The sequence below is a fragment of the Psychrobacillus sp. NPDC058041 genome (assembly GCF_042885655.1).
Lineage (GTDB): Bacteria > Bacillota > Bacilli > Bacillales_A > Planococcaceae > Psychrobacillus.
The window spans coordinates 1-57,671 of the sequence record NZ_JBHVRO010000009.1; the positions used below are offsets into that span (position 1 = coordinate 1).

59 protein-coding genes, 1 pseudogene and 1 riboswitch (1 of these 61 running past the window's edge) are annotated in these 57,671 nt (G+C 35.2%); of the genes and pseudogenes, 19 read left to right on the plus strand and 41 right to left on the minus strand.

Going from position 1 to position 57,671, the window contains the following annotated elements:
* Positions 1-371: 371 nt before the first annotated feature.
* Positions 372-1,235, minus strand: coding sequence for a nucleotidyltransferase-like protein (locus tag ACFVR1_RS14120; RefSeq protein ID WP_387584913.1), 864 nt, complete (start codon positions 1,233-1,235; stop codon positions 372-374).
* 132 nt (positions 1,236-1,367) lie between these two features.
* Here ACFVR1_RS14120 and ACFVR1_RS14125 point away from each other — a divergent pair, with 132 nt between their 5' ends.
* The gene (locus ACFVR1_RS14125) at positions 1,368-1,712 is read left to right on the plus strand and encodes a YgzB family protein (protein WP_151701051.1); all 345 of its coding nucleotides are present in this window, start codon (positions 1,368-1,370) and stop codon (positions 1,710-1,712) included.
* 107 nt (positions 1,713-1,819) lie between these two features.
* On the opposite strand, the gene perR is transcribed toward ACFVR1_RS14125, so the two are convergent.
* The 3 genes from perR to bcp form a co-directional block, all read right to left on the minus strand.
* Positions 1,820-2,263 (minus strand): peroxide-responsive transcriptional repressor PerR, encoded by a 444-nt coding sequence (gene perR / locus ACFVR1_RS14130; protein ID WP_387584914.1) that lies wholly within the window; start codon positions 2,261-2,263, stop codon positions 1,820-1,822.
* Between the two features lie 112 nt (positions 2,264-2,375).
* Positions 2,376-3,320, minus strand: a complete 945-nt coding sequence (locus tag ACFVR1_RS14135) for a D-2-hydroxyacid dehydrogenase (protein WP_387584916.1) — start codon at positions 3,318-3,320, stop codon at positions 2,376-2,378.
* 17 nt (positions 3,321-3,337) lie between these two features.
* Complete coding sequence (gene bcp, locus ACFVR1_RS14140) at positions 3,338-3,805, minus strand: thioredoxin-dependent thiol peroxidase (RefSeq protein ID WP_387584917.1); 468 nt, start codon at positions 3,803-3,805, stop codon at positions 3,338-3,340.
* A 220-nt stretch (positions 3,806-4,025) separates the two neighbouring features.
* Between bcp and ACFVR1_RS14145 the strand changes: the two genes are divergently transcribed.
* Positions 4,026-5,315 (plus strand): glutamate-1-semialdehyde 2,1-aminomutase, encoded by a 1,290-nt coding sequence (locus ACFVR1_RS14145; protein WP_387584918.1) that lies wholly within the window; start codon positions 4,026-4,028, stop codon positions 5,313-5,315.
* 40 nt (positions 5,316-5,355) lie between these two features.
* Positions 5,356-6,438: an FUSC family protein gene (locus ACFVR1_RS14150; RefSeq protein ID WP_387584920.1), complete on the plus strand. Its 1,083-nt coding sequence runs from the start codon at positions 5,356-5,358 to the stop codon at positions 6,436-6,438.
* A gap of 579 nt (positions 6,439-7,017) precedes the next feature.
* Here the strand turns inward: ACFVR1_RS14150 and ACFVR1_RS14155 are convergent.
* The 11 genes from ACFVR1_RS14155 to mutY form a co-directional block, all read right to left on the minus strand.
* The gene (locus ACFVR1_RS14155; protein WP_387584922.1) at positions 7,018-7,458 is read right to left on the minus strand and encodes a cell wall hydrolase; all 441 of its coding nucleotides are present in this window, start codon (positions 7,456-7,458) and stop codon (positions 7,018-7,020) included.
* 402 nt (positions 7,459-7,860) lie between these two features.
* Positions 7,861-8,760: an ABC transporter permease gene (locus tag ACFVR1_RS14160; RefSeq protein ID WP_387584924.1), complete on the minus strand. Its 900-nt coding sequence runs from the start codon at positions 8,758-8,760 to the stop codon at positions 7,861-7,863.
* Positions 8,761-8,774: 14 nt separating this feature from the next.
* Entirely contained in the window at positions 8,775-9,779 is a 1,005-nt protein-coding gene (locus tag ACFVR1_RS14165; RefSeq protein WP_387584925.1) for an ABC transporter permease, read from the minus strand.
* A gap of 166 nt (positions 9,780-9,945) precedes the next feature.
* On the minus strand, positions 9,946-11,577 hold the full coding sequence (locus ACFVR1_RS14170; protein ID WP_387584926.1) for an ABC transporter substrate-binding protein: 1,632 nt from the start codon (positions 11,575-11,577) through the stop codon (positions 9,946-9,948).
* Positions 11,578-11,617: 40 nt separating this feature from the next.
* Positions 11,618-12,586, minus strand: coding sequence for an ABC transporter ATP-binding protein (locus ACFVR1_RS14175; protein WP_387584927.1), 969 nt, complete (start codon positions 12,584-12,586; stop codon positions 11,618-11,620).
* Positions 12,561-13,580: an ABC transporter ATP-binding protein gene (locus ACFVR1_RS14180; RefSeq protein WP_387584928.1), complete on the minus strand. Its 1,020-nt coding sequence runs from the start codon at positions 13,578-13,580 to the stop codon at positions 12,561-12,563. The genes ACFVR1_RS14175 and ACFVR1_RS14180 overlap by 26 nt, the downstream gene beginning before the upstream one ends.
* 237 nt (positions 13,581-13,817) lie before the next feature.
* On the minus strand, positions 13,818-15,566 hold the full coding sequence (locus ACFVR1_RS14185; RefSeq protein WP_387584929.1) for an ABC transporter ATP-binding protein: 1,749 nt from the start codon (positions 15,564-15,566) through the stop codon (positions 13,818-13,820).
* Positions 15,567-16,303: 737 nt separating this feature from the next.
* Entirely contained in the window at positions 16,304-16,843 is a 540-nt protein-coding gene (ntdP, locus tag ACFVR1_RS14190; RefSeq protein WP_387584931.1) for a nucleoside tri-diphosphate phosphatase, read from the minus strand.
* Between the two features lie 350 nt (positions 16,844-17,193).
* Positions 17,194-17,463, minus strand: a complete 270-nt coding sequence (locus tag ACFVR1_RS14195) for a gamma-type small acid-soluble spore protein (protein ID WP_387584932.1) — start codon at positions 17,461-17,463, stop codon at positions 17,194-17,196.
* A gap of 39 nt (positions 17,464-17,502) precedes the next feature.
* Positions 17,503-18,249, minus strand: a complete 747-nt coding sequence (gene fabL, locus ACFVR1_RS14200) for an enoyl-[acyl-carrier-protein] reductase FabL (RefSeq protein ID WP_387584933.1) — start codon at positions 18,247-18,249, stop codon at positions 17,503-17,505.
* 6 nt (positions 18,250-18,255) lie between these two features.
* Entirely contained in the window at positions 18,256-19,317 is a 1,062-nt protein-coding gene (mutY, locus tag ACFVR1_RS14205; RefSeq protein WP_387584934.1) for an A/G-specific adenine glycosylase, read from the minus strand.
* Positions 19,318-19,443: 126 nt separating this feature from the next.
* On the opposite strand from mutY, the gene ACFVR1_RS14210 reads away from it, so the two are divergent.
* Positions 19,444-20,424, plus strand: a complete 981-nt coding sequence (locus ACFVR1_RS14210; RefSeq protein WP_387584936.1) for a metal-dependent hydrolase — start codon at positions 19,444-19,446, stop codon at positions 20,422-20,424.
* 40 nt (positions 20,425-20,464) lie between these two features.
* Here the strand turns inward: ACFVR1_RS14210 and ACFVR1_RS14215 are convergent, their stop codons facing one another.
* The 3 genes from ACFVR1_RS14215 to recX are packed head-to-tail and all read right to left on the minus strand — an operon-like array spanning position 20,465 to position 21,867.
* Positions 20,465-20,731, minus strand: coding sequence for a YfhJ family protein (locus ACFVR1_RS14215; protein WP_387584938.1), 267 nt, complete (start codon positions 20,729-20,731; stop codon positions 20,465-20,467).
* A 1-nt stretch (position 20,732) separates the two neighbouring features.
* A complete protein-coding gene (locus tag ACFVR1_RS14220) occupies positions 20,733-21,062 on the minus strand; it encodes a YfhH family protein (protein ID WP_387584940.1) in 330 nt (109 codons plus the stop codon).
* Positions 21,055-21,867, minus strand: a complete 813-nt coding sequence (gene recX, locus ACFVR1_RS14225; RefSeq protein WP_387584941.1) for a recombination regulator RecX — start codon at positions 21,865-21,867, stop codon at positions 21,055-21,057. Before recX ends, ACFVR1_RS14220 begins: the two co-directional genes overlap by 8 nt.
* A 98-nt stretch (positions 21,868-21,965) precedes the next feature.
* Here recX and ACFVR1_RS14230 point away from each other — a divergent pair, with 98 nt between their 5' ends.
* The 3 genes from ACFVR1_RS14230 to rlmD are packed head-to-tail and all read left to right on the plus strand — an operon-like array spanning position 21,966 to position 25,143.
* Positions 21,966-22,862 carry a TIGR01777 family oxidoreductase gene (locus ACFVR1_RS14230; protein ID WP_387584942.1) on the plus strand — a complete coding sequence of 299 codons (897 nt, stop codon included), beginning with the start codon at positions 21,966-21,968 and terminating at the stop codon, positions 22,860-22,862.
* Positions 22,863-22,914: 52 nt separating this feature from the next.
* Positions 22,915-23,721 carry a polysaccharide deacetylase family protein gene (locus ACFVR1_RS14235; protein ID WP_387584943.1) on the plus strand — a complete coding sequence of 269 codons (807 nt, stop codon included), beginning with the start codon at positions 22,915-22,917 and terminating at the stop codon, positions 23,719-23,721.
* A 45-nt stretch (positions 23,722-23,766) separates the two neighbouring features.
* Positions 23,767-25,143: a 23S rRNA (uracil(1939)-C(5))-methyltransferase RlmD gene (gene rlmD / locus ACFVR1_RS14240; protein WP_387584944.1), complete on the plus strand. Its 1,377-nt coding sequence runs from the start codon at positions 23,767-23,769 to the stop codon at positions 25,141-25,143.
* 123 nt (positions 25,144-25,266) lie between these two features.
* Here rlmD and ACFVR1_RS14245 read toward each other — a convergent pair whose 3' ends face one another.
* From ACFVR1_RS14245 to ACFVR1_RS14275, 7 genes are all read right to left on the minus strand, one after another.
* Complete coding sequence (locus tag ACFVR1_RS14245; RefSeq protein WP_387584945.1) at positions 25,267-25,722, minus strand: YflT domain-containing protein; 456 nt, start codon at positions 25,720-25,722, stop codon at positions 25,267-25,269.
* A gap of 233 nt (positions 25,723-25,955) precedes the next feature.
* Positions 25,956-26,423, minus strand: coding sequence for a GNAT family N-acetyltransferase (locus tag ACFVR1_RS14250; protein ID WP_387584946.1), 468 nt, complete (start codon positions 26,421-26,423; stop codon positions 25,956-25,958).
* A 184-nt stretch (positions 26,424-26,607) separates the two neighbouring features.
* Positions 26,608-27,045, minus strand: a complete 438-nt coding sequence (locus ACFVR1_RS14255; RefSeq protein WP_387584948.1) for a GNAT family N-acetyltransferase — start codon at positions 27,043-27,045, stop codon at positions 26,608-26,610.
* Position 27,046: 1 nt separating this feature from the next.
* Positions 27,047-27,583, minus strand: a complete 537-nt coding sequence (locus tag ACFVR1_RS14260; RefSeq protein WP_387584949.1) for a D-glycero-alpha-D-manno-heptose-1,7-bisphosphate 7-phosphatase — start codon at positions 27,581-27,583, stop codon at positions 27,047-27,049.
* Between the two features lie 19 nt (positions 27,584-27,602).
* A complete protein-coding gene (locus tag ACFVR1_RS14265; protein ID WP_387584951.1) occupies positions 27,603-28,943 on the minus strand; it encodes an amidohydrolase family protein in 1,341 nt (446 codons plus the stop codon).
* 467 nt (positions 28,944-29,410) lie between these two features.
* Entirely contained in the window at positions 29,411-29,863 is a 453-nt protein-coding gene (locus ACFVR1_RS14270; protein WP_387584953.1) for a hypothetical protein, read from the minus strand.
* Positions 29,864-30,026: 163 nt separating this feature from the next.
* Positions 30,027-31,211 (minus strand): MFS transporter, encoded by a 1,185-nt coding sequence (locus ACFVR1_RS14275; RefSeq protein WP_387584955.1) that lies wholly within the window; start codon positions 31,209-31,211, stop codon positions 30,027-30,029.
* Between the two features lie 394 nt (positions 31,212-31,605).
* Between ACFVR1_RS14275 and ACFVR1_RS14280 the strand changes: the two genes are divergently transcribed.
* The 3 genes from ACFVR1_RS14280 to ACFVR1_RS14290 all read left to right on the plus strand — a co-directional run bounded on the left by ACFVR1_RS14280 (position 31,606) and on the right by ACFVR1_RS14290 (position 35,685).
* The gene (locus ACFVR1_RS14280; protein WP_151701083.1) at positions 31,606-31,791 is read left to right on the plus strand and encodes an SE1561 family protein; all 186 of its coding nucleotides are present in this window, start codon (positions 31,606-31,608) and stop codon (positions 31,789-31,791) included.
* A 293-nt stretch (positions 31,792-32,084) separates the two neighbouring features.
* Positions 32,085-33,614 (plus strand): fumarate hydratase, encoded by a 1,530-nt coding sequence (locus ACFVR1_RS14285; protein WP_387584957.1) that lies wholly within the window; start codon positions 32,085-32,087, stop codon positions 33,612-33,614.
* A 157-nt stretch (positions 33,615-33,771) separates the two neighbouring features.
* Entirely contained in the window at positions 33,772-35,685 is a 1,914-nt protein-coding gene (locus tag ACFVR1_RS14290; protein WP_387584959.1) for a heavy metal translocating P-type ATPase, read from the plus strand.
* A gap of 12 nt (positions 35,686-35,697) precedes the next feature.
* Here ACFVR1_RS14290 and ACFVR1_RS14295 read toward each other — a convergent pair whose 3' ends face one another.
* Positions 35,698-36,669 carry a YihY/virulence factor BrkB family protein gene (locus tag ACFVR1_RS14295; RefSeq protein WP_387584961.1) on the minus strand — a complete coding sequence of 324 codons (972 nt, stop codon included), beginning with the start codon at positions 36,667-36,669 and terminating at the stop codon, positions 35,698-35,700.
* A 21-nt stretch (positions 36,670-36,690) separates the two neighbouring features.
* Positions 36,691-37,065: a YtxH domain-containing protein gene (locus ACFVR1_RS14300; protein ID WP_387584963.1), complete on the minus strand. Its 375-nt coding sequence runs from the start codon at positions 37,063-37,065 to the stop codon at positions 36,691-36,693.
* Between the two features lie 444 nt (positions 37,066-37,509).
* On the opposite strand from ACFVR1_RS14300, the gene ACFVR1_RS14305 reads away from it, so the two are divergent.
* Positions 37,510-37,731 carry a DUF1128 domain-containing protein gene (locus ACFVR1_RS14305; RefSeq protein ID WP_387584965.1) on the plus strand — a complete coding sequence of 74 codons (222 nt, stop codon included), beginning with the start codon at positions 37,510-37,512 and terminating at the stop codon, positions 37,729-37,731.
* 83 nt (positions 37,732-37,814) lie between these two features.
* Here ACFVR1_RS14305 and ACFVR1_RS14310 read toward each other — a convergent pair whose 3' ends face one another.
* The 6 genes from ACFVR1_RS14310 to motA form a co-directional block, all read right to left on the minus strand.
* Positions 37,815-38,486: a hypothetical protein gene (locus tag ACFVR1_RS14310; RefSeq protein ID WP_387584967.1), complete on the minus strand. Its 672-nt coding sequence runs from the start codon at positions 38,484-38,486 to the stop codon at positions 37,815-37,817.
* 160 nt (positions 38,487-38,646) lie between these two features.
* On the minus strand, positions 38,647-39,222 hold the full coding sequence (locus tag ACFVR1_RS14315; RefSeq protein WP_387584969.1) for an NUDIX hydrolase: 576 nt from the start codon (positions 39,220-39,222) through the stop codon (positions 38,647-38,649).
* 278 nt (positions 39,223-39,500) lie between these two features.
* Positions 39,501-40,412, minus strand: a complete 912-nt coding sequence (locus ACFVR1_RS14320; RefSeq protein WP_387584970.1) for a pseudouridine-5'-phosphate glycosidase — start codon at positions 40,410-40,412, stop codon at positions 39,501-39,503.
* Positions 40,409-41,509 (minus strand): carbohydrate kinase, encoded by a 1,101-nt coding sequence (locus ACFVR1_RS14325; RefSeq protein WP_387584972.1) that lies wholly within the window; start codon positions 41,507-41,509, stop codon positions 40,409-40,411. Before ACFVR1_RS14325 ends, ACFVR1_RS14320 begins: the two co-directional genes overlap by 4 nt.
* Positions 41,510-41,614: 105 nt before the next feature.
* A complete protein-coding gene (motB, locus tag ACFVR1_RS14330) occupies positions 41,615-42,388 on the minus strand; it encodes a flagellar motor protein MotB (RefSeq protein WP_387584973.1) in 774 nt (257 codons plus the stop codon).
* Positions 42,372-43,175, minus strand: coding sequence for a flagellar motor stator protein MotA (gene motA / locus ACFVR1_RS14335; RefSeq protein ID WP_387584975.1), 804 nt, complete (start codon positions 43,173-43,175; stop codon positions 42,372-42,374). Before motA ends, motB begins: the two co-directional genes overlap by 17 nt.
* Before the next feature lie 190 nt (positions 43,176-43,365).
* Between motA and ACFVR1_RS14340 the strand changes: the two genes are divergently transcribed.
* From ACFVR1_RS14340 to ACFVR1_RS14355, 4 genes are all read left to right on the plus strand, one after another.
* Entirely contained in the window at positions 43,366-44,598 is a 1,233-nt protein-coding gene (locus tag ACFVR1_RS14340; protein WP_387584976.1) for an aminopeptidase, read from the plus strand.
* Between the two features lie 92 nt (positions 44,599-44,690).
* Positions 44,691-44,825: a hypothetical protein gene (locus ACFVR1_RS14345; protein ID WP_387584978.1), complete on the plus strand. Its 135-nt coding sequence runs from the start codon at positions 44,691-44,693 to the stop codon at positions 44,823-44,825.
* 463 nt (positions 44,826-45,288) lie between these two features.
* The gene (gene mreBH / locus ACFVR1_RS14350) at positions 45,289-46,296 is read left to right on the plus strand and encodes a rod-share determining protein MreBH (protein WP_387584979.1); all 1,008 of its coding nucleotides are present in this window, start codon (positions 45,289-45,291) and stop codon (positions 46,294-46,296) included.
* 72 nt (positions 46,297-46,368) lie between these two features.
* On the plus strand, positions 46,369-46,938 hold the full coding sequence (locus ACFVR1_RS14355; protein ID WP_387584980.1) for a beta-class carbonic anhydrase: 570 nt from the start codon (positions 46,369-46,371) through the stop codon (positions 46,936-46,938).
* Positions 46,939-47,036: 98 nt separating this feature from the next.
* On the opposite strand, the gene ACFVR1_RS14360 is transcribed toward ACFVR1_RS14355, so the two are convergent.
* Together ACFVR1_RS14360 and ACFVR1_RS14365 are read right to left on the minus strand one after the other, a co-directional pair.
* The gene (locus ACFVR1_RS14360) at positions 47,037-47,585 is read right to left on the minus strand and encodes a GNAT family N-acetyltransferase (protein WP_387584982.1); all 549 of its coding nucleotides are present in this window, start codon (positions 47,583-47,585) and stop codon (positions 47,037-47,039) included.
* A gap of 6 nt (positions 47,586-47,591) precedes the next feature.
* Positions 47,592-49,394, minus strand: coding sequence for a M3 family oligoendopeptidase (locus ACFVR1_RS14365; RefSeq protein WP_387584983.1), 1,803 nt, complete (start codon positions 49,392-49,394; stop codon positions 47,592-47,594).
* Between the two features lie 153 nt (positions 49,395-49,547).
* Between ACFVR1_RS14365 and ACFVR1_RS14370 the strand changes: the two genes are divergently transcribed.
* Complete coding sequence (locus ACFVR1_RS14370; RefSeq protein WP_387584985.1) at positions 49,548-50,276, plus strand: TspO/MBR family protein; 729 nt, start codon at positions 49,548-49,550, stop codon at positions 50,274-50,276.
* 17 nt (positions 50,277-50,293) lie between these two features.
* On the opposite strand, the gene map is transcribed toward ACFVR1_RS14370, so the two are convergent.
* Positions 50,294-51,043, minus strand: coding sequence for a type I methionyl aminopeptidase (gene map, locus ACFVR1_RS14375; protein ID WP_387584986.1), 750 nt, complete (start codon positions 51,041-51,043; stop codon positions 50,294-50,296).
* A 46-nt stretch (positions 51,044-51,089) separates the two neighbouring features.
* A complete protein-coding gene (gene thiT / locus ACFVR1_RS14380; RefSeq protein ID WP_387584987.1) occupies positions 51,090-51,671 on the minus strand; it encodes an energy-coupled thiamine transporter ThiT in 582 nt (193 codons plus the stop codon).
* A gap of 62 nt (positions 51,672-51,733) precedes the next feature.
* Positions 51,734-51,825: riboswitch (TPP riboswitch) on the minus strand.
* Positions 51,826-51,931: 106 nt separating this feature from the next.
* On the opposite strand from thiT, the gene ACFVR1_RS14385 reads away from it, so the two are divergent.
* From ACFVR1_RS14385 to ACFVR1_RS14395, 3 genes are all read left to right on the plus strand, one after another.
* Positions 51,932-52,999, plus strand: coding sequence for a M20 family metallopeptidase (locus ACFVR1_RS14385; RefSeq protein WP_387584988.1), 1,068 nt, complete (start codon positions 51,932-51,934; stop codon positions 52,997-52,999).
* Between the two features lie 293 nt (positions 53,000-53,292).
* Positions 53,293-53,625 carry a magnetosome magnetite crystal formation protein family gene (locus ACFVR1_RS14390; protein WP_387584990.1) on the plus strand — a complete coding sequence of 111 codons (333 nt, stop codon included), beginning with the start codon at positions 53,293-53,295 and terminating at the stop codon, positions 53,623-53,625.
* A 64-nt stretch (positions 53,626-53,689) separates the two neighbouring features.
* Complete coding sequence (locus tag ACFVR1_RS14395) at positions 53,690-53,785, plus strand: hypothetical protein (RefSeq protein WP_387584992.1); 96 nt, start codon at positions 53,690-53,692, stop codon at positions 53,783-53,785.
* Between the two features lie 37 nt (positions 53,786-53,822).
* On the opposite strand, the gene ACFVR1_RS14400 is transcribed toward ACFVR1_RS14395, so the two are convergent.
* From ACFVR1_RS14400 to ACFVR1_RS14415, 4 genes and pseudogenes are all read right to left on the minus strand, one after another.
* Positions 53,823-54,692, minus strand: coding sequence for an SGNH/GDSL hydrolase family protein (locus ACFVR1_RS14400; RefSeq protein WP_387584993.1), 870 nt, complete (start codon positions 54,690-54,692; stop codon positions 53,823-53,825).
* A 13-nt stretch (positions 54,693-54,705) separates the two neighbouring features.
* A complete protein-coding gene (locus tag ACFVR1_RS14405) occupies positions 54,706-55,935 on the minus strand; it encodes an aminopeptidase (RefSeq protein ID WP_387584994.1) in 1,230 nt (409 codons plus the stop codon).
* A 3-nt stretch (positions 55,936-55,938) separates the two neighbouring features.
* Positions 55,939-57,090, minus strand: coding sequence for a DEAD/DEAH box helicase (locus ACFVR1_RS14410; RefSeq protein ID WP_387584996.1), 1,152 nt, complete (start codon positions 57,088-57,090; stop codon positions 55,939-55,941).
* Between the two features lie 490 nt (positions 57,091-57,580).
* Positions 57,581-57,671 (minus strand): annotated as a pseudogene (locus tag ACFVR1_RS14415) (low temperature requirement protein A) (its annotated part continues 601 nt past the right edge of the window); the annotation flags it as partial.

Genomic DNA, 57,671 nt, shown 5'->3' on the forward strand with positions numbered 1-57,671 from the left:
CCAGCGTTCGTCCTGAGCCAGGATCAAACTCTCCATAATAGAGAACTTAAAAAGCTCATTTTGTTTTGCTGGCATCATCATTAAATGATGTCAAATTGTTTTGCTATCAAACTAACCAAGTTAGTCTTTCAAGCTATATGTCTTAACGTTTTGCATGTTCAGTTTTCAATGTTCATTTTGTTATGTCGTTTTTTGCGACTTCTCTAATTTATCATCTTTCAACTGATGAGTCAAGAAGTTTTTCAAAAAACTTTTTCGTCAATATTTTTGTAACGTTTTTGACGACGCTTATTATAATACAATGGATTCTATAATATTGTCAACAAAAAAAACGAACAAATTTATTGTCCGTTTTTTTAAGCTTTAGTAAATTACTTTACTTTATAGTATCTATGCATGATTTCATTGCTTTTAGTAGGTCGTTTTTCTATAAAAATAAAACCCCTATCTACTAAAAATTCAATAAAAACTTCTAGATCTACTGAGTAATTTTTAAGTTCTTCTTGCTCGTGAATCTCTTGAATTGTCCAAAATTCTTTCAAAGCAAGTACTTCTAATATATGTTGTGATCCTTCTTTAATTCTAGAATGAATTAAAAATTCACTAGCTAGAAATAAGAGTTCTAATCTCTTTTCTAGAGTTTCTTCACTAGAAATAAGCTCATCATATAATTTATAAATAGATGGATCTAATTGTTTTACTTGTTTCCAAACCATAACTTCAGGATGCATCCCATGTTCAAAGACAGCTAGGCGTGCTAAATGATGCAAAGACTCTACTATATGATTATATGCATCTAAATAATTTAGCTGTTCGAAAAACAATTTAGCTTCTAAATATCTTCTGCTTAGTTTTGCAAATTCAATTCCCATTCTCGCTTTTCTTCCGTGAATTGGAAATTCATCTAACTCTCTCTTTAAATCTTCTATATACTCATTTCTATCAAAAACTACTCGGCCATTAATTAACCAATCTACTAACTTAGGGTTCGTTCCTAGCAATAACCATTTTCTTAACTGTTTCTCTGTAATCACATGCATCGCTGCTTTTTTATCGTTAAACGTATAATGTTTTGTGAAAATAGGTTGATCGGCGTCCTTAGTCAATATAAATAAAATGGAATCAAACGTATCTGTAATCGGACTAACTTCTTCACGTTTTTCTACAAAAATAATTCCTAATGTATTGGCTTCACTTGCTCTCTCTTGATAAATGGGTCTCAATAATGTTTCCAAAATGGCGCCTCCTTTATTTCATATTATAAGTTTTTCGACAACTATTTTATATCTCCTTCTATATAATAGTTCAATTTATTATTTTAAACTAAAAATATGATATAGTGTATGTAGAAATTAGGAGGATGAAAAATGAAACCATATAAAAACAAAATAAATCGAATCCGTTCTTTTGCACTTGGTCTTGTATTCTTCGGATTCATCATTATGTACGGTGCAATAATTTTTAAAGAGCATCCAGTACTTGTTGCTATCTTCATGATACTCGGAGTAGTATCTATTATAGCAAGTACTGCTGTTTATGGTTGGATTGGTTTACTATCTACTAAAGCTGTTCAAGTTGTTTGCCCAAACTGTGGGAAGCATACAAAAGTATTAGGTAGAGTAGATATGTGCATGTACTGCAAAGAACCATTAACGCTTGATCCAACACTTGAAGGACAAGAATTCGATCAATCTTTAAATAGAAAGAGATAATGTACACATCTTGCTTTTTAGCAAGGTGTGTTTTTTATTAAAGATAATATTCTATTAGTTCCCTGAATAAATACAAAAACCGAGCGCATTGACTACGCTCGGTTTTCTTATTGAACAGTTGTTGCCTGCTCTTTACAAGTCGGACACACACCGTATATTTCCATTCTATGAGAACTAACTTCGAAACCAGTTAAGTGGGAAGCTAAATGCTCTACTTCATCTAAACCTGGATAATGGAAATCAACAATTTTTCCGCAAGAATTACAAATCATATGATAGTGATCGTTTGTGGCAAAATCAAATCTACTAGAAGAGTCACCGTATGTTAGCTCTTTCACTAGTCCAGCTTCTCTAAAAACACGTAAGTTATTATATACAGTTGCAACACTCATACTCGGAAACTTACTTTCAAGTGCTTTATATATATCGTCCGCAGTGGGATGTGACATGGATTGAATAATAAATTCCAATATCGCATGGCGCTGAGGTGTTATTCGTACACCAGTTGATTTTAATGTATCTAAAGCATCTTTTAAATGTACCTCCGTCATCGCAATGCACCTCTCTTCATATTTATTATTAGTTTATAATCGTTATAATAAGTATAATGAAGAAAAGCATAGACTGTCAAACTTTTAAAGCAAAAGGGAAAAAGAACCGCTCTTAGTATCCCTTTTCCAAATCAATTAAGTTCTCCATCTGATTATTTTCATTTATCCACATCGTCAAATTTTTTGTAAATATCTCCAATGCTCGAACTACATACTGGGAAGAGTGGCTAGAAACATGTGGAGAGACTATCACATTATTCATCTCCCAAAAAGGATGCCCTTTTGGAAGAGGTTCATTTTCAAATACATCCAATACTGCATAAGCAATACGATTATCTTGTAGTGCTCGAAGCAGTTCTTCTTCTTTCAACACATCACCTCGACCGAAATTCATAAATATAGCCGTTCGCTTCATACAATGAAAATGCTCATAGGTAAATAAATGCCTTGTTTCGGTGGTACTAGGTAGAATTGAAAGCACAATATCCGCTGTTGGAAGTACTTCTTTCAGTTGAGAGAATGAAATCATTTCATTCATATGATTTGCTAGATCTCCACTACGATTACATCCAATTGTATATACGCCAAAAGCTTGTAGGATTCTCCCTACTTCACCACCAATTGCACCAGGACCTAAAATTAATGCAGTTGCTCCAAATAATTCGGAAGAATTTACTTTTTTAGACCATTCTCCATTTCTTTGATTTTCAGCAATTATTGGAAGAGACTTTTTAATAGATAAAATATGTGCAAGAATGGATTCCGCCATTGGTGTTTTGTGAATTCCTCTTACATTCGTCACTATAATATTACGGTTAGCTATCTCTTTCATTGGCATTTTTTCTAATCCAGCAGAAGCGACCATAATCCATTTTAACTGGTGCGCTGATTCAATATGAGATGCACTCAAATCCTCTCCATAAGTGACAAATATATCTGCGGATTTTAAAATTTCTTCATCAAAAGGCTTTTGAAAGATAAATTCAGCATTTGGAAATCCAGCTATTAAATTTGCTTGTTGATCTGGTTTAGGTAAAAAAGAAAATAATATCTTCATTTTTCATACTCCATTTTTCACAATTTTTTTAGTGTATCTAGTGCTTCTTCTACATGGCCCCCAACCTTTATTTTACGCCATTCTTTTATAACTGTGCCTGTAGGATCTATTAAAAATGTTGATCGTTCAATTCCCATAAATTCTTTACCGAACATTTTTTTCAAACGCCATACACCGTAGGCTTCCGATACTTCGTGTGTATCATCTATTAACAAAGAGAATGGTAGCCCGTATTTTTTTATAAACTTTGTATGTGCTTTTTCATCGTCTGCACTTACACCTAAAATAACAGCATTCAATGCAGTAAATGCTTCATGTGAATCTCTAAAATCACATGCTTCTGTCGTGCAACTAGTGGTCGAATCTTTAGGGTAGAAATAAAGTACAACATACTTCTTCCCAGCAAAATTGTCTAACGAGATTATTTCCCCAACTTCATTTTTCAATGAAAATTTCGGTGCAATCATACCTTCAAGTGTTTGCATATAGTTATTCCTCCCTCTATACTCACTCTATCGTATCGAAGTTTTCCATTTTGTTCAATTTTCTTTCGCATTTTTCATTAAAATTGACTACAATAGATAAGTACAAAAAGAGCAAGTGCCTATGTCTTCCCCAATAAACAATCTTTTAAACTGCGACTACTAAAGCGCATAAGCTTGACGTGGGAGTCTAGACGAAGCAAATTAAGCGGAGGTTTTACAATTGGAAAGAAAATTATCTAATCAAATTCACGAGGAAGCACTTGAACATATAGTAGGTGGAGTTAATAGCCCATCTAGATCATATAAAGCTGTTGGCGGAGGAGCTCCAACTGTTATGAAAAGAGCTGAAGGTGCTTATTTTTATGACGTCGATGGAAATAAATATATTGATTATTTAGCTGCATACGGTCCGATCATTACTGGCCACGCACATCCACATATTACAGAAGCAATTACAAAAGCTGCTCAAACAGGGTTACTTTATGGGACACCGACAAAACATGAAGTGACGTTTGCTAAAATGTTAAAAGATGCTATCCCTTCTATGGACAAAGTACGTTTTGTAAACTCAGGTACGGAAGCTGTTATGACTACCATTCGAGTAGCCAGAGCCTATACAGGTAGAACGAAAGTAATGAAATTTGCAGGTTGTTATCACGGACACTCCGACTTAGTGTTAGTTGCTGCCGGCTCAGGTCCTGCTACACTTGGTACTCCTGACTCTGCAGGTGTTCCTAAAACTATTGCAGAAGAAGTAATCACAATTCCATTTAATGATCCAAAAGCTTATGAAGAAGCAATGGAAAAATGGGGAGAAGAACTTTCTTGTATTTTAGTTGAACCAATTGTAGGTAATTTCGGTATGGTGGAGCCAAATGAAGGATTCCTTCCACTTGTTCATAAGATTGCAAAAGATAAAGGAGTTTTAGTCATATATGATGAAGTTATTACAGCATTCCGATTCCATTATGGTGCTGCTTCAAGCATGTTGAATGAAACACCAGACTTAACTGCCCTTGGTAAAATAATTGGCGGAGGTCTTCCGATTGGGGCTTATGGTGGAAAAAAAGAAATCATGGAACAAGTAGCACCACTTGGACCAGCTTATCAAGCTGGAACTATGGCAGGAAACCCTGCGTCTATGCAAGCAGGTATTGCTTGTCTAGAAGTCTTGCAGCAACCAGGCGTTTATGAAGAACTTGATAGACTTGGTGCAATTTTAGAAGCAGGCATTTTAGATGCTGCTGAAAAAAATGAGATAACAATTACCATTAATCGTATAAAAGGTGCACTTTCTGTTTATTTTACTGACGTAAAAGTAGTAAACTATGAGCAAGCGGAAGCTACAGACGGAGAAATGTTTGGTAAGTTCTTTAAGCTAATGCTGGAACAAGGAATTAATCTCGCACCTTCTAAATATGAAGCATGGTTTATTACTACCGCTCATACAGAAGAAGATATTAAAGAAACAATTACTGCCGTAAACCGAGCTTTTGCTAATTTAAAGTAATAATTAAATGAAGCCCTTGGTATGGAAAGGATAGGATTAAATGAAATTAGGAGCTCGAGTATTTAAAACTGGAGTAGCAATTGTTTTTTCACTGTTTATAGCAGACTTACTCCATCTTCCTAGCCCTGTTTTTGCAGGAATAGCTGCGATTTTTGCGATTCAGCCTTCTATTTATAGATCCTATTTGACCGTTATAGAGCAAATACAATCTAATCTAATTGGAGCTGCTATTGCGGTGATCTTTGCTTTAGTATTTGGCAATCACTTTATCGCCGTTGGATTGGCAGCAATTATTGCAATTATGATTATGTTAAAATTCAAACTCGAAAAAACAATTTCTTTAGCACTTGTAACTGTTATTGCAATTATGGAAGTGCAAAGCGCTGATTTTATTACATTCGCTTTAATAAGGTTTTCTACCATTCTTGTAGGAGTTATATCAGCGTTTATTGTTAATTTAATATTTTTACCACCAAAGTTTGAAACAAAACTATTCAACTCTATTCACTTTACACAAGATGAAATTATTCGTTGGATTCGAATTGCTGTTAGACAGGCATCCGATCATAATTCTACAAAACAGTCCATCCATCAACTAGTAGATCGTCTTAGTAGAATTGATCAAATCTATTTATTTTTTAAGGAAGAACGTGGTTACACAAAAAAAGCAGTTCAAACAAAAGGTAGAAAGTTAGTCGTATATCGAGAGTTAATCACGGCTTCCTATAGGAGCTTGGATGTTTTAAAAAGACTTCATCTCCATGAAAATGAACTATTACGACTTCCAGAGCATTTTCGAATGATGGTAAAGGAACGGCTGGATGCACTTTTAACCTACCATGAACAATTGCATTTGAAATTTATTGGAAAGTTAAAACCAGAACATATGGATTGGAATGGTTCTGAGGCATTTCTACAGAGGCAAGAAGTGATGGATATCTTCGTACAACAAATAGCACTGACTCGAATTGAAGAAGAGTTTTCAACTTACCATTTACTTCACTTATTATCATCTATTTTAAAATATGAAGAACAATTAGAACATATAGATACACTAATTACATCCTATCAAAACTTTCATCACTCAGAGTTAACTGTACAGATAGAAGAAACTCCATATTAAGTGCATCTGATCTTAACCAATTCCAGAGTGCTTTGGACGAAACATTAGCTACACTATTATCGATGGATTTTGAGGAGTTGGAAGTGACTACGTCACTTCCAACTCCTCATTTTCGGTCATCTTGTGGAAAATGTTTGTCCGTCGCCCTCTTGGAACTTGTAAGGACAGGATGCGTTTAGTTTGGATAATTAGAGAATAAATACTTTCCTACTCTTTTAAAAGCTTCCGAGGATACCATTTCGGAAGCTCTTCACCTCTTTATCGGTATCAACTACCTATTTTTCTCTGATTCTGTTTGCCATATGGACTGGGCGGAGCATTCAATTGGATAATTAGAGACAAGATCCTGTCCTATGTAGAAAAAGCATCCGAAGTTACAATCTCGGATGCTTTTTGTTTCTTAATTAATGGATACTATCTATTTTTCTCATTTTACACGAAATGTTTATAAAAAAGGGAACAACAACTAAGTAGGAAGTTCCCTTTTTATTTCGTGAGAAAAATAGGCAACGGGTAGGTTTTGAAGCTTTTTTCGACTTATAACCGATACATTAAATACAAAAGTTGCATCGAGGAAATTTACCCGTTATAAACACTATCACATGTTCCAGCTGTTGGTTCATAAAAACAATGATTTTTAAATTGACCCGTAAAAGGTTGACCGTACCATGTTGGAGGACATGGAGCATAGGGATTAAAATACCAAAGGGCATATCGTGCTGGATGTTGTCTCCAATAATCCAAACTTTGTTTTGCTAATTTTTTTTCATTAGGTCTTGCTCTTTGATAAAATAAATTCCCTTTTTGAACAGCTTCAAAAGAATAATTTCCTCCTTGCACTTGAAAAATGACATCTTCAATTGTTCTTACATCTTTAAAGTCTAAACAATCTGCTACAGCACGATTAACAACTACATTACCTACATATAACATCCCTTGTTTTCCTTCACCCTCGGCTTCTGCTCTCATCATCCTTGCTACTAAATCAACATCTGCATCTCGGTATTTTACTCTTGGCATTTTTACACCTCCTGAATATAGTATGAAAAAAAGCCAATATTGATGTCATTATTAATAATATAAGAATGACCTTTAGTCTAAGAGTGTAAAATTCTTACAATTAATCCTTTTTGATTGTGCTCACTAGCCTTGCGTTTATTTGTTATTAAAATCGATGATGATTACTCCCTAGTGGATCTGGTTTAATTAGAGCTTTTCGTTATGTTTATTTTATTTTTATCTGAGTTGAAGAAGTTATTGTAAATATTGATAGGTTCTAAACGATTGATAAGTTTCAGCAATAAACGACTTTCAACTATTATTTCAAATAAGAAAAAAACTGTAGGCAAACTCGATTTTTTTCGAGTTTGCCTACAGTCTGAAATATGTCAACTAGTCATCTAGGTGGCACATTTTAATGAATTAATTTTTCATACGAGGATCAAGTGCATCCCGTAGACCATCACCCATTAAATTAAATCCTAACACGGTTAGCATAATCGAAATTCCTGGGAAAAACATGGTCCATGGTGCATTACGTAAAACGACTCGGGCATCCGCTAGCATTTTCCCCCATTCTGGTGCTGGTGCTTGCGCGCCTAATCCAAGAAATCCCAAAGCAGCAGCTTCAATAATAGCGGATGCTATAGCTAACGTACCTGCAACAATTACGGGAGCCATGGAGTTTGGGAGAATGTGAGAAAACAAAATCCGTATATCTCTCATTCCAATTGCTTTTGCGGATGTTATGTATTCCTCTTCTTTAATACTCAATACTTTTGAGCGAATGAGTCGACCAAAGTTAGGAATATTAATGATAGCAATTGCGATTAATGCATTTCGTAAGGATGGTCCTAATACAGAAACAACTGCAATAGCCAATAAAATACTTGGAAATGCTAGTAATATATCAAAAATTCGAGATATTATCATATCAACCCATTTTCCATAATAACCAGCAATAATACCTAACATACTACCTACTACAACTGATCCAACTACAGAAAAGAACCCTACCCCAAGCGATATCCTTGCACCATGAATCACACGGGAAAAAATATCTCGTCCAAAATCATCCGTCCCGAACCAATACTTACTAGAAGGCGGTAATAGACGATCTTTTAATAGTTGTTCGTTTATTCCTTGTGGTGTAAATAATGGACCACAAATTGCTAAAAATATGAAGAAAAGAACAATCACTGCTCCTACAAGGGCAACTTTATTTTTGCTAAAGCTCCGCCATGCATCTAGCCAAGGACCGGTCGATTTCTCTGGTATCGAGGCAACAGTATTAATTGTTGGATTGGGAACCATTTCAGACATATCTCTTCCTCCTTTTAGTCGTATTTAATCCTCGGATCGATAAGACCATATAAAATATCCACGAAAAGATTAATCATGACAAAAATAAAAGCTACAATTAATATTCCAGACTGAATGACAGGATAATCACGGAACTGTATAGCTTCATAAATATATCTACCTATACCTGGCCAACTAAATATTGTTTCTGTTAAAATAGCTCCTCCAAGTAATAAACCCATTTGAAGACCTATAACTGTTAATACAGGAATAATTGCATTTTTTAATGCATGTTTATAAACAACCCAAAACATTTTTTGTCCTTTTGCTCTTGCGGTACGAACATAATCAGCACGCATTACTTCAAGCATACTCGATCTTGTCATACGAGCAATAATAGCCATTGGAATGGTTGCAAGAGCAATGCCAGGCAACACCAAATGCTTCAACACTTGACCTAACTGGTCAAATCGTCCACTTAATATCGTATCAAGCACATATAAGTTTGTAATAGCAGAAACTGGATTCCTCACTTCTTCTCTTCCCGAAGTAGGTAACCAGTGAAGTTCAATTCCGAAAAACCATTGCTCCATTAAACCCAACCAAAAGATAGGCATGGATACTCCTATTAACGCTATTACCATAGCTAAATAATCAAACCAAGAATTTTGGAACCATGCAGAAATAATCCCTGCATTAACTCCAATAACTACAGCAATAATAATTGCAAAGAATGCCAATTCAAAAGTAGCTGCTAAATAAGGCCATACTTCCTTCGTAACAGGTTGAACCGTTCGCATCGATTCCCCTAAATCCCCTTTAAAGAGACCAATTAAATAATCAAAGTATTGTGTATACCATGGATTGTTTAATCCAAGCTTTATCTCTAAGGCTTCTATCGCTTCTTTTGATGCTAACTGCCCTAATATTACTTGAGCTGGATTTCCGGGTATTGCCCGAATAATCATAAAGACAACAAATGTCATACCGAGCAAAACAGGAATTAATTGTAATAGCCTTTTTCCGATATAGTGAATCATTGTCTTCACCTCTCTCTTTTAAATAAAATCGCAAGCGCCTGTGTCTGCTTCAGCTTTAAGTTCCTGCAAAGAAACCGTAAGATAGCCAAAGTAAATAGAAAAGGTCATATTTCTAATTTGAAAGAGAAAAGGGAGAAATCACGAAGACCTCTCCCCTTCAAGCTTATTACTTAAAGTCGACGTTCGTTAATTTATCAGATCCAGTCGGATGTGGTAAGAAATTTATCAAATCCGCTTTACCTGCAAGTAGTGGAGTTGAATGAGCAAGTGGTACCCAAGGTGCATCTTTAAAAATAATTTCTTGGGCTTGCTTATACAAGTCAATACGTTTGTTTTCGTCTACTTCTGTTTGTGCTTCAATTAGGATTTTGTGTAAGTCTTTGTTGTCATAATAAGCGTAGTTATTACTTCCGATATTATCTCCGTCAAGTAATACGTAGATGAAGTTATCAGCATCTCCGTTATCACCAGTCCAACCTAACATGAATGCATCTGCTTCACCGTTACGAGCTTTTTCTAAATAAGTTGCCCACTCATAAGAAACAATTTTTGCTTTCACACCAATATCTGCTAAGTTCTTTTGAATAACTTCTGCAACTTTTGCTCCATCTGGCATATATGGTCTTGGAACTGGCATTGCCCATAGTTCCATTTCAAATCCATCAGCAAGTCCTGCTTCTGCTAAAAGTTGTTTTGCTTTTTCAGGGTTGTATTCATAACCAGGAATATCATCATTGTATCCACTAATCGAAGGTGGCATTGGGTTTTTCGCAATTTCTGCACGCCCTTCGAAGAATGCATCGATGATAGATTGTTTGTCAATTGCATAGTTCATTGCTTGGCGTACTTTAACATTGTCAAATGGAGGACGAGTATTCGTTAATCCAAGGTATCCTACGTTCATAGATGGACGTTCGAATAATTGTAAATTAGAATCTCCTTCCACTGTTTTACCATCTGCTGGGTTTATTCCATCAGCTAAGTCAATCTCATTACTGAGTAGCGCATTTAAACGAGCGGAGTTATCTGGAATTGAACGGAACACAATTTTGTCAAGCTTTGGTAAACCTTTTTCCCAATAACCATCGAATTTTTCAATTGTAATCGAATCATTACGTTTCCATTCAACAAACTTGAATGGACCAGTACCTACTGGATTGTCTCCAAATTTATCTCCATCTTTTTCAAATGCAGTGGGACTCGCCATACCAAATGGGCTCATTGCAATATTTTTTAAGAAAGGAGCTTGTGCGCGTGTAAGTTTAAAAATAACCTTGTTATTACCATCTGCAGTTACAGAAGCAATTACATGACCTTCGTCCCCTTTAAATCCACCAAACATAGATGCATAGTACGGGAATTTATCTTCTGTGCCATTTGCCCAACGTTCAAAGTTTTTCACTACAGCTTCAGCATTAAAATCTGTTCCATCATGGAACTTAACACCTTCACGAAGTGTGAAAGTATAAGTTAGACCGTCATCAGAAGGTTCCCATTTTGTTGCTAGGCCTTCGTGAATAGTAGTATCTTGTTCCCCAAAGTTTAAAAGTGTTTCGAATAAGTTTTGCGTTACTTTGTACGATTCACCGTCAGTTACAGCAATAGGATCTAATGATACCGAATCTCCCCCACGGCCAAAAATAAGCACTTTGTTTCCGGTTGATGCAGTAGATTCACCCTTATCTTTACTCGTGTTTTCTTTGCTATCTGAAGAGTTATCAGATGAACATGCAGCAAGTACTACAGTAATCGCTAACATCATCAATAGCAAAAATGGCCATATTTTCGTTTTTCTCAAATTTACCCCTCCGTAAATTATATTATCAATATTGCGCTGCCTATTTGTATAAATGGCATGCAACAAAATGACCTGGCTTCACTTCTTCAAGTTTCGGTACAACGGTTGTACAACCGTCCATTTTAAAAGGACATCTAGTATGAAATGTACAACCTGTTGGCGGGTTAGAAGGACTAGGAATATCTCCTTCTAATATAATCTGTTCCCTTTTATATTCTGGATCAGGAACAGGAACTGCTGAAAGCAATGCTTTTGTGTATGGATGTAGAGGCTCGGCATACAAAGACTCACTTGTAGCAAGTTCAGCCATTCTACCTAAATACATAACGCCTACACGATCACTTATATGTCGAACTACCCCTAAATCGTGCGCGATAAATATATACGTTAGTTTTAGTTCTTTCTGTAAATCTTGCATAAGATTAAGAACTTGCGCTTGAATAGATACATCAAGTGCCGAAACTGGTTCATCTGCAATGATCAGCTTTGGATTTGTCATTAATGCTCTTGCAATGCCTATACGCTGACGCTGTCCGCCACTGAATTGATGTGGATATCGTTTCGCATGATAACTGCTAAGCCCCACAATTTCTAAAAAGTCATATACTTTCTTTTTTCGACTTTTAGCGTTCCCAATATTATGAACAATGAGTGGCTCCATTAATATCTTTTCTACTGTATGTCTCGGATTTAAAGAAGCATATGGATCTTGAAAAACCATTTGAATTTCTCTTCGGGCTTTTCTCATTTCTGAACTAGAAATATTCGTTATTTCTTTTCCGTCAAAGGTTACTTTCCCTTCCGTCGGTTCTAGTAATCTCATAAGCATGCGTCCAGTAGTAGATTTGCCGCAACCGGACTCTCCCACAATTCCTAATGTCTCTCCTTCATTTACATAAAAAGACACATCATCTACAGCTTTTACATAACCGGATTGTTTTCCTAACATTCCCGAATGAATAGGAAAGTACTTTTTTAATCCTTCAACTTGTAGCAGCGGTTTTGTCATTTACTCCTACCTCCTTCTCATCGTATAGGAAACATCTCGTCTTATGTCCTGAAGATGTTTCATATAAAGAAGGGCTTTCCTCTGTACAACGTCCGAACACAAATTCACAACGTGCTGCAAATCGACAACCATTCTTAACCGTACCTGGTTTTGGAACGTTTCCTGGAATTGAATAAAGTCGTTGTTTTTTATGACGCATGTCTGGGACAGAGGCTATTAAACCTTTCGTATATGGGTGTTGAGGATTATTGAAAATCGTCTCAACCAATCCCTCTTCTACAACTTTCCCTGCATACATAACGACTACCCGCTCACAAGTTTCTGCGACAACACCTAAATCATGTGTAATTAGTATAACCGCTGTATTTAGACGTTCATTCAATTCTCTCATTAGCTTTAATATCTGTGCTTGTATAGTTACATCTAGAGCGGTCGTTGGTTCATCTGCAATGAGAACTTTTGGATCGCATACTAATGCCATGGCAATCATGACTCGTTGCCTCATCCCACCAGAAAGTTGGTGTGGATAATCTCTCATTAACTCTTCTGCTCTAGGTAACCCAACTAGCTTTAACATTTCTACTGCTCTTGCTTTGACTTGCTTCTTGCTCCAGTCTTTTTTATGTAATGTAATCGCTTCCATGAGTTGATTTCCAATTGTAAATAAAGGGTTTAAAGATGTCATAGGTTCTTGAAATATCATTGCTACTTCATTTCCCCGAACATTTCGCATTTCTTTCTCAGAAAGCTTCGTCAAATCTTTTCCTTTAAATAAAATTTGCCCACTCGTAATTTTTCCAGGAGGACTTGGAACTAGACCCATTATAGAAAGAGATGTAACGCTTTTACCACAACCCGACTCTCCCACAATTCCTAGAACTTCTCCTTCTCTAACATGAAAATCAACAAAGTCTACGGATGGAATAACCCCATCGTCTGTGAAGAAGGAAGTTTGAAGATTTTTCACTTCTAAGATTATTTCACGTTCCCTCAAGTCGCTCCCTCATTTCAAAATAGTCTAAACTTTCTATCTTTTGAAGTACTATAATAGATATTCTACACAAAATATTGACTTATGCAATACCTTTATAAAAAAGTTGTACGTCTTTCTACATAGACATTATCCAAATCTAACTGTATTTTCATACATTTTATCAGTTATCCATTCAATCAATATTTATACCAAAAAGCACCCTATAAGTATAAGATTACTTATAGAGTGCTTTTATTTTTATTTATCTAATTGTTGTATTTGAAAGAGGTTAAAATATACACCTTTTTGTTCCATCAAGACATTATGTTTTCCATTTTCAACAACTTCTCCATTTTCGATAACAAAAATATTATCTGCATGGGTAATTGTTGAAAGCCTGTGAGCTACTATTATTGTTGTACGATCTTTTGCCAATCGTTCTAATGAGTCTTGGATTAACGATTCACTCTCTAAATCTAATGCGGAGGTTGCTTCATCTAGAACTAAAATTGTTGGATTTTTTAAAAACACGCGGGCAATTGCTACACGTTGCTTTTGTCCACCTGACAATTTCACTCCTCTTTCTCCGACTTTTGTTTCATAACCTTCTGGTAATTCCATAATGAAATCATGTGCATTAGCAGCTTTTGCCGCTTCAATTACTTCTTCATCAGAAGCATTTGGATTCCCCATTAATATATTCGTTTTAACCGAATCACTAAATAATATGTTATCTTGTAATACTATTCCGATATGTTTTCGTAAGGATTCAATCGTTACGTCGCGTATATCTTTTCCATCAATTTGTACACTTCCACTTGTTACATCGAAAAACCTTGGGATAAGACTGATTATCGTCGATTTCCCACCACCACTCATCCCAACAAATGCTACGGTTTCACCGGCATTTACATGGAAATTAACATTATTTAATATCGTGTTTCCATCTTTTTCATACTGAAAAGAAACATTAGAAAATGTAACGTCACCAGTCGAATAATTAAGTGTGGACGCACCTTTTTTATCAACTATATCGTATCCTTCGTCCATCAATTCAAAAACCCGATCCATCGATGCAAAAGATTGGGTTAACGTTGTTGATGAATTAACTAACCGACGTAGTGGACTATATAATCGTTCAATATATGCTACAAAAGCGGCCATCGTTCCTACCGACAATCTTCCATTAATCGCTTCATACCCAGCAAACGCTATTACGAGAAGCGGTGCAATATCCGTTATTGTATTTACGACAGCAAATGCTTTCGCATTCCAAATTGTTTGATCGACCGCTTTGTCTAAAAATTCACCATTTGCTTTATCAAATAACTTTTGTTCATGTTTTTCTAATGTAAATGTTTTAATAATGCTCATGCCTTGTACTCGCTCATGTAAATAACTTTGGACTCCAGCTAAAGCTTGCGAACGTTTTCTCGTTAAATCACGTAATTTCCCGAAAAAGTATTTCACACTAAATGCGTAAAATGGAAATGCAAGTAAAGTAACAATCGTTAACTTCACATTCATGGTTAACATAATTCCAATGGCAATGAGAATAGTCGCTAAATCCAACCAGACATTCATTAAACCAATCATAACGAAGTTTTTAGTTTGTTCTACGTCATTAATTACTCTTGAAATAACCTCACCAGCACGTGTATTTGAATAATATTTTAAACTTAGCTTTTGAAGATGAATATATAACTTTTGACGAATATCATATAGGATTTTATTACTCACTAATTGTGCCAAGTATTGTCGATAATACTCGATTGGTGGACGAACGATTAAAAAGATTAAGGAAGTTCCTCCTAGCCAATAAACTAATTGATGCATTTTTTCATCTGGAGTCAACCCTTTTGCACCTATAATATCGTCAATGACGATCTTAATGAGGATTGGAATAAATAAAGGTATTGCAAATTTAATAATACCAATGACAATTGTAATAAATATTTGGACGTTATATGGTTTCACAAATTGCATATACCGTTTCATCGAACTCATAATATTACTTCCTTTCAGTTTAGAAAAACCCAAGCCATTTAAGTACATTCTGTCCTCACAGTTTCCATAGTACTTTGGACGTAACATCTAGAACACTATTACCGTTGGAATTATGTAGCTGGAGGTGACTGCGTCACCTCCAGCCACACTTTTTTCGGTCATCTTGTGGCAGGTGTTCGTCCGTCGCCCTCTGGGAATATGTTTAGACACAATGCGTTTGCTTTGGCTAATTAGAGAAAAAATACTCCCCTACTCATTTAAAAGCTTCCGAAGATACAATTTCGGAAGCTCTTCACTTCTTTATCTTTAAATACTATCTATTTTTCCCCCTAGTTCCTCTTGCCCCATTGATAAACCATGAAAATTTATTATTTTTTATTTCTAAGTAGCATATTGTCTTTCTTAATCGCACTGTTGATTGGAGAGGAAGGCGGCGACTCCTAGGGGATTAGCAAGCAAATCAAGACCCTGGACGGAGCGTAGCGACGGAAGCGGCTTGATGCTTGCCCCCTGGAAAGCGTCCGCCTGCAGCGGAAATCAACCTGTTCATAGCATAAAAAAATTATATACTAAAAATTACAAGGACCATGAAGCACTATGTATATTGAATCCCTAGGCATACAATTTTATATAGTTTCTTTAAGAAATGCGAGGAGGAAGTTTCAAAGCCCTAGAAAAGCATTTCATTTTACTCAAAATCAGAAAAACCTGTTGCATATATTCAACAGGTTTTCCGTCTACTCATTTAGCTGTTTATAAAATTGATAACGACTTGTCCATGCTTCGATAAAATCAGGTGCAAAGGGACCTCTTCTTTGCTTTATCCATGAAATAAGTTTTTCAATATTTCGATCAAGAATCCCATCTATCTCATTTGGATAATTCATTTCCTTTTTATGCTGTTCATATTCATCTTCATCTAAAATTGTATAGGTCATGTCTGGAAAAACCTTTACATCTAAATCATAATCAATGTACTTTAATCGTTGATTACTATAGACAAACGGCGAACTCATATTGATGTAATAATAGACGCCATCTTCTCGAAGCATACAAATAATGTTGAACCAATGTTCTGCATGAAAGTAACAAATGGAAGGTTCTCTTGTAATCCAGGTTCTACCGTCTGCCTCTATTACAAGTGTACGTTCATTTGCACCAATGACTATATTTTTGGTACCTTTTAAAACCATCGTTTCCTGCCAGACACGGTGGATACGGCCATTATGCTTGTAGCTGTGAATTTGAATAATTTCTCCTTCTGTTGGAATCGCCATGTTTTAGCCACCTTTTCGACAAACGCAAGATTATATTATCAAATTCTCCTTGGCGTGATTGGTCCAGATTTTACATCGAGTTTTGCTCTCGATGAACTCCCACCACAATCTGTGACATCCGCCTCAGATATTAACTTTGTTCAGTAGGTTTGTCCCTTGTGAATTGTCTTTAGTTATTATATCCAATGTACGGTTTTAAAAAATGGGAGATTACTGCGCATGCACATCGCAGAAAACATTTGCTAAATAGTTAAACTTATTTTCTTATTATAGCAATCCATTCCAAAAAACTGTAGTAAAAAAATCAGCGAGGGCAAAAAGCCCTCGCTGATTTCGGTGAATCCATGCAATTATTTAGTTTGGTTAGAAGAATTACTTCCTTTTTGACCGCTAGCTTGTTGTTTCTTCATCTCAGCTTGACGGTTTTGACCTTTTACTTGTTGAATATCAGTTTCTGAAGCAAACTCAGAGGCATATTGAGATTGACCGCTTTGAGATTGACGGTTTTGTTCTCTTACCTGTTGAGCATCAGTTTCAGATGCAAACTCAGGGGTTTTGAATTGATTTGCATTTGGTTGTTTACTGTTATTCTTTTTCATGGATTTCACCTCCGTACACATTTATCATGTGTACAATTAATGAATATATTCATGAAACTTTTATAATTTTAAAGATCTTCCTCCATCGACTATAATCGTTTGTCCACAAATCATTGATGAGTCATCTGATAATAAGAACATTGCAGTCTTCACCATATCCTCTATTTGAACCATTCTTCCTGCAGGAGTATTAATACGAGCATCTTCTAATAATTCTTCTCGATTAGGAAAATGTGTTAATGCCTCTGTATCTAATGCACCACCAGAAACGGTATTAACTACAATTCCTTTTGGTGCTAATTCTACTGCTAAATATCTTGTAATCGATTCAATAGCAGCTTTCGATACTCCGACAGTCGTATAATTTTCCAAGTAGCGAATGGAACCAAGAGAGCTAATTCCAAGTATTTTTCCACCTTGATTCATTAGCTTAGCTGCCTCTTGTGCACCAAAAAGCATTCCTTTTGCGTTAATATTCATCGTCCAATCCCAATGAGACTCTTCTAGTTCCATAATAGGACGTAAAACTCCAGAAGCTGCATTACTTACAAATATATCTAATCGACCAAACTCTTCTTTAATTTTTTCAAACATTGCTCGTAATTTTTCTACATCTCCAACATTCGCACGAACAAGAAGAGCTTTTCTTCCAAGTGCTTCTATCTCTTGTGCAGTTTCAATAGCTGCTGTTTTACTTCTTGCATAGTTTACTACTATATCATATCCATTTTTTGCGAGCTCTATGGCAATTGCTTTTCCTAATCCTCTACTACTTCCTGTTACTAGTGCTACTTTATTAGTCGTCATTATTTGCTAATTCCTTTCTTTCCATGCATTCCAAATTTTCAATACTGGAACAGGCATCGGTTGATTTTCGATTTCTTCTCTTGTGAACCAATTACAATTTGCTGGTATGTCAATTTTATTTATTAACTTTGCTTCATAGCTTTCCATTTCCCATATTAGATGGGAAAAAATATGTTTAAAGGTGAGTATTTCTTTACCTTTTACAATGCTCATTTGATAATCATGTTCGATTATTTCTTCAACAGTATGATTCGGTGTTGGAAGCTCTACCATTGGGAATTGCCACATATTCGCTAATAAACCCTTCGTTGGGCGTTTTTCAAGAAGAATTCTTCCATCTTCTGATTCGATCACAGTAGCCTTCATTTTATGTATTTTCGTTTTCTTGTTAATCGTTTTAATCGGCAATTCTTCTTGCATTCCTTCAAAAAATGCTGTGCAATATTCTCTAACAGGACATAAAAGACATTTGGGTTTTGTAGGCGTACATATTACTGCCCCGAGCTCCATTAATCCTTGATTGAATGCAGAAGGATTTTTTTCATCGATTAATTTCATCACCGCTTCTTCAAAGATTTTCTTCGTTTTTGGTTTTGCAATATCTTCTTTTATCAATAAAAGACGGGATAGCACTCGCATTACATTTCCGTCGACTGCATGCTCTGGCACACTATATGCAATACTGAGAACTGCTCCAGCAGTGTATGGCCCAACACCTTTTAGTTTAGATATTTCTTTTCTAGTTGATGGAACGACACCATTATAATCTTCCATTACTTCTTTAACTCCGGCTTGTAAGTTCCGTGCTCTTGAATAATACCCTAAACCTTCCCATTCTTTAAGTAGTTCATCTTCATTTGCATTTGCAAGTGATTCAAGTGAAGGATATTTTGTGATAAATCTTTCATAATAAGGGATAACAGTATCTACCTTTGTTTGCTGAAGCATTACTTCCGAAACCCAAATTTTATAAGGATTTTTAGTTTTTCGCCAAGGTAAATCCCGTTTTTCTTCTTCGAACCAAGATACTAAAGCATTACTTACTTGTTTTTTATATAAATCGTTCAATGTAAATTCCTTCCTTACGATTATTGTACAGAATAATCGGGTATATAATAGTGTGGACTTTGTTATTTTTCTGATATTATTTTATGATGAAAGTAACTTGTTGTCCAAAAAGGAGCTGGTTTCGTAATGGATACAGGTACACATATCGTAATGGGCATTGCCCTTGGAGGATTAGCACTTGCTGACCCTGTTGTTGCAGGAAGCTCAATTACTACTGCAGCGGTTATTGCTGGCACAATTATAGGTTCTCAAGCGCCTGATATAGATACAATATTAAAATTACGCAATAATGCGGTATATATTAGACATCATCGTGGAATCACACATTCCATTCCCGCCGTTATTTTATGGCCTTTGCTTATTTCGTCCGTATTATGGTTATTTGTACAAGATGCCAACTTTCTACATCTTTGGCTATGGACATTTCTAGCAGTTTTTCTCCATGTTTTTGTAGATATTTTTAATTCCTATGGAACACAAGCGATACGACCTTTTTCAAGGAAATGGGTAGCCCTCGGTGTTATTAATACTTTTGATCCAATTATTTTCGGATTGCATGTAGTCGGTTTACTATTTTGGATGCTCGGTGCAAAACCCGTACCAACGTTTCTTACTATGTACGTAATTATCGTTTGTTATTATATATTACGATTTGCTGTGCAAGCTGCCGTAAAAAATTCCGTTAGACGCACGATTCCAAACGCAAAACAAATTATAGTTGCACCAACTATGAAGTTTTTTCAGTGGCGAGTAGCCGCAAATTCAGAAACACACCATTATGTCGGGAGAGCCTATGGGCGATCAATAACAATATACGATAAGTTTGAACGTATTCCACTACCTGATTCCAAATTAGTAAAAGCAGCTATGAAAGATAGAAACTTAAGCGCTTTTATTTCTTTTTCCCCTATCTATCGATGGGAGGTTAAGAAACTTGACCATTTATACGAAGTCCGCTTAATCGATTTAAGGTATAGAAGTAATGACTACTATCCTTTTGTGGCAGTAGCTCATTTAAATGAAGAGTTAGAAATCGTTAACTCGTATACGGGCTGGATCTTCAGTGAAGATAAACTACGAAAAAAATTAGATTTTATTCCAAATTAAATACGGAAACGCTAGGATTTATACAAGTCCTAGCGTTTTATTAATTTAGAAAATCATTTTCTTCAAGAAGATGCTTGTACTTTTCATTGGAGCCCGCAAATTCATGAAGCTGATTTCCATATCCCTCAATCCATTTTTTAATGACCATTTCAGTTACCGCTGCTCCTTTATAATCATAACCAGCTCGAGCATAAGAAGATTCAAAATCCGACCAAAGTAGTTCAATCCAAGTTCTTGCTTTCGAAGCGGATAATTGATCATTTTTTTCTATTAATTGATTTGTTAAGGCTTCTATTCTATCTTGCATCTTATTTCCCTTCCTTTAAAGGCATTAATAAAGAAATCGGTAACGCTTCCTCGTATTTATCTCCGCCTAATCTATATCCCCAAGCGAATCTTCCTTTAAGGTATTCCACTTGAAAAAACATTCCCGGATCACTAGAAATTCTGTACATTTCACCTGGTTTTATAGAAGCTGGGTCTGTTAGAAATGCTTGAGCCATCGTTGCTTTTCTTTCATATACAGCATACTCATTAACTATCCCTAATTGTTCTGCTTTACGTGCTTTCTCTTTTAAATTCGCAATTTCTGTGCGTAATTCTTGTTCAGTCATATCGCTATATTTTTTTTCACTCATCTTGTTGTTCCAGCTCCTTCTTTTCTATATAGAGATCAATTTGTTCTCCCGGAAATCCTTTTTGATAAAGTGCAGTTTTTACTCGCTTTTTCAAATCATATCCGGAATATTTGGATGCATATTTCCTCCAAACCTTATCTCCTTGCCCCGCAATAATATCTTCCCATTCGTCTTGTTCTTTATCCAGTTCAAAAGAGTCTATTGCTTGGGAAATAATCGAAAAGTTATATCCTTTTCTTTGCAAAGCATCTTGCACTTTTTGTTTTATTTGCCTTGGGGTTTTATCTGCGTTCTGGTTTATTATTTTTTCTGTCAGTGTACGTGCAATGTTGAGTTGTTCATCCTCTGTGTAAGTGGCTAATACTTCCTCTTGAAGATCTTTTTCAATCCCTTTTTTCTTTAATTCTTGTCGGATAGCAGCAGGTCCTCTTTTGCTATTTTTCTTTTGAGTTGCAACTAATGCTTTTGTAAAGCTCTCGTCATTTAAAAATCCATGCTCATATAATTTACGAACTGCTTCTAAAATAACCGCTTCACCAAATTCACTCATTTGCAGCTTTTTCTTTACTTCATGTTCACTTCTCATACGATAACTTAAAAAGTTGATCGCTTTATTATAAGCCTTTCTTACTTCATCATCAAAAACGATTTCATCAATCGTAAAAGCTTCCATTACTTTCCCTTTTGAAAGCTGATACTTTATTAAAACAGCTTCATCTACACTAAAAGCATATTTTTCATCCAAATATAAATTATATCGTTCTTTATTGTTTTTTTGACGACCTATTTTTGTAATAATCGGCATGACTAAACCTCTCCATTCCTCATCTATCATTATAGCGTATAAATTCATAGGTGATAACTATCATGCATGCTAAGATAACTCTAAAGGAGGTTTGGATAATGAAAATTGCAATAACTGGTGGTACAGGGTTTGTAGGAAGAGAACTGACAAAGCTTCTTGTGCAGAAAGGACATCATGTTTTTATTTTATCTCGTTCAATAAATAAAATATCAAATGACGCAACTCCTATTGTATGGTTAACGGAGAATTCTCAACCTGAAAAAGAATTAGAAGGAATCGATGCAATTATCAATCTGGCTGGTGAATCTATTAATAACGGCAGATGGACTAAAGAACAAAAAAAGAAAATTTATGACAGTCGTATGAAAACAACCGATGAAGTACTTCGAATACTTAAAGCATTAAAAAATAAGCCCAAAGTTCTCATAAATGCTAGTGCAATTGGAATTTATCCGGCCTCAGAGGACAAATTATATACAGAGCAATCAACTTCTATCGGCACTGACTTTCTCGCAAAAACCGTTCATCATTGGGAACAAAAAGCAAATCTGGCGGAGCAATTAGGGATTCGAGTTGCTTATGGAAGATTCGGTATTATTCTTGGAAAAAATGAAGGTGCACTCCCTCTTATGGCATTACCATATAAAATGTTCATCGGAGGACCAATCGGATCTGGTCAAAACTGGATGTCGTGGGTTCATGTACATGATGTTGTAAATGCATTACTTTTTGCAATCGAACATGATATACATGGTGCTTTTAATGTGGCTGCTCCACATGCAAAAAGAATGAATGAATTTGGAAAAACTTTAGCAACCGTGTTAAAAAGACCATATTATTTACCTGTTCCATCTTTCGCTTTAAAACTAGCACTCGGTGAAAAGAGTCAACTCGTAGTTGAAGGACAGCATGTACAACCAATTGTATTGTTGGAAAATGGTTTTATTTTTGAATTTCCCAATCTGATAAAAGCTTTAAACGATATTTATAAATGAATAAATAAGATTCTCTAGCGCAACCTATCGAAAAAGAAAGGTTGCGTTTTCTATGTGGAAATATCATGTATTCGGAATAGTATTAGCAGCTTTTGTTTTAAGTATGGGATTCTTCTATCAACCGTTCTCTGCACAATCTAAAGAAATACATTGGGGACTAAAAAAAGCAACAAATGAAGTACCAGCAGAAGCCGGGGCAGAGTTGGATGCAATGCTAGAACGAAATGGCGCAATTTATAAAGGCTCCCCTAATAAAAAAATTATTTATTTAACATTTGATAATGGCTATGAAAACGGTTATACAGAGAGCATTTTAGATACACTTAAAAAAGAAGATATTAAAGCCACGTTTTTTCTAACTGGGCATTATTTAGAAAGTGCAACAGATCTCGTAAAACGAATGATTAAGGACGGCCATCAAATAGGAAATCATTCATACGGTCACCCGAACTTAGCTAGACTTTCGAAAGATGGTGTAAAAAAAGAATTACAAAAGTTTGACCAACGCTTAAGTGAATTAACCCCACTAAAAAGAACAACCGTTACTCGACCACCTGAAGGTATTTTTAATGAACAGGTATTAGAAGCTGCTAACGAAATTGGCTATCAGCATATCTTTTGGTCTATTGCATTTATCGATTGGCATAGAGATCAGAAAAAAGGCGGAAAATACGCTTATGACCAATTAATGTCTCAAATTCACCCAGGCGCAATCATATTAATGCATACCGTATCCCCTGATAATGCAGAAGGTCTCCCTATGTTTATCACGGAAGCAAGAAAGATGGGTTATACATTTGGTACACTAGACGAACTGAATATGAATAATCTAGATATTCCGCTTTCTTCCCAACAATGAGTTTGTCCTTTATAATAGAGGGAAGATTATAAAGGACGTGAAGGTATGAAAGAACAAGAAACAATTCAAGTAGGACAACAATTCCCTTTAACGATAAAAAGACTAGGAATTAATGGAGAAGGTGTTGGCTTTTTTAAACGCAGTGCTGTGTTTGTAAAAGGAGCTTTACCTGGTGAAGTGATTACTGCAGAAGTAACAGTTGCTAAGCCCAAATATGCAGAAGCAATTATTAAAAAAATTCGACAAGCATCTCCTGACCGTGTTACTCCTTCATGCGGAGTATATGAGGCATGCGGAGGATGTCAGTTACAGCATATGACATACGATAGACAGCTTATAGAAAAAAGAGACTTAGTCGCTCAAGCATTGGAACGTTATGTCAAAGATTTAGCTCCAACGATTGAAGTTAGAAAAACAATTGGGATGGACAATCCATGGCATTACCGAAACAAAAGCCAATTTCAAGTAAGACCATTAGGAGATAAAGTAATTGCGGGATTGTATGCGGAAGAATCGAATATGTTAATCGACATTAACGAATGTGCGGTACAACATCCAGCCACAACACATATTACAAATGAAATAAAAAAACAACTACAAGAACTAAATATTCCTATTTATGATGGAAGAAACTCTAAAGGAATTGTCCGTACAATAGTCGTTCGAACTGGTATGAAAACAGGTCAAATACAAGTTACTCTAGTAACAACACAAAAGAAAATGCCTCATAAGGAAGAACTTGTGCAAAAAATACGCGCAATAGATTCTAATATTGTTTCCATCAGTCAGAATATAAATGCAGAAGATACATCACTTATTTTTGGTGATACTACATTTAATCTGCATGGTAAAGAAACGATTCATGAAAAACTAGGAGAATTAGCATTCGATTTATCTGCTCGTGCATTCTTCCAGTTAAACCCTAAACAAACCGAACATTTATATAATGAAATTGAAAAAGCCGCAGGACTTACAGGAAATGAAACAGTAGTGGATGCTTATTGTGGTGTTGGTACAATTGGACTTTGGCTTGCAAAAAATGCAAAAGAAGTTCGAGGTATGGACATTATTGAAGAATCGATTAAAGATGCAAAAAGAAATGCAAAACGGAATGGCTTCAAAAACACGACATATGTTCACGGCACCGCAAAACAATGGCTACAAAAGTGGAAAAACGAAGGCTTTGTTCCCGATGTTTTAACAGTAGATCCGCCACGTGCAGGTCTAGACGATGAATTACTAAAAACTATTTTAGATATAAAGCCAAAACGCTTTGTTTATACGTCATGTAATCCATCTACACTTGCAAAAGATTTAGAAGCATTAACGAAAGTTTATCATGTGAATTATATCCAACCATTGGACATGTTTCCTCAAACGGCACATGTGGAAGCTGTAACTTTGTTGGAATTAAAGAACTAAAATAATAAGACCAAGAAATCGGTCAGTTCTCAAGTACAAAATCAAAATAGAACGATAAAAACAAGGCAATCCTCCTAAGGGATTGCCTTGTTTTTTGTAATTTTATTTACTTAGTGGTTGAATTTAGATGAAGGTATTAGTTTTTCTTACTTTAGGATCCAGCATTACAATCAGCTTACCTTCTTTAATATCCCGCTCGTATTGGTTTGCCTCATCTTCCGGAATCCCCATGCCAATCAATGCTCCAGCAAGTCCACCTGTACCTGCACCCACTGCAACACCTGTTAATGTAGCGGCAATAGGACCTGCTGCCAAAATTGGCCCAATACCCGGAATTGCAAGCAATCCTATACCCGCCAGCAATCCCGTTGCTCCACCAAGAAGTCCTCCAGCTGCAGCACCAGCTGCAAGGCCTTCCTCCGTTTTGGTACCTGTTTCGGCATTGATAGCTTCTATTTCATCCCTGTCTTTTGCAACAAGTGATATATCATCCCGGTTATAACCTTGTGCCTTTAATTCCTCAACCGCTCGGATTGCATCATCTACATTGTCATAAACTCCAATTACCCGTTTATCCATACTAATCATCCTCCTATTCGAAATTTATAAATCTACTATATGTATACCCGAAATAGTGGACGAAAAACATGGAATGGCAAAATCTAGTTTTGCTCAATAATCTTCAAGATTTTTTGGTTATTTAGTAGAATAATAAAAAACACTACAAATCAACGAGCTCGGTCATTCGAAGAGCCCTTTCATTATGTAATGCTTAGCTGTTATGAAAACTATGAACACTAATCTTATTTTCTCTACATTCTCCCTAAGTTTAAGTAATGCGTGGAATCTGGAAAAGTACAATTATCTTTAAAACCAAATGCACTGTAAAACTTTGTAGCTTGCTCCGTATCAGTATGTAGTACAATAATTTCAAAATAATTCTTTGCATCTGAAATTATTTCATTTAGCAATAACTTTCCGACGCCGCTTCTACGATATTCTTTCGCAACGTAAAATCTTCTCAACCTCCCGATATTTTGATTGTTAGAATATGGGTCTCTATTTAGTCCACCAACTGCTATTAGTTTTCCTTCGTCCATATAAACACCGTATAAATATTCACCTGGTTTTGTGAAAGTATTCGTACCATTTTCAAATTCATTTACTAGCCTCTCCAGAAAACGAAACCCATCTTGCTTGCTTTCTTCAACTAGTTGAACTAACTCGGCAGTTATTAAATTCTGTATTCTTTTTACTTTAAATTTCTCCAATTTATTCATCTCTAAAATATCCACCTTCATAATTTACCTTTTAGTAAATCGATTAATTTATACAATTGGGATATTAAAAATGAAAGAAGAATCACACTTGTTATTCCTAGTGAGTAAAGAGGTTCTATTCGAAACACGAATGTAATAATTAAAAAGAGAATCCAACTTACTATTAAACATAAGATAAAAATATCTATCCCCCTCTTGTGCCTAAAGGATTCTGGATGGTATATTCACAAAAAAATCGTTCAATACCTGGATATTTTTCACCCAAACTAGTAATGTTAAATCCATTCTTTTCATAAAACTTCACTGCTTCGTTATCTGTTTCAGCTTTTATAGAACTTAAAGAATGTTTATTACAAACAAATTTAATCATTTCACTTCCAATATTATTCCCTCTGACAATTGGAGATACTGCTATATGCTTTATTTCACAACAGTGTGAACTCATAAATTCTATACCAATACAACCAACTATCTCTCCTTTTAACTCTAGTCCATATAATCCCCTTTCAGGGGACCTTATATATTTTTCATATTCAAGATCAATTCTATCTTTAGAAGTTGCAAATGACAGAAGCTCTCTTATCTCTGGATGAACTGGGAAAGTGGTTATTCTTTTCATCATACTAACGCTCTAATTCTCTTGCATCCTCTATAATCCAATCTACAGCACTTATGAGATTAGGAAAAATGGCATCTGCAAGCGGATCGCTCTTCCCTAAGAAAACTGTTTTTGTTCCTGCCTTCTTCCCAGCAATAATGTCTGTATCTGTATCTCCTACCATGTAGGATTGGAACAAATCGATATCATACTTTTTACTGAGATCTTCTATTAATTTGCTATTTGGCTTTCGGCAGTCACAACCTGCTTTTGGTTTATGCGGACAATAGGCCACTTCATGAATAGTTGCCCCTTCCTTCTGTAATTCGGCAATCATATGGTCGTGAATTTTATGGAGTTGAGATTCCTTCATATATCCCAATCCAACTCCACCTTGGTTGGTCACAACAAATATGAAATCAAAGAAAGAGTTCAGCTTTTTAATCGCTTCTGGGACACCCGGTAAAAAGTACAGTTCGTGAGGCTTATTCACAAATTTAACTCTATCCGTTAACACTTCATTTATTACACCATCACGATCCAAAAATACAGCCTTTTTCATGTATGTCACTCCTCAATGTTTACATTATTTCCTCAAAACTATCCATGAATGCTTGAACGTTTTTCATTACAGATTCTTGTGTAGGAACGTTTTCAAATAACTTTTCTTGAGTGTAAATAGTTCCTCCTTTAATAACTAATTCTATTTCTTTTGTATTGCGAATGTCTTCCAGTGGGTTTTTATTTAATATAACGATATCCGCTATTGCCCCTTCTTTAATAACTCCTAGGTCATTACGATTTAAAGCTTCCGCTGCTTTTAAAGTAGCTGCTCGAATTGCATCAATTTCCTCAAAGCCAGCTTGAACGAACAATTCCAATTCCCGGTGCAATGCCATCCCAGGCAAAGTGAATATGCCAGCAGGGGTGTCTGTACCTGCTACGACTAATCCGCCTAGATCGAAATAAGTTTTTGCAATGCATTTATTAATAGCTTGTTGTAAACCTAATGGCTTTAAAGCATTTGGTTGACTTAGAAAGTATGCCCATTGTTGTATTAAATCTTCATTCTCTTTCATCTTTTCCGTTACTTTATTTTCTGGATACCAATACTTTTCAAGTAAATGCGCCTGATCCAGTAAAACCATCGTCGGGCAGATGATAACATTGTTTTCTAATAGCACTTTACAAACTTGTGCAATTTCTTCACGATTTGGGTTGTTCCAGTCAATTGAATTCCAAACATCCTCATCCGCTTGCATAGTCCATGCTGGATACATATCTTGTATAATTCCCGATGCATGTTCATTCCATTTAATGCCCATCTTCGCAGCATCTATTGCTGTTACATCCTTAGAATGAACCAAATCACAACTTACTTCTTTATTGTACAATTTAGCTTTCTCAACAACGGCTTCCATTGTAGCTTTCGGCAACCAACCATACACCTTTATAAAATCTGCTCCTGCATCGACTTGTCTTTTTACTTCTTTTCGAGCAGTTTCAAGGTCGGCTACATTTATATTCCATGGACTTGTCTCTCCCCATAATCCAGGTGGACCATCGATAATTCTATCTGCGGAAATAACGCGCGGTGTGGGTGCATCAGAAGGGGCATTCATTAATGTTTTCAATTCTATGACATTTCCACCTGTATTTCGAACAGTTGTTACGCCTGATGCTGTAAAAAGAGGAGCGTAGCCTTCTTTAATATGTACATGCATATCTATTAAACCTGGTAACATCCATTTTTCTTTTAAATCAATGATTTCTACGTTACTAGGTAAATCACTTTCAACTGTATGAATCTTTGAGATGATTCCATTTTCTATCAAAACATTGGAAAGGGATACATCTCCAGTCACAACGTCTATAAAATGAGCATTTTTCAAGTAAGTGCATGTATTTTTAATAATAATCACTTTCCTTCTTCAAAAATTTGATAGTTAATATATTAACGAACGGAAAGAAAGGTTTCATTATTCTGATATTTATAATTAGTACTCAATTTTATTTTTTGGTTTTTGACTCTTGGAATGAAACGTTTGTATAGAATGCTATTAATGAAACTGTTAATACAGGACATTTAATTTCTCTATTGCAAATGAAAGCAGTACAAATAGTTGACTACAAGTAGCCAAAGCTATTTTGCCTTCATTTGCATCCTTATTTCTTCTACCTAACTTCACTTCTTGTTTGAAAATATTTTTGTGTTACCAATCCAGCATTGTAAACAGAAAAAATCATAGCAAAGTAAAAGACTATACGGGTAGATAAAAATCTACTTTCACTTATGAACTCAATATACGAAAAAGATCCTATAACAAAAAGAAGAGCGGTTATTATTCCTATGATCAATTGCCTCTTTTCTGATCTAATCATTGTATGTTTACCCCTCCACAATTTCCTTGTAATCTTCTTTCTTTTTTCCCATCATACCAACCATCAGTGTTATTCCTGCCACGATTGAGGGAATCCCTAGAGAGTTTATTTTCATCATCCAGAATGGAATAGGTAGAGAAAAATTATTGTCAGATGAAATACTTTGAACTATTGTGTATATAACTGGACTATAAAAAGCGATGATTAGCAATGGAATAGTCACACAAACTACTAATGGCCAATTCCATTTAAATGTCCAATCCCTAACGAGAACTAAAGAAATATAGATACCAAAAACAAAATAAGCAGTAGGCATGAACCAAAAAATAGAAAGCGGTTGAAACGTAATTGCAACATGATTTCTTACCTTATTCTCTAGATGATAACTGATAAGCACTAAAGCTATTAACCCCACAACCCATAATAATTTCCAAACATACGGTGACCAATTTTTACGCATAAAATCCTCCTTTCTATAAAACTGTTACGATTATCATATACATAACTGGATATATTTGTATACAAAATCACACTAAATTTTCAGATTTTAATTAAAAAAGCACTACTGGTATGCATGTACTCTCTTTGAAAGAGGTACATAAACCAGTAGTGCTTTCTAAGTTTTAAAGCAAAGACGTTTTTCGTTTCTTTTGAGGATTGGCAAAAAAGATGATACAGGCTAGTGTCCCTAAGAGTAATGCTACTAATACTAAAAAACTAACCCCTTCAAAAAGTTGAATAAATAGGCCTCCCAAAAATGGTCCTGAAAGACTTCCAATACTAAAAAATATTCCACATATTAAGTTTCCAGTTGGCAGAAGGACTTTTGGTGTTAAGTCAGCCATATAAGAAATCCCAAGTGAAAAAGTTGATCCAACAAACATTCCTGCAATGAAAAATAATATGCCAATTGTTAAAGCAGACGTTTCAAAAAAGCTAGCAGTTCCAAAGGTAATAGCTCCCAACCCAAGCATTAGTATAAGTACTTTTCGTCTTCCTATTTTGTCGCTCAACACTCCTAGAGGCAATTGCGAGACGACGCCTCCCATTGAAAAGGCTGCTAATATGTAGGATAAACTAGTTACTTCAATTGCATTACGAAGTGCATAAACGGGGTAAATGGCATTTAACGATGATTCCAAAAATCCATAGCAAAAAGGTGGTATAAATGCTACCCATGCAATCGCAAAAGTTGCACCAAATCGTTTCCAAGTTCCTTCGTATGCTGATGAACTTTTTAAAATCTCTGGTTTTTCATTTTTTACGAAGAAAATGAGTATCCATGCTCCTAAACAAAGAAGGCTTGAAATGATAAATGGCAATCCTTGAAAAACATTGACGAGTTGGACAAACAAAGGCCCTACTGCAAAGCCAACCCCAAAAGAAAGGCCATATATCGCAATATTCCTTCCTAAACGATGGTGAGGTGAAAAACTCGTAATCCATGTCTGTGTAGAAAAATGAAGTGCATGGTCCCCTATTCCAATTAATAATCTTAAAACAAACCAAAATGCTACACTTTTCCAAATAGGAAATAGCATTAACGATATTATTACAATTAGCCCACCTGTAATAATAATTGGCTTATACCCGAACTTTCGAAGTGGCGGTTCAATAAATGGTGAAATTAGCAACGTACCAAGATATAAACCTGTGGCACTTAAACCATTTAACGTAGCACTTACTCCATCTTGCTCAAATATAACGGATATAAGTGGTAATAACATTCCTTGAGAAAATCCTGAAATCGATACAATGGTAACGAGTATCCAAAATCTTTTTCTTTCTACTGTTGTAAATTGCTGCATACTTTACCTCTTTAAAATTTTCAAAGTTATTCTAATCAGTAGTGTAACAGACCATACCTTCTTTTTACAAAAAAACTCATCAAGAAAAGACCCAGTCGGTATCTACAATAGATTGACTGAGCCTTTTACATATAACTATTATCCTCTTGAGTACTCATAATTGCATTTGCGGCCTTATTGCCGGTGAAATGTCTGAACCCCCTCCTTCTATTGGTTGAATGGTTTTCGACTATTCACTACGGCCTCCCTTCTATGTATGGGTTAAAAATACTTTACCACATAAACAGATTAGTGTAAATATTCAAAACAAATAAATTATTAAAATAACGCTTTAGACCTATCTTTTCTTTTCATTTTCCTTTATTCTATACTTACGAAAAGGTGGTGTTATTCTGTGGGCAAACAAATCTCAAATCCAGAACAACAAGTATCTTATTTAAAAGATCGACTGCAAATGTTTTTAGAAGTCTTAGATTCAATCGAGCCTGAAACAACTGAACTTGAAGATATTGACCGTCTTATTCAAATGATGGATGACCTAGAGTTAAAAATGGAGCAGTTTAAAAATAATAAAGAGTAGCCTTAAGACAAAAGAAGTTTGGAATGTTCTATTTCCAAACTTCTTTTGTTATTTTTATTTGGATGGTGAAGTTAAGGGTAAATTATGCGTAGACTTAGGCGTTGATGAGCTGATTTTAGGGGCAGATAGCGCCCTAGTTGGGGCATATAGAAATTTAGGGTCTAACACACCACCTTTAGCTCTCTCTCTATATATCAATCTCAAATGAACAATGCCCCACTCTTTTTTTCAAGCTAATAAAATAGTATACTTGTAAATGTTTATTACTTACATAACTAAAGGAGCGTTTCACCATGCAAATGGAACAATTAGAAAAAAGTATTTATGACTTAATTACGGAAACATCTACGAACTTACCAAAAGATGTTCGTCGTGCTATTAAAAAAGCGAAAGCATCTGAAAATGCCGGTACACGTGCGGCAATGAGCTTAGATACAATTACGAACAATATTCAAATGGCTGATGACAACGTATCACCTATTTGCCAAGATACTGGTTTACCAACATTCAAAATTAAAACTCCAATTGGCGTAAACCAATTAGAAATTAAAGCTGCAATTAAACGTGCAATCGTGACTGCTACGAAAGATGCAAAGCTTCGTCCCAATTCAGTTGATTCATTAACGGGAGCAAATAGCGGGGATAACCTAGGTGAAGGTGTTCCTGTCATGAAATTCGAACAGTGGGAAAAAGATTATATTGAAATGAAGCTTATCTTAAAAGGTGGCGGCTGTGAAAATAAAAATATTCAATATAGCTTACCAACTGAGCTAGAAGGTCTTGGTCGTGCTGGTCGTGACTTAGACGGTATCCGCAAATGTATTTTACATTCTGTTTACCAAGCACAAGGACAAGGATGTTCTGCAGGATTTATCGGAGTTGGTATTGGTGGAGATCGTTCTTCTGGGTATGACCTTGCAAAAGAACAATTATTCCGTCATGTAGAAGATACAAATCCAAACCCAGACCTTGCAAAATTAGAAGAGTATATTGTGGAAAAAGCAAATACATTAGGTATCGGTACAATGGGATTTGGCGGAGAAGCAACTTTACTTGGTTGCAAAATCGGCGTAATGCACCGAATCCCTGCAAGCTTCTATGTATCTGTTGCGTATAACTGTTGGGCATACCGTCGTATGGCAATTAATATTAACCCAACAAACGGTGAAATTATCGAATGGCATTACCAAGAAGGAGAAAAAATTGAATTTAAAGAAGAAGCTTCAGAAGAGGCTCCTAAAAAAGTAGTAGAACTTCAAGCTCCTATTACAGAAGAACAAATTCGTGCACTACAAGTTGGAGACGTTGTCTCCATTACTGGTCGTATGTACACTGGTCGTGATGCAATTCACCATCACTTAATGAGTCATGATGCACCAGTTGATCTAAATGGGCAAATCATTTATCACTGTGGTCCAGTTATGCAAAAAGACGATGAAGGAAATTGGCATGTTCGTGCAGCTGGACCAACTACTTCTATTCGTGAAGAGCCATACCAAGGCGATATTATGAAAAAGTTCGGTATTCGTGCGGTTATTGGTAAAGGTGGAATGGGACCAAAAACACTTGCTGCACTTTCTGAGCATGGAGGCGTATACTTGAACGCAATTGGTGGAGCTGCACAGTACTATGCAGACTGCATCAAAGGTGTCGAGGGTGTGGATTTAATGGAGTTTGGTATTCCTGAAGCAATGTGGCATCTGCGAGTAGAAAATTTCACAGCTGTAGTAACTATGGACTCTCATGGAAATAGTTTGCATGCAGATGTTGATAAATCTTCATTAGAAAAATTATCTGCTTATAAAGAGCGCGTTTTTAACTAATAATAATTATTATAATTAAAATTGACATTAATACACCTCTACTTTATAATAATTATAAAGTAACGATGAATATAAAAATGGATTTCCTCTTGGGAATCCATTTTCGTCATTTTAGAAGCTTATTAATAGTGAAATTCATTATCAAGGAGGTATTTACATGTCAACTATTCTCGAAAACGATGCGAAACAATCTGTGTTTAAATCCCTACTATTACCTCATGTTGAGTTGATTGCTGCCTTTTTCTCTGGAGTATTAATTCTCATTGCTTGGTTGTTAGGAAGAGCAGATCAGGACACTGCTTCTATTATTTTTTATATACTTGCATTCACCATCGGAGGGTTTGCAAAGGCAAAAGAAGGTATTGAAGCCACGATTGAAGATAGAGAGTTAAATGTGGAAATGCTTATGATTTTAGCAGCAATTGGTTCTGCAATAATAGGTTATTGGACAGAGGGTGCTATATTAATCTTCATTTTCGCTGTTAGTGGTGCACTAGAAACATATACAATGAACAAAAGTAAAAAAGAGATTTCTTCACTAATGGAACTCCAACCAGAAGAAGCTTGGCGCTTAAACAGTGATGGTTCCACCACTCGCGTTTCAGTAAATGAACTCGTTATAGGGGATCAATTAGTTGTAAAACCAGGGGAAAGAATACCTGCAGACGGATTGGTTAAAAGTGGATCAACAGCAATTGACGAAGCTGCAATAAGCGGAGAATCCATCCCTGTATCCAAACAAGTAAACGATGAATTATTTGCTGGCACTGTTAATATTAGTGGTGCTATTACAATGGAAATGACAAAAGCAAATGAAGACTCGCTTTTCCATAAGATTATTCAACTTGTTCAAACAGCTCAGGATGAAAAATCACCAGCACAGCAATTTATCGAAAGATTTGAAGGCAGTTATGTAAAAGTAGTTCTTATAGCAGTTGGTTTCATGATGTTTCTCCCACACTTTATACTTGATTGGGAATGGAAAACAACCTTTTACCGTGCCATGGTATTATTGGTTGTCGCTTCTCCTTGTGCACTTGTAGCAGCGATTATGCCAGCAACACTTGCCGCAATCTCAAACGGAGCAAAAAGCGGTATTTTGTTTAAAGGCGGCATGCATTTAGAAAATGTTAGTGAAATGAAGGCAATTGCACTCGATAAAACTGGAACACTTACAAAAGGTAAACCAGTAGTAACGGACTTCTTTGTTCGAGAAGATTTAGATAGAATATCAACATTGACAATGCTTGCTACAATAGAAGCGCAATCGAACCATCCACTAGCACAAGCAATAACTTCTTATGCCGAAGCTGAGGGAATTGGGCAATTGCCGCTAATTCACATTGAAGATAAACCTGGGTTTGGATTACAAGCAATCATAGAAGAACAAACAATACTAGTTGGTAAACCAGAATTTGTTAATAAGATCGATGCCTTCGCTTTCCAAAATGGTATCGCTGCTTCTCTTGCTGAAGAAGGAAAAACAGTTATTTTTATGCGAGATGAAGAAGGAATTGCTGCAGCTGCAGCTCTAAAAGATACTGTTCGTGAAGAAGCTAAAGAAGCCATAAAACTTTTGCAATCAGTAGGAATCAAAACTGTTATGCTTACTGGAGACAATGAAAAAACAGCTAAAGTTATTGCAAGAGAAGCAGGTATAGACCAATACTTCGCAGAATGTTTACCGGAAACGAAAGTACAACATTTGAAAGAACTCTTAGAAGAACATAAATTTGTTGGAATGGTTGGGGATGGTATAAATGATGCCCCTGCTCTAGCAACAGCAACTACTGGATTTGCAATGGGAGAAGGAACAGACGTTGCATTAGAAACTGCTGATGTGATCCTGATGAAAAATGATTTATCAAAAATCGCATATGCTGTGAAAATGTCACGAAAGATGCGACGTATTGTTAAACAAAATATTGTATTTTCCATTTCTGTTATTGCTGTGTTAATCATTTCAAACTTTCTTCAAGTAGTTGACCTACCATTAGGGGTTATAGGTCATGAAGGTAGTACGATTCTAGTCATTCTTAATGGTCTAAGAATGCTAAATAGAAATATATAAAAGCAGAGGGTCTTAGAAACCCTCTGCCTTTTTCTTTTTTAATGCATTCTTTCTCTCTTGTGTTACTGCATTTATTTGCCCACCTACTAATAAAATGATTCCTGATAAATATAACCATAACATTAATACAATAATTCCCCCTATACTACCATAAGTAGAAGAATAGTTACCAAAACTACTTACATAGTAAGAGAATCCTAATGAAACAATAATCCAACCTAATGTAGCAAAAACTGCTCCAGGAAATACGCTTTTTAATGCTAACTTTTTGTTTGGAACAATCCAGTATAAAGCAGTGAAAACAATGAAAATAACGAGAGGACTTATAATCCATCTGACATTATTCCATAGTTCAAGAAAACCTTTTTCAAATCCGAAATAAGAAAATAAAATCGTTCCAATTTGTTGGCCAAATACAGGTAGAACAAGTGCGACAATTATTAGCAGAATCATAAGTAATGTAAAAATAACAGATAAACCTCTCACAATAAAAAAGGGTCTTGTCTCTTCCAATTCATATGATCTATTTAAAGACTTTTCAATCGCATTCATACCTTTGGATGCCGACCAAATAGTACCTATAATTCCGAGAGATAATAGTCCTCCATTACGACTTCTTAGTACATCTGTAATAGTTCCCTCTACAAGCATATATACCTCTTTGGGGGCATAGTTTTCTAGAAAGCGAAAAACTTGTGCTTCGTCCAAATTTAAATAAGGTAATAACGTCACGATGAAAATAAGCATTGGAAACAACGATAACAGGAAAAAATATGCTAATTGTGCACCTAACCCAGTGATATCTGCATTTTGGATATGTGAGATTAAATGTTTAAAAAAACCCGACCATGTGGTTAAATCTTGATTTTCCGCTGGATTATTGATTTTCTTTTTTATAGATAAAAACTTAAGATTTTCATGCCAATTGGTAGAGGATGAAGATGTTTCTTCATGTAATTCCTCTTTTATTTGATTATGTTTCACTTCATCCTCTCCTCTCTTTACTTATTGCTTAACTATATTCTCTTCAGATTGGGGAATTACAATTGATTTGTATTCTTCTTTTGATTGAGTAAATGCTTCTTTCGTATCCGCTACAAGTGTTTTAACCTGTGGTGTGATTTCTTTCACTTCATTTACTTTTTGTGATATGTACGTCGCATCGGAAGCAAACTGCTCGTAAAACGATTTCCATTTAGTAAATTGATCCTCAATTGTCGTTATTAGTTCATCTCTATTTTTAGCGTAAAATTGAATCTGTTTTCCTACATATCTAGATTTCCTAGCTACAGCATCTCTTGTTGACCTATCTAACATTGTCAAAGCTCCACCTAGTAATGCACCACAAACCATACCTTTTACTAATTTATTTTCACTCATGAGATAACCTCCATATTAGATGTGTATGTATTCAATTATACCCGTGACTAAGAGTAATAAAACAAATAAATTATTTATATTAAAAATAGTCTTGACTAACGGATGGAATTTTATGAAAGTACTATCGCGGAATATGGTATTGGAAGTGATACTCAATCTAACTCAGTTGCTGGAGTTGTAAAATCTACTTATCAAGATAAACTGAAAGAAGAAAAGCAGGCAGCTAAAGTATAGTTTTTAATTGACAATCAAGGCAGAGCGTGAAATGATAAAGAGAAACTCCAATCCAGTTCTTTCGGATTTGTAGTTTAACCATTCGGGCTTTTACGGGTAGTTAATCTTCCGTTTGCAGTACCCGATTCATTCTTAGGTTTACATTGAAAATCTTACTGTTTGTTAAAGCGGGATAAAAATTTTTAATGTATGAAAGGCAGGAACAAAAAGATGAATTTATCAGAACCTTCTGTTGAAAATGTTACTTATATGATTGAAACCATAAAAGAAAAGCTCCGTATGGTTAACGTAGATGCAATGAAACCAGAAAACTTTAATGCTACAGAATACGAAGATCTAATTTACTTATATGAAATGGTAAAAAAAAGAGATTCGTTTAGCCCAAGCGAAATGCAAGCAATTGCAGCAGAGCTTGGAAACTTACGTAAGTAGAATAACATAAATAAAAAGGACCAAATATGAGGTCCTTTTTATTGTGTTCTTATTCAACTAACGCACCCGTTAGTTGAAGAATATCACCTGTGTATAGAACTGGTTCTTGCAATAGTTATTAAGTCGTTTTCAATTGCAATATCTCCAACAATTCCATGAGGGTTAGGGATTTTTTTATATTCTTCCTCACTTATTTTCTGGCAGTCAACAATAGGTAAAGTACTAATCCCGACACTTTTATAGAATTTATCCATAAATTTTGTTGCATATTCTATTTTATTTAACTCGTTGTTGTCCATTATTTGCTCAGAATAACTACCAACAAACTTCCAACTGTAATCAAGTATTGAAGCGATACCTGAATTAGCAATATAAGAGAATTGTTTTTTCTCTATTAGTTCGTGTATATTTGAAATGTTAAGCGACTCATTAGTAAAGTGGTTTAGAAACCCAATAATAATATCATCATATTTATTTAATTTTAAATCCCCCTGTAAAACAACACCATAAGCATATTTATTAATTTCTTCTAGGTAAATTTCAAATATTTGTCTTGGAAATATATCTCGGAATTTTTTAGGTTTGTTTTTTAGCTTTATCTTAACTTCATACGGAAGCTGTCCCCCATAAATCCTCTGGTCAAAATTGAGTGCTTTTAATATTATATTTTCTAGTCTCTCAATATCCGCTTCAGAATTAATCTGTTTAAATTCTTCAAACAATAAAGTACTAATTTCTGATATAGACGAGTTCAATTAATCCCCTCCGAAATGTCCATCTTTACATATAAAATAAAATTCTTATTGAACTAACCTGCACCGTTAGTTGAACAAGAAAAAAGAGCCGTCTATCTTTAACTAAAGCACCACGTTAGTTAAAGTGTATAGTTTCACAAACATCCTCATTTAATTGATTTTATTTTATGATGAATAAATCTGGATGTTCTTTTAACAATTTTGACAGAAATAATAGTTGAGGAAAAGGGATTAAAAATAAATCTCTATTTATATTTCCTTTTAATATCGCTTTTCTATTTTGTTTAATAAAATCATTTAAAGTAATTTTATTATTACAGATAAAATGAACATCTTCTGGAGTTAGTAGTAGAAGTCCATTAGTTTCTGAAGAGGGATTTGGTTCATTTTCAGAGTAGGAAAGATACATTATTGATAAAGATTCCTGCTCATTTCCTTTAACTAAAATTGGAGCTATTTCCTCTCCTAACCGTAGTATGGAAGGCTTATTTCCCCACTCACTCATATGATAAGTTATTGGAGAATTTATTGGAGTAATTTTCATTGAAGCCTCTTCAAAAACTTCACGCCTAGCTGTCTCTAATGCGGTTTCTTCAAATTCTTTATGCCCACCAAGTCTAACTATTCCAAGGTTATTTGCCTCTTCTGTAGGACCAACCTGAAAAATAAACAGCCCCCGATATAAAACGTAAGCACCCGACGTTTTTACATTTTGATTAATATTAATGTCACTCACTCCACTAAAATGATTTAATGATAATTAATTGATAAGAATCCTAATACTCAATGTTTATATTCTATTCTCGTTTTTTATTTCCTCTTTCACTAACCTGCTGCGTTAGTTAAATAAAAAAAAAGAGCCGTCTATAATGCTTATTGTTCTTCTAACTAACCTGTGTCGTCTTACAACTATTTTAGACCATTTGTTGGTGTATTCTATTATCAACAAAGATAATTAACATAGCCATCTATAAAAAAAATCTTCCCGAGATTAGTTTCTCGGGAAGGTTTTTTTTATAGTTTATTTAGTTCAACAGCAATTTTAGCCCCTACTGTTGCATTATTGTAAACTAATGCAATATTTGATTCTAAGCTTTTTCCTTCTGTTAATTCTTTTACTTTTCCAAGTAAAAATGGTGTAACGTCTTTCCCTTTAATGCCGTTTTCTTCTGCTTCATTTAAAGCTTTCTCAATAATTCCGTTAATATATGCTTCTTCCATTGAATGCTCTGCAGGAATTGGATTTGCAATAATTGCGCCACCATTTAGACCTAGATCCCATTTCACTTTTAGCATTTCTGCAACCTCTTGTGGCTCATCCAGACGGAAGTTTGCATTAAACGCACTAGTTGCTGTATAGAATGCTGGGAACTTTTCCGTTTGGAATCCTACTACCGGAACACCTTTAGTTTCTAAATATTCTAGTGTTAGACCAATATCCAAAATGGATTTTGCTCCAGCGCATACTACAGCTACATTAGTAGAAGCTAATTCTTCCAAGTCCGCTGAAATATCCATTGTCGTTTCTGCACCTCTATGCACCCCACCGATTCCACCAGTTACGAACATTTTAATACCAGCAAGCTCTGCGCAAATCATTGTTGTGGCAACTGTAGTAGCACCAATTTCTTTAGAGGCAACTACATAAGGAAGATCTCTTCTAGAAGTTTTTCGTGCATTTTTACTTGTGCCTAATGTTTCTAGCTCTTCTTCTGAAAGGCCAATTTTAATCTTTCCATCCATTATGGCAATCGTTGCTGGAACTGCACCATTGTCACGAATAATTTGTTCCACTTTTCTTGCCATTTCAACGTTTTGTGGATAAGGCATACCATGTGAAATAATTGTTGATTCCAATGCTACTATCGCTTTTCCTGCTGCCATTCCTTCTTCTACTTCTTTTGAATATGTTAAAAATTCTCTCATGATAAATATTCCTCCAATTCATTATTTAAAGTAACTTTTGAAAGTTCTTTACGAACAGTCTCTGCAGATTGTAATGTTTTATTTGCATTAACCATACCTGCATTTACTGCTAATTTCATTTCTGTTCCTTCCAACCATGCATGAAGTGTTCCAGATACAAAAGCATCTCCAGCTCCAGTCACATCGACTACATGATCTACATTAATAGCAGGTACTAGTGTAGATTCACTTTCTTCACTTGAGTACATTACTCCCTTACTACCATTTGTAATGACAACATGTTTAACGCCTTTTTGAACAAATGCTTCTGAAGCTGCTCTCCAACTTCCTTCATCATTAATTTCCATTTTTAAATATGTTTCTGCTTCGTCTCGATTTAATATGATCCATTCAATACCACTTAAGTTATCCGGCATTCTTTCCATTTTAGGAGATGATACAGGAATGATTGCTAGAGAGATATTTTTTCCAATAGCAAGTGTTTGTAAGTATTCAATTACATCCTTAGGACAGTTCATGTCCACTATTAATAGTTGAGCATTCGTAAGATAAGATTCTTGTTTTTTCATGTACTCAACAGAAAGTTGATCGTATATTTCCATATTAGCTAGTGCGAAAAGCATCTCACCTTGCTTATCTAAAATGGCAGAATAAGTTCCAGTTGAATAATTAGCGAGTTTTTCTACAGAAAATAAGTTCATCCAATGACTGGATGCTTTTTCGATTATTTGATATTCAATATCATTCCCAACTACGGATAATAATCGTACACTATGACCAAGTCGCCCTAAATTTTCGGCAATATTTCTAGCTACTCCCCCAACACTTTGCAAGCTCGTAGTTGGATTAGATGTTCCCATTTGTAACTGATTTTTTACTAAGTATTTGCGATCTAAATTTGCACCACCGATACAAATAACCTCATTGGCTTCAGGAAGAATATATGCTCTACCTGTAATTTTACCAATCCTAATTAATTGGGAAATAATATTTGCAACTGCTGGTCTTGACATATCTAGGTTATTTGCGATCTCTAATTGAGATGCATATGGATTTTTTCTAAGGTACTGTAATATTTGTATTTCTTTTGGTTGCACAATAATTAACCTCCTCTCAATTAAACTTTTGTTTTCATTATAAACTTTTGTTCGAAAAAGTCAAAAGAAAAACTGATAACAATTTAAAATTGTTATCAGTTTTTCTTATTTTGGAGCGTCGTTTAGAGTACCATCTTGTAATACGCGTGGTTGTATTAACACTTCCACACGTCGATTCTTAGCACGTCCCTCTACAGTATCATTAGAGGCAACAGGTTTAAATTCACCATAACCTTTTGCACTAAAATATAGTGGGTCAATCGTTCCTTTACTAACTAAAATCTTAAGAAAGTTTACTGAACGCATTACACTTAGTTCCCAGTTAGAGGAAAACTCACTGCTTGAAATTGGAATATTATCAGTATGCCCAGTTATTACAACATTTCTTGGAGGATCAAATACTAAAAGATCGGATATGTCTTCCGCAATTTGACGATATTCTGATTTTACTTCTGCTTTTCCCATATCAAACAAAATGTTTTCACGGATTGTAACAAGCAATCCTTCATCCGTTAATTTGGTTACGAACTGTTTTTCTAATGCATTAACTGCAATATATTCATCGACACTAGCTTTTATCTCAGATAGTGCTTTCTGGTCTTCAATATATGCAGAACTTTGCTCTTCTGTTTCATTTGTATTATTTGGTGTTATAGGTACATCAATTGGAGAAGGATTATCCATAAAATTTGTTCCACCATCAAAGATTTGATTAAAAACTTGAGCCATCTGTTCGAGCTTCTGTTGATCCACAGTACTCATTGAAAACAATACGATAAAAAGAGCTAACAATAATGTCAAAATATCTGCGTATGGAATAAGCCATGATTCGTCAATATGCTCTTCTTCCCTATGCTTTTTTTTATGCTTCTTTGCCAAGGTCTCCGTCCCCGCTTTCGTTCATTATTTTTTTGCGGTCGGACATAGACAGGTATGAAGCTAGTTTTTGTTCAATAACTCGAGGGGCATCTCCTTCTAACACGGAAAGAATCCCTTCCAACATCATCAATTTTTGGCGAACCTCTTGCTTAGACTTTCGCTTTAGTTTATTTGCAAATGGGTGCCAAATAATGTAACCAGTGAAAATCCCTAATAACGTCGCAACAAATGCTGCTGAAATGGCATGTCCTAATACATCTATGTCATTTAAGTTTTTTAAAGCGGCAATCAGTCCAACTACTGCTCCAAGTACCCCAAGTGTAGGAGCATATGTACCTGCTTGTGTAAATATTAAAGCTCCACCAATATGCCTTTCTTCTAAAGCATCGATTTCTTCTGACAATACATCACGAATATAATCCGCATTTTGTCCATCAATCGCTAGTGTTAATCCATTTTTTAAAAATGGATCATCTACATCAGTAATCTTACTTTCTAATGCTAATAAGCCCTCTCTACGTGCCAAATCTGCCCAACTAGAAAACATTTTAATAACTTCTCTATCATCTGCAAGTTTTTTATCTTTGAATATTACTCCAAATAACTTGGGTACTCTTTTCAATTCATTCATCGGAAAAGCAATTACTACAGCTGCAATTGTTCCAAAGATAATAATTAAGATAGCGGCAGGAACTAATAAACTATCTGGACTAACTCCTTTTAAATACATTCCAACTAACAATGAAACTAACCCAATGATAAGACCAACAACTGTAGATATATCCATTCATTAACCCCCAAATTCTATTTCTCTCATTATTTCGGCTATTTTGTACTTTTTTTAATAATAAACTTATTTTCCTGTAATATAATTTCATATTTTATGAACAATATACGACTTTTTACCTCTAATATGTATTGTTACATTTGACTGAAAACTGATATTATTAAGTTAAACATAGAAAGGGAGTATGAATATGTCATTATTTAATGAAACACTTAAAAAGTACGCTGCGCTCGCTGTAGAAGTTGGGGTTAATATTCAGCCTGGCCAAAATTTATTTATCTCTTCTTCAATCGATAGTGTTGAACTTGTTCGATTAATTACCAAAAAGGCGTATGAGGTCGGTGCAAATCAAGTATTTGTAGACTTTTCAGACGATGAAATTACTCGCTTACGCTATGATTTAGCTCCTAAAGAATCTTTTGACTCCTTCCCATCATGGAAAGTTCAAGAAAGAGAACTGTTAGCTGAACAAGGTACTGCTTTCATGAGCATTATAAGCCAAAGTCCAGACCTTTTAAAAGGTGTTGATACTAGTAAGATTGCTGCTTTCCAAAAAGCTGCTGGTACTGCATTAAGTAAATTTCGCCAATATACGCAATCCGATAAAGTTAGCTGGACAGTAATTGCTTCACCATCAAAAGAATGGGCTAAAAAGGTATTTCCGAATGTTGGGGAAGAAGAACAAGTTTCTGCACTTTGGGATGCTATCTTCAAAGCGGTACGCGCCGATTTAGAAGATCCAGTTTCAGCTTGGAAAGAACATGATAAACTACTACACGAGAAAGTAGATTATTTAAATGATAAAAACTATAAAAAACTACTCTATACAGCTCCAGGAACTGATTTAACTATCGAACTTCCAGAAGGTCATTTATGGTGTGGAGCGAGCAGTGTCAACGAAAAAGGAGAAGACTTCATGGCGAATATGCCAACAGAAGAAGTTTTCACTGTTCCGTTGAAAACAGGTGTAGACGGTTACGTTTCAAGTTCTAAACCGTTAAGTTACGGTGGTAACATTATTGATAATTTCACTGTTACTTTTGAAAAAGGTCGTATTGTAAAAGTAGAAGCAGAACAAGGCCAGAAAGTGCTTGAAGATCTTGTCGCAACAGATGAAGGTTCTCACTACTTAGGGGAAGTTGCACTAGTTCCACATGACTCACCAATCTCTAATTCTAATTTATTATTCTACAATACTCTATTCGATGAAAATGCTTCGAATCACTTAGCAATTGGTAGCGCATATGCATTTTGTCTAAAAGGCGGCAAAACGATGAGTCGCGAAGAACTTGCTAAGAATGGGCTTAATGAGAGTATTACTCATGTGGACTTTATGATTGGGTCCGATAAAATGGATATTGATGGAGTTAAAGAAGATGGGACTATAGAGCCTATCTTCCGCAACGGTAACTGGGCATTCTAACTATTATTAAGTGGATTTCTATAAAATACTACTTACCTTTTAAATAGTTTTAAGCTATAATAATAGTAACATGACTAGTGAGGTGTTTAATAATGGGCTTATTCACAGTTACAGTTCTTGGCTTTGCAGCAGTTACAGGTATTGTAGGTTATACAGTTATGCATTACTTCGCAAAATCAATGAACTCACATGATTCAATTGCAGTAGATCCAAAACCTTCTAAATAATTCAAAACAACCGCATTTCTGCGGTTGTTTTTTTATTTTAAGAGATTACAATGTTCTTCACTACTTCCCGATTTCTATTCCCGGGGGAATTCGGTAATCTTGTGGCAAATGTTTGTCCATTGCCCCATTGAATTGTGTAGTGACCTAGTGCTTAAGGTTCGGATAATGAAAGACTGACTTACTCTTTTAAAATCAAAGTTAGTTACAATTTCTTCGCTTCTTTATAAGTAGTTACTACTTATTTTTCTCTAAATTGATATTATTTATCTTTTTCTTTTCATTTTAAAGACAGTTCTATGTCAATATAATGACTAGTACAGACTATTAGATTATATTGCTTCACCACCCTACATATATTGACCTATTAAACAATGAAACATTTGTAAACTTCCATAATGTTACACATGGCAAACCTCTTTTTATCATTTATACTTATTGAGTATGATTGAATGGAGGAATATATATGTTTTCAAATGCCCATATTGGAATAGATTTAGGGACAGCAAATACATTAGTATATACGAAAAGTAAAGGCATAATTATAGATGAACCAACTGTAGTGGCAGTCAACACAAAAACGAGAGATATAATCGCATTTGGACATAAAGCAAAAGAAATGATTGGAAAGACACCGATTTCTATAGAAGTTATTCGCCCATTAAAAGACGGTGTCATTGCTGATTTTGATATTACTACCCAATTATTGAAACTTATCATGCAGAATGCAAGTAAGAAACTGGGAACTTCATTGAGAAAGCCATCTGTTATAGTTTGTACTCCATCAGGTGCTACTTCTGTCGAACGAAGAGCAATTCAAGATGCAGTAAGACAAAGTGGCGCTAAAGAAGTTCAACTTATGGAAGAACCTGTTGCAGCAGCGATTGGATCGGGTCTACCTGTAAATGAACCAGTTGCAAGTATGATTGTTGATATTGGTGGTGGTACTACAGAAGTTGGAATTATCTCATTCGGAGGTGTTGTTGCTTCTAACACTGTAAAGGCTGCAGGAGATAAAATGGATGAATCAATTATTCATTTTATCCGAAAAGAATATAATGTTTTAATTGGAGAACCTACAGCAGAAGAAATTAAGAAAACTATTGGTCATGCCTTGATACCCCATACAGTAGAACAAATGGATGTACGAGGAAGAGATGTTGTTACTGGATTACCTAAAATAATTCATCTGTCCTCTACTCAAATACAAGGTGTATTGACTGAGTCTCTTGAAACAATCTTAGAAGCAATCCGTGCAACACTTGAAATATGTCCACCTGAACTTGCTGGTGATATCGTGGACCATGGAGTTGTGTTAACTGGTGGAGGGGCACTTCTAAAAGATATTAAAGAATGGCTTTCCAGCGTTATTGAAGTTCCAGTTCATATTGCTCCTGAACCTCTACAATCTGTGGCTATTGGAACAGGTAAATCTTTCTTTGTTTCTGAACGAAAACAAAAAGCGGCTAAATAATTCAAACAAATTAGAGGAAATAAACCCTTTTTTCATATAGAATATAAAGATAGATTATGGAGGGGAAAAAATATGCCTAATTTACGTGAAGTGTTAAAGTACAATGAATATTTTGTAGAGAATAAACTATATGAACCTTTTTTAACAACGAAGTTTCCTGATAAGCGGGTGGTTATTTTAACATGCATGGATACTCGACTTATTGAATTACTACCTAAGTCTATGAATTTCAAAAATGGGGATGTCAAAATAGTAAAAAGTGCAGGAGCAGTTATTAATCATCCTTTCGGTGGTATTATGCGTAGTTTAATCGTAGCAGTTTATGAACTGCAGGCGGATGAAATATATGTAATAGGCCATCACGATTGTGGTATGAGTTCTATCCATACCGACAAAATTATAGAGAAAATGACTGCTCGAGGTATTGATCCTCGTAACTTTGATATATTAGAAAACTCCGGAGTAGATGTTGAAAAATGGTTAGAAGGTTTTTCAGATGTACAAGAAAGTGTTTTACACAGCGTTAATATGATAAAAAATCACCCTTTAATGATAAAAGATATTCCTATCCACGGTCTCATTATCGATCCAAATACGGGAAGATTAGATTTGGTTGTAGACGGTGCACTTCATACAACTTAAATAATTTATTATTTCCCAGGAAATCGACAAAAAAATTGGTTATTCACCTATATGAATAACCAATTTTTTATTTACACATATTTCATTTAAACTTCCAGTCAACTGTGTTCATTATTAATGGAAGCATAAATATAGTGATCTTCCCACTTTCCATTTATATAGAGAAGGCTTTGAAGTAAGCCCTCCCGTTGGAATGCATTGTTCTCTAATACTTTTATAGATCCAAGATTTTTTGGAGATACAAACGCCTCAATTCGATTTAACTGGACGTGTTCAAACCCGAATAGCTTTACAAGATGGACAGCTTCAGAAGCAATACCTTTTCCAATAAATTGTTCATCTATAGAATAACCGATGAGACCACTTGAAAAAGGCATCCTTTTTAAACTATACAGAGAAATACTACCAATCATTTGATCAGTACCATGTGCAAACACACCGAAACTAAATTCTCTCTTTTCATTCATCAATAGTAGAGACTCACGAATTTTTTCTCTTTGCACAGAAGTAGTATAATAATCATTTCGATGTAATGGTTCAAAAATGGACCAATATCTTTTGTTTTTAAAAACTAAATCTGCTAGACTTGGTGCGTCTTTTACATTTAATGTGCGTATATAACATGTATCTCCTTCTAAATAAATCAAGCATCGTCATCCTTTTGCATTAGTTAATTGTATAAACTCGTTTACATCTTGAATGCAAAGGTTAATGCCTTTTATCCAAAATGCCTCCTTTGTAATATCTTCCCCAAGATGCTTCATTGCTAAATCTTCTACTGACATCACTGCAGTATCTTGAAGTAAAGCAATGTATTTCTCTTCGAAATTTGCTCCCTCATTAATTGCTTTTGCATATATGCTTAATGAAAACAAATAACCAAATGTGTACGGGAAGTTATAAAATGGAACTTCTGTAATATAAAAATGAAGTTTTGAAGCCCAGAAATGTGGATGTGTCGTTTCAAGTGCATCTCCATATGCTTCTTTTTGAGCTGTTTCCATTAACTCATTCAATTTCGTTGCAGAAACGATTCCTTTTTTACGTTCCTCATAAAATCTTGTTTCAAATAAGAAACGAGCATGAATGTTCATAAAGAACGCAACACTTCGTTGAATTTTATCTTCTAGTAGTGCTATTTTTTCATCATCTGTCTTTGCTTCTTTAACAGCTGCATCCGCAACAATCATTTCCGCAAATGTAGAAGCTGTTTCCGCAACTCCCATTGCGTATTGGCGATTTATCCAATGTACTGGTCTTAAAGCATATGAATGAAATGCATGTCCTAATTCATGCGCTAAAGTCGAGACATTCGACATTGTTCCGCTATAAGTCATGAAAATTCGAGATTCCTCTGAAACTGGCATACCTGTACAAAATCCACCAGGACGCTTGTTCGGGCGATCTTCTGCTTCAATCCATCCTTTTTCAAATGCGTTTCTTGTGAAAGCTTCTAATTTAGGTCCAAATTCTTTAAAATGTTTTAGAATAAACTCGGCGCCTTGTTGGTAATCCATTTTTTCTGTTGAAGCACTTACTGGTGCATCTAAATCATACCAATGCATTCCATTTTCCTTTAGCATCGTCGACTTTACGTTTAAATATTCCACAAAAGGAGCTTTATTTTTAGAAATTGCTCCCCACATAGCATCAAGCGTCTCTTGTTTCATTCGATTAATATCTAGAGGTTCTTGTAATACAGACTCCCAGCCTCTTTTTTCATATACAGCAAGTCGGAAACCAGCTATATGATTTAATGTTTTTGCAAAAAACTCTTCTTTTTCAGTCCAAGCAGCTTCAAGTGTTTCAAAAGCCTCTTTTCGAGTGGAAGCATTTTCGTGTGAACTTAAATTATTTGCTTGTCCAACGGAAAGTTCTTTTTCTTCGCCATCTACTTTTACTTTTACTCGAATGTCTCCTACTAATAAATCATAAAGTTGACCCCAAGCATGGTAACCATCCACCCCAAGAGTTGTAATCATTTCTTCTTCTTTTTCAGTGAGCATTTTCTTTGCTTCATCTCTCCACTCATTTAGGACAAATGAAAAATCAGCTAATTCCGATGACTTCATTAGTTCATTCCAAACCGATTCATCTGTTTTACTTAATCCTTGCTGGATTACAAGCATTAAAGAAGAAAACTTCGCATATATACTTCCCATTTCCCCTTCTAAAAGTGCTGCATTTTTATCAGTAGTGTCTTGTGCAAGGAAGCATCCAATTACTGCTCCTGCTTCCGATAAATTAACTGCAATATCTTTTAGTTCGTTTATAATTTTTTCTAATTCCTGTGCATCTTTACTTGAAGTAGGAGTTGAAAAACCTTTCAATTTCTCTTCAAATAACTTCTGTTTTTCTTTAACTTCATCTAAATGAATCCGTAAATCTTTTGATGCACTTCCACCTTCAAAAAACGAATCAAGATCCCACGTAATTGGATACAATTTTTCAGCCATTATTTTTCCCCCTTAAAAATTCATACTAGTTCGAATTATATTATACCATGTTTTCCATAATTGGATTATTCCGCTTTTGCCATGAAACATTCACAAATCGGTTGGTTTGTTAGAATATTTGAAAGGTATACTAGAAGGATAGGAGGGATGCATATGATTAAAATAGTCCTTTTGATTATAAGCTGGATCTCTACAGTTGCGGTAAGTATACTCGCAAGTACGCTACCAATAAATCATCATACAACTAGAGAAATTTCAAATTGGCTACCAGCTTTATTTACTCCTGCAAGCTATGTTTTTCTTATTTGGTTTGCCATCTACTTTTTATTAGCATGTTGGATATGGAATATTATGAAAGAATATAAGAACGGAGTAACTATATCTTGGAAACGAGTAATACTATTCGTATTTAGTTCGATTCTCAATATTCTTTGGATCTTTTTTTGGCATTATGGATTATTTGCACTTTCACTAATTGATATGTTTGCTTTGATAGGAATTTTGTTTTTACTATATATGACTTATTCTACAATGGAGCAATCTTGGATGACGAGAAATCCTATCTCTGTTTATCTAGGATGGATGCTCGTTGCTACATTTATAAATACTGATTACTATCTTACTTTCATTGAATTTAGTGGATGGGGAATCACAAAATCATTGTGGATAGTAATTTTTTTAACAGTAGCTACCGCAATTGCTATGCATATACGTTTCCATTATAATGACCCTGTAATCGTCCTTGTCTTTATTTGGTCTTTTATCGGTATAGCTGTTCACCATTTGTTGGATGAATTATTAATCACAGCTGCTTCTATGTTTTTAAGTTGTGTACTTATAGTAGGAATCTTCTTCATAAAAAAAATGCCTCGGAAATTATGATTTCCAAGGCATTTTTTTTAATCAATTTTCGTCAATAAAAGTGGCCCTTCTTTTGTAACTACAATCGTATGTTCAATTTGAGCAACTAACGATTTATCTGGTGTTACAAAAGTCCAACCATCACCTGATTCTACAATATGCTCTGCTTTTTGAGAGATAAAAGGCTCTACTGCAAGAACCATACCTTCTTTTAGAATCGTTGGATCCCATGCATCATAATAATTTAACACATGCTGAGGAGCTTCATGCAAAGATTTACCAATACCATGCCCAGTTAAGTTCATAATAACATGCAAACCATTTTCTTTTGCTTCTCTAGCTACAGCTTTCCCGATTTGGTTCAAACGAGATCCAGCTTTAACTTTTAACATAGCCCGATTAAATGCACTTTCAGCTACTGCACATAGTTTTTCTTTTTCTTCATACCCATCACCAACGACAAATGAAATACCTGTATCTGCAAAATATCCATCATATGAACCCGAGACATCAATGTTCACGATATCGCCTTCTTTAATGACACGAGATCCTGGTATACCATGTGCCACTTCTTCGTTTACACTTATACACGTGTAACCTGGAAAATCATATTCCCCCATTGGTCCTGAAATAGCACCATATTGTTCAAATAGTTTTCCACCGATTTCATCGATTTCTTTCGTTGTTACTCCCGGTTTGGTTGCTGCTCTCATTACATCTCTAACTTCCGCAACAATTCGACCGATTTTTTTTAACGCTTCTAACTCTTCGTTTGTTTGTACAATCATCTTAAAAGATCCCTTCTCATTTGAATGTACAATAATCATATCATATTTAAACTTTATTCGGCAGTAGAAGGCGTGGCGCTTTTACAAATAAGATTGTACAAATGAATGCCGCGAATAAAAATACTGGAATCATATAAGTAGCATTATAGATTAATGAATACAAAATTACGTTTTGATCGCCAGCATATTCTCCGAAAAATACTATTCCAGAAGTGACATGTGCTAAATAACGAAGAAACGCAGCTAGGAATGCTCCTAAAATGACTGCAATCGCCATTTTTTTCGTATCTTTATTTTCAAGTGCTTTCATATATGCTGGTCTAAAGAAACCAGCGAATCCGGCTACCATAAACGCTATAAAATAATCGATTGATACTTGCAAAAATACATATCCAAAAGATAACGGTACTGCATAAAAACGACCTGTTGCTACCTGCAATAACCCAATTAAAAATCCTGTAATAAGACCAGCAACAACACCCCGTCGAAAAGCAATTAAAATAACTGGAACAAGCACGAAAGTAACGGAGCCGCCTTGTGGCATACCAAACCCTAGCATATCTAATACATACCCTAAGGCTGCAAAAATAGCGATTTCTATTAATAATAATACACGTTGATTTCTCATCGTAATCTCCTTTTTGACCACAAAAAAAACGACCCTGGGATAGACCCAGACATCGCGCGATTGTCAGTTTCCATCCACATCCCTACGCAAGCATTAACTTACAGGTTCGAAGGGTACTATCTCAGCCGCGTAAGCGACGCCCCTTGTGGTTATGAATTATTTAGTTCGTGTTCATTGTAGCCCAATAAAATAAGTAATGCAACCCCATGTTTTTGATTGTTATACTAATAGAAATATTATACGAAAAGGGGCAGACGATTATGATAGAGTTATTGAAAGATTTGATACGCATAAAAAGTGATGATGTAGAAGGCGCAAATGCTGCATTATTGTTTTGTAAAAATTGGTTTGAAGCTCGAGGTATCGCTGTAACTGTTTATGAAAATAATTCTAAGCTGATGCTTGTTACAGAAATAGGAATTGGCGAAGAACGTATTATATGGAACGGTCATGTCGATGTTGTTCCTGGAGATGCAGAACAATTTAATCCATTCGAAGAAGGCGACCGTTTATATGGACGAGGATCAGCCGATATGAAAGCAGGTGTAGCTGCTATGATGCAAGCTTTCTACGAACTTTCATTAACTCCTCAAAAATTAACAAAAAGAATTCAACTGCATATTGTTACTGACGAAGAAACCGACGGAGCTACTTCCAAGTATTTAGTAGATCAAGGATTTAACGGAGATTTCATTATTTGCGGAGAGCCTACTCATTTACATATTGGTCTTCAAGCAAAGGGAATTATCCAATTAGATGTTAAATTAAAAGGTAAATCCAGTCATGGAAGTCGCCCTTGGGAAGGGGTAAATGCGATTGAACAAGCATTTGCTTTTGACAAAGCAATGCGAAAACTTCCCTTTTTATCAGCAAGTAATAAGTTCTATGATTATCCATCAATAAATTTGGCAAAAATACATGCAGGGGACAGATATAATATTGTTCCGGCTGAATGTGTCATGAGCTATGATATTCGTTTTGTTCCAGGACAAAACAGTTCAGAAATTTTAGCATTAATTAAGAATGCTGCTCATATGGATTTTCCGGAAAGTGAAGTAATTGTTCATGCTTGCGAGCCAGCAGTGACTACAGAAGAAAACAATTTATATGTTCTTAAACTTCAACAAGTTACAACCAATATGACGAATTCTATTACCAACCTATTTGGCCAACATGGTTCCGCGGATACTCGATTCTATGCAAAAAATGGAGCCGGAGCCATTGAGTTCGGCCCCTCTGGAGCGGATTGGCATGGTGAAAAAGAATATGTCTCTATTTCATCCGTAGAAAAATATAAAAAGATTTTAGTCTCTTTTATTATTGATTGAAGTGAAAATAAGAAAAGCCTCTGGGTGTCCGCTTAGTCGTTCTCATAAGAGTCGAGCGGACGCTTCTCTAAACTTGATGTATTTTTTACAATTTACGGCACTTCGAGACCAATTGTACTGAAGCCGAGACCAGATTACTATACTCGAGACCAATTGTACTATACTCGAGACCAATTCACCCGAAATCGAGACTATGTTTTAATTTCCCGAGACTAATTAGAAAAACTACTTTATCCAAGCCTGTTTCCCACTTTATTCGTGTTAATCAATTAATCAGAAAGGAGAAAATTCCAATGGAAAATAACAGACTTTTATCAGCATTATCCTATTTTAGTGTTTTATTTGCCCCTTTAATACTTCCAATTATCGTATTCTTTATTTCTCAAGATTCGAAAGTGAAACAACACGCTAAACGTTCACTTGTTTCCCATTTAATCCCTCTTATTTTTATGATTATTTTATTTATCGTTGTCTATTCCAGTGTGTTTTCTATGTCCTATAGTTCATTTAATCAACCTTCCATATTTATGAGTTCAGTTCCCTTATTACTCGTATTCTTATATTTAATTATTTATATCATTATTCTAGTTTGGAATATTGTCCAAGGTGTCAAAGTATTAAGATGATGTTTACATTACTGCATTAATGGGAATTGAATAATACAGTTTAGAATCTATTAGGAGCGATAATATGAGAGTAAAAAGCATCGTTAAAACTGCAATAAAATTGGCGCCAATAGTCTATCCAATCGTACGAAAAATAATGAAAAGAAAGACCGTAAAATAAAAAATCTGTTCCCATTGTAGATTGGGAACAGATTTTTCTATATATAGGGTTTTAATTTTGTCAAACCCAAATATTGATCGAAACCTTGAATTTTTGAAACAGGTGATTTTGGTAATTCTTTTTGTCTATTGAGAATTTGTTCAAAAGTAAGTGGGTTTGGAGCTGGTAATTCATTTGGATTTACTTGTAATCGTCCATTGTACTGTTTAAAAAAAGCATTTGCCATTAGTCGATACCCTTCCATTGTAGGATGCACATCTGCAGGGTTGGGTAACAATTCTTTTTCATTACCCTTGAATGCCTCTTCTACAGTAACATATATTGCTCCATTTGCTTCCGCTTCTGTTTTTAGAATAGTGTTCATTGTTTCTAGTTGTTTTTTTATACCTACTTTTTGTGAGTCGCGCAAGTGTGGATAAGGAAAATAATATCCCATTATATAAATCTTTGCTTTTGGTGTAGTCGCTTGAACTTCTTGTATAACTTCAGCAATATTTTTCCGTACATTATTTAATGCGAAGTTTACTTGAACTTGCTGATATGCAATAGACCCATTTGAAGGATTTACTTGCACAAGTCTAAGTAAATCATTTGCTCCTGCTGAAATGGTAACAACTGTTACATTTTTAAGTAATTCCTTCGCTTCTTTCGTACGGACTGTTTTTAATACGTCTGCAGTTGTATAACCAGGAAATGCAAGTGCTTTTGAATAATAGGTAAGTTGATGAGATCGAGTCAACTCTTGTGCTATTAAATCTGTATATCCAGAGTCAATCGCTCTATCAGGTGTTTGTCCGGCAGCTATAGAGTCCCCTAAAGCAATATAAACTTCTCCCCCTTTAGCTTCACTCGTAAGTGTTGAAAAAGGGAAGAAAATTAATATAAGTGCAGCAATCCATTTTTTCATATGAATCGACTCCTTAAAAAGCCCAAGTACCTTTTTGGAAAATTGGTTCCATCGTTCCGTCTTCTAACTCTCCTAGTATATCCATATGTGCACTACCAATCATAAAATCTTCATGTACAATTGATGTATTAAGACCCAAATTTTCAAGCTCCGCTTTATTTAAACCACGTGCACCTTCCACACAAGTTGGATACGCCTCTCCAATTGCAAAATGATTGGAGGCATTTTCATCAAAAAGGGTGTTGAAAAATAATACGTTCGATGCTGAAATAGGCGATTCATGAGGAACTAAAGCTATTTCCCCTAAATATTTTGCACCTTCATCTGTTTGTATTAATTCTAGCAATAACTCTTCTCCAGTATCTGCTTGTGCCTTTGTAATAGCACCATTTTCAAATGTTAAAGTGAAATTATCAATAATATTTCCTTGATACACTAATGGTTTTGTATTTTTTACATATCCGTTTACACCAGTTTTAAGTGGAGCCGTGTATACTTCTTCGGTCGGCATGTTTGCAATAAAAGGTACACTTTGCCCATTTTTACTTGCACCTGAAAGCCATATATGTCCTTTTGGAAGTTCCACTTGAATATCTGTACCATCGGATTTATAGTGCAACTTTTTATATCGTTTTTCGTTTAATAAGGCTGCACGACTTTCTAAATGATTAATATGCTCTGTCCATTTCTGAACAGCTGTTCCTTCACCAACTCGTACTACTTGGAAAATAAGATCCCAAAGCGCTTGCATGTGATACTCTCCTTCTAAATGAGGGAATACTTTTGCTGCCCATTTCGGGGAAGGCATTGCAACAATAGACCACGTAATGACGTCATTCATCACTGCTTTTCTGTAATTTTCCAATGCTTTACCGCTTGCTTTGTGGAAATTTGTAATTCGTTCAATGGATACACCTTCGAGTAGATCAGGATTATCTGCATCTATCCAGAGTAATGCACCATTATTTTCAACTAATTCATCTCTTTGCATAGCAGCCCATTTCGGAAATTCATGAAATGCTTCATCCGGTGCTAAATCGTAAAAAGCTCTTGCATTTACTTCGTCCGTATAGTTTACATCCACTCTTTTTGAGCCAGCTTCATACGCTTTTTTTACGATAAGTCTTGTGAAATCTATCGTTTCTGTCGTTGTGTTAATTAGAAGGGGTTGATTTTTTTGAATATTTAAGCCAACTCTTACAACTAGTTCTGCATATTCTTCTAGTTTTTGTTGGAAGTTCATTTATTATCTTCCTCTCTTCTCAATCGTTTTGGATGAACCTTCAATAAAATCACCACGATACCAAATTTTCTGTATTGGTTTACTTGGGAGCTCTTTCGTCCACTTTTTATATGTTTTTTCATCTGAATACGTTAATAATGTTAATACTTCTCCATCTTTTCCTGCGCGGCCAGTACGTCCTGAACGATGCAAATATTGTTCAATTGAATGTGGTACATCCACATGTATAACATGTGTTAAGCCCGAAATATCTAGTCCTCTTGCCGCAACATCCGTAGCAATTAATATACTTACTTTCCCATTTTTAAAGTCATCCAATGCTTTTTTACGTTCTTCTTTTTTCATTTCTGAATGTAAGGATACTATTGGAGCATCACGGTAAGTAAGTTTCGCGTCCTTCATCAATAGTTGATCTATACTATTTACAAATGCAAGACCCTTCATTCCTTCTAAATGGGAGAGTCTTCTTAATAACTCCGTTTTATCACGTGTTTCTGTTTTCACAAAACTATGAACGACTTCACCTTTTGAAGGTATTTCTTCAGCAGACACTTGAATACGCACCGGATTATTCATCATTCTTTCTGCAACTAACTCAATTTCGTCGGTAATCGTAGCAGAAACAACAACAAGTTGTCTCTCAAGAGTTGCATCTATTAACCCCTTTACGGTTGTCCGATGCTCTCGACTTAATAATTGGTCGCCTTCATCTAATACGATTGTTTTGATTTCATGCATTTTTAATTTCTTTACTTTTACCAGTTCTTGTAATCTTCCTGGTGTTCCTACTATAATTGTTGGTTTCTTTTTTAAGTTTTCAATTTGTCTTTGAATATTTGCTCCACCGATTAATTGTGCAACGGAAATATCAGTCCCGGCAGTCCATTCACGGAAAACTTCTACAATCTGCATACCTAATTCTTGAGAAGGGACAATGACTAATGCTTGAATTTGTTTCTTTGAAGGATCTACCTTTTGTAATAACGGAAGGACGTATGCTAACGTTTTTCCAGTACCCGTTGGAGATTCCGCTACTATATCTGAACCATCAAGCATATGTGGTATCAATTGCGATTGAATAGGCATTTCAAATGCAAAGTTTGTTTTTGCCCATTTTTCTTGTAATGTTTCATTTAGATTTTCTAAAAAAGTCAAATTTTTCTCCACCTCATCTGTGTTTGAATCAAGTGTACCACATTTTTATTATCGGTAATTAGCTAAAAAGAACAGATGTTGATTTGAAATAAAGTCACGGATGTTTATAAAAAAGATGAGATATTTTGAATAAATTAGCGACGATTTAAAAAATTTATAGAAATAATTGAATGATATATGGAAGTTTGTGAACAACTCTACTTAACAAACGGGCAGGTTAGTTGAAGAATGGTTTTTACTCTTGTTTAACAATTATGCATATTTTATTGGCGGGAGGAAGATTCACCCATAATTGAATCATTTGAAATAAACCGCCTCGTCTAACATGATATTCTTTAAGTAACATATATGTATCCCGGTAGAGAAGCGGTTAGTTTTACGTCGTTGTTACTTTGGCATAGATCATGAAGAATAGGGCAAGTTCTCCCACAAGGACTAGGTTAGGGACAGTCACAATCCAACTGAACGCGACTAGACTTGCTAACAGACGAATTAGAATGAAGGAAGTGACAGAGAATAATATCGAATTCCAGTCCCCTCGCTGCGGTTGTAATACCGAAGGGTGCTGACGATCAATTCTC

Bases quoted from the DNA above. Each gene is read 5' to 3' on its own strand.
- fabL (WP_387584933.1), bottom strand. From the start codon at position 18,249: ATGACGACTAATAAAGTAGCACTAGTAACAGGAAGTAGTAGAGGATTA.
- ACFVR1_RS14255 (WP_387584948.1), bottom strand. From the start codon at position 27,045: ATGATGAAAAGAATAACCACTTTCCCAGTTCATCCAGAGATAAGAGAG.
- ACFVR1_RS14235 (WP_387584943.1), top strand. From the start codon at position 22,915: ATGTGGAAATATCATGTATTCGGAATAGTATTAGCAGCTTTTGTTTTA.
- ACFVR1_RS14395 (WP_387584992.1), top strand. From the start codon at position 53,690: ATGAGAGTAAAAAGCATCGTTAAAACTGCAATAAAATTGGCGCCAATA.
- ACFVR1_RS14175 (WP_387584927.1), bottom strand. From the start codon at position 12,586: ATGACAAAACCGCTGCTACAAGTTGAAGGATTAAAAAAGTACTTTCCT.
- ACFVR1_RS14305 (WP_387584965.1), top strand. From the start codon at position 37,510: ATGAATTTATCAGAACCTTCTGTTGAAAATGTTACTTATATGATTGAA.
- rlmD (WP_387584944.1), top strand. From the start codon at position 23,767: ATGAAAGAACAAGAAACAATTCAAGTAGGACAACAATTCCCTTTAACG.
- ACFVR1_RS14150 (WP_387584920.1), top strand. From the start codon at position 5,356: ATGAAATTAGGAGCTCGAGTATTTAAAACTGGAGTAGCAATTGTTTTT.
- ACFVR1_RS14260 (WP_387584949.1), bottom strand. From the start codon at position 27,583: ATGAAAAAGGCTGTATTTTTGGATCGTGATGGTGTAATAAATGAAGTG.
- ACFVR1_RS14185 (WP_387584929.1), bottom strand. From the start codon at position 15,566: ATGAGTTCGATGAAACGGTATATGCAATTTGTGAAACCATATAACGTC.
- ACFVR1_RS14340 (WP_387584976.1), top strand. From the start codon at position 43,366: ATGTCATTATTTAATGAAACACTTAAAAAGTACGCTGCGCTCGCTGTA.
- ACFVR1_RS14270 (WP_387584953.1), bottom strand. From the start codon at position 29,863: ATGCGTAAAAATTGGTCACCGTATGTTTGGAAATTATTATGGGTTGTG.
- ACFVR1_RS14400 (WP_387584993.1), bottom strand. From the start codon at position 54,692: ATGAAAAAATGGATTGCTGCACTTATATTAATTTTCTTCCCTTTTTCA.
- ACFVR1_RS14370 (WP_387584985.1), top strand. From the start codon at position 49,548: ATGATTAAAATAGTCCTTTTGATTATAAGCTGGATCTCTACAGTTGCG.
- mreBH (WP_387584979.1), top strand. From the start codon at position 45,289: ATGTTTTCAAATGCCCATATTGGAATAGATTTAGGGACAGCAAATACA.
- ACFVR1_RS14230 (WP_387584942.1), top strand. From the start codon at position 21,966: ATGAAAATTGCAATAACTGGTGGTACAGGGTTTGTAGGAAGAGAACTG.
- ACFVR1_RS14220 (WP_387584940.1), bottom strand. From the start codon at position 21,062: ATGAGTGAAAAAAAATATAGCGATATGACTGAACAAGAATTACGCACA.
- ACFVR1_RS14290 (WP_387584959.1), top strand. From the start codon at position 33,772: ATGTCAACTATTCTCGAAAACGATGCGAAACAATCTGTGTTTAAATCC.
- ACFVR1_RS14135 (WP_387584916.1), bottom strand. From the start codon at position 3,320: ATGAAGATATTATTTTCTTTTTTACCTAAACCAGATCAACAAGCAAAT.
- ACFVR1_RS14365 (WP_387584983.1), bottom strand. From the start codon at position 49,394: ATGGCTGAAAAATTGTATCCAATTACGTGGGATCTTGATTCGTTTTTT.
- ACFVR1_RS14245 (WP_387584945.1), bottom strand. From the start codon at position 25,722: ATGGATAAACGGGTAATTGGAGTTTATGACAATGTAGATGATGCAATC.
- ACFVR1_RS14385 (WP_387584988.1), top strand. From the start codon at position 51,932: ATGATAGAGTTATTGAAAGATTTGATACGCATAAAAAGTGATGATGTA.
- ACFVR1_RS14250 (WP_387584946.1), bottom strand. From the start codon at position 26,423: ATGAATAAATTGGAGAAATTTAAAGTAAAAAGAATACAGAATTTAATA.
- bcp (WP_387584917.1), bottom strand. From the start codon at position 3,805: ATGCAAACACTTGAAGGTATGATTGCACCGAAATTTTCATTGAAAAAT.
- ACFVR1_RS14160 (WP_387584924.1), bottom strand. From the start codon at position 8,760: ATGTCTGAAATGGTTCCCAATCCAACAATTAATACTGTTGCCTCGATA.
- perR (WP_387584914.1), bottom strand. From the start codon at position 2,263: ATGACGGAGGTACATTTAAAAGATGCTTTAGATACATTAAAATCAACT.
- ACFVR1_RS14155 (WP_387584922.1), bottom strand. From the start codon at position 7,458: ATGCCAAGAGTAAAATACCGAGATGCAGATGTTGATTTAGTAGCAAGG.
- ACFVR1_RS14345 (WP_387584978.1), top strand. From the start codon at position 44,691: ATGGGCTTATTCACAGTTACAGTTCTTGGCTTTGCAGCAGTTACAGGT.
- motA (WP_387584975.1), bottom strand. From the start codon at position 43,175: ATGGATATATCTACAGTTGTTGGTCTTATCATTGGGTTAGTTTCATTG.
- ACFVR1_RS14300 (WP_387584963.1), bottom strand. From the start codon at position 37,065: ATGAGTGAAAATAAATTAGTAAAAGGTATGGTTTGTGGTGCATTACTA.
- ACFVR1_RS14165 (WP_387584925.1), bottom strand. From the start codon at position 9,779: ATGATTCACTATATCGGAAAAAGGCTATTACAATTAATTCCTGTTTTG.
- ACFVR1_RS14390 (WP_387584990.1), top strand. From the start codon at position 53,293: ATGGAAAATAACAGACTTTTATCAGCATTATCCTATTTTAGTGTTTTA.
- ACFVR1_RS14405 (WP_387584994.1), bottom strand. From the start codon at position 55,935: ATGAACTTCCAACAAAAACTAGAAGAATATGCAGAACTAGTTGTAAGA.
- map (WP_387584986.1), bottom strand. From the start codon at position 51,043: ATGATTGTACAAACAAACGAAGAGTTAGAAGCGTTAAAAAAAATCGGT.
- ACFVR1_RS14210 (WP_387584936.1), top strand. From the start codon at position 19,444: ATGGATACAGGTACACATATCGTAATGGGCATTGCCCTTGGAGGATTA.
- ACFVR1_RS14215 (WP_387584938.1), bottom strand. From the start codon at position 20,731: ATGCAAGATAGAATAGAAGCCTTAACAAATCAATTAATAGAAAAAAAT.
- ACFVR1_RS14275 (WP_387584955.1), bottom strand. From the start codon at position 31,211: ATGCAGCAATTTACAACAGTAGAAAGAAAAAGATTTTGGATACTCGTT.
- ACFVR1_RS14125 (WP_151701051.1), top strand. From the start codon at position 1,368: ATGAAACCATATAAAAACAAAATAAATCGAATCCGTTCTTTTGCACTT.
- ACFVR1_RS14320 (WP_387584970.1), bottom strand. From the start codon at position 40,412: ATGAGAGAATTTTTAACATATTCAAAAGAAGTAGAAGAAGGAATGGCA.
- ACFVR1_RS14355 (WP_387584980.1), top strand. From the start codon at position 46,369: ATGCCTAATTTACGTGAAGTGTTAAAGTACAATGAATATTTTGTAGAG.
- ntdP (WP_387584931.1), bottom strand. From the start codon at position 16,843: ATGGCGATTCCAACAGAAGGAGAAATTATTCAAATTCACAGCTACAAG.
- ACFVR1_RS14285 (WP_387584957.1), top strand. From the start codon at position 32,085: ATGCAAATGGAACAATTAGAAAAAAGTATTTATGACTTAATTACGGAA.
- ACFVR1_RS14195 (WP_387584932.1), bottom strand. From the start codon at position 17,463: ATGTGTACGGAGGTGAAATCCATGAAAAAGAATAACAGTAAACAACCA.
- recX (WP_387584941.1), bottom strand. From the start codon at position 21,867: ATGCCGATTATTACAAAAATAGGTCGTCAAAAAAACAATAAAGAACGA.
- thiT (WP_387584987.1), bottom strand. From the start codon at position 51,671: ATGAGAAATCAACGTGTATTATTATTAATAGAAATCGCTATTTTTGCA.